Source organism: Janthinobacterium sp. SUN100 (assembly GCF_030397705.1).
In the GTDB taxonomy this organism is placed as follows: Bacteria; Pseudomonadota; Gammaproteobacteria; order Burkholderiales; family Burkholderiaceae_D; genus Janthinobacterium; species Janthinobacterium kumbetense.
Genome location: NZ_JAPUBU010000001.1, coordinates 115,344 through 173,014 on the forward strand (window position 1 = coordinate 115,344; position 57,671 = coordinate 173,014).

The 57,671-nt window shown below is 67.1% G+C and carries 46 protein-coding genes (2 of these 46 cut by a window edge); 30 read left to right on the forward strand and 16 right to left on the reverse strand.

The annotated features are described in order from the left end of the window. The 3 genes in view from O0881_RS00410 to O0881_RS00420 are tightly spaced (at most 36 nt apart) and all read left to right on the forward strand, a layout consistent with a single transcriptional unit that may run on beyond the window. A protein-coding gene (locus tag O0881_RS00410) for an alpha/beta hydrolase (protein WP_289909551.1) crosses the window boundary here: on the forward strand, positions 1-388 show its end. Its footprint begins 698 nt before the window's first position; the window shows 388 of its 1,086 coding nt (coding positions 699-1,086); its start codon lies beyond the left edge, outside the window; its stop codon occupies positions 386-388. A 20-nt stretch (positions 389-408) separates the two neighbouring features. Beyond that, on the forward strand, positions 409-795 hold the full coding sequence (locus O0881_RS00415) for a carboxymuconolactone decarboxylase family protein (RefSeq protein WP_289909552.1): 387 nt from the start codon (positions 409-411) through the stop codon (positions 793-795). Positions 796-831: 36 nt separating this feature from the next. Further along, entirely contained in the window at positions 832-1,323 is a 492-nt protein-coding gene (locus O0881_RS00420) for a cupin domain-containing protein (protein ID WP_289909554.1), read from the forward strand. A gap of 27 nt (positions 1,324-1,350) precedes the next feature. Here the strand turns inward: O0881_RS00420 and O0881_RS00425 are convergent, their stop codons facing one another. Continuing rightward, positions 1,351-2,457 (reverse strand): acyl-CoA dehydrogenase, encoded by a 1,107-nt coding sequence (locus O0881_RS00425; protein ID WP_289909556.1) that lies wholly within the window; start codon positions 2,455-2,457, stop codon positions 1,351-1,353. 119 nt (positions 2,458-2,576) lie between these two features. Between O0881_RS00425 and O0881_RS00430 the strand changes: the two genes are divergently transcribed. The 3 genes from O0881_RS00430 to O0881_RS00440 all read left to right on the forward strand — a co-directional run bounded on the left by O0881_RS00430 (position 2,577) and on the right by O0881_RS00440 (position 5,266). Continuing rightward, positions 2,577-2,873, forward strand: a complete 297-nt coding sequence (locus O0881_RS00430; protein ID WP_289909558.1) for a hypothetical protein — start codon at positions 2,577-2,579, stop codon at positions 2,871-2,873. 62 nt (positions 2,874-2,935) lie between these two features. Next, positions 2,936-4,597, forward strand: coding sequence for a SulP family inorganic anion transporter (locus O0881_RS00435; RefSeq protein WP_289909559.1), 1,662 nt, complete (start codon positions 2,936-2,938; stop codon positions 4,595-4,597). A gap of 48 nt (positions 4,598-4,645) precedes the next feature. Next, entirely contained in the window at positions 4,646-5,266 is a 621-nt protein-coding gene (locus O0881_RS00440; RefSeq protein WP_289909560.1) for a ParB-like protein, read from the forward strand. Between the two features lie 21 nt (positions 5,267-5,287). On the opposite strand, the gene O0881_RS00445 is transcribed toward O0881_RS00440, so the two are convergent. Beyond that, on the reverse strand, positions 5,288-5,860 hold the full coding sequence (locus O0881_RS00445; RefSeq protein ID WP_289909561.1) for a DUF4337 domain-containing protein: 573 nt from the start codon (positions 5,858-5,860) through the stop codon (positions 5,288-5,290). Between the two features lie 151 nt (positions 5,861-6,011). On the opposite strand from O0881_RS00445, the gene O0881_RS00450 reads away from it, so the two are divergent. Then, complete coding sequence (locus O0881_RS00450; RefSeq protein WP_099664278.1) at positions 6,012-6,464, forward strand: PaaI family thioesterase; 453 nt, start codon at positions 6,012-6,014, stop codon at positions 6,462-6,464. A gap of 22 nt (positions 6,465-6,486) precedes the next feature. Here O0881_RS00450 and gstA read toward each other — a convergent pair whose 3' ends face one another. Together gstA and O0881_RS00460 are read right to left on the reverse strand one after the other, a co-directional pair. Beyond that, entirely contained in the window at positions 6,487-7,101 is a 615-nt protein-coding gene (gene gstA, locus O0881_RS00455) for a glutathione transferase GstA (RefSeq protein ID WP_289909563.1), read from the reverse strand. 108 nt (positions 7,102-7,209) lie between these two features. Then, positions 7,210-8,106, reverse strand: a complete 897-nt coding sequence (locus tag O0881_RS00460) for a LysR family transcriptional regulator (RefSeq protein ID WP_289909565.1) — start codon at positions 8,104-8,106, stop codon at positions 7,210-7,212. A 93-nt stretch (positions 8,107-8,199) separates the two neighbouring features. Between O0881_RS00460 and O0881_RS00465 the strand changes: the two genes are divergently transcribed. Next, on the forward strand, positions 8,200-9,594 hold the full coding sequence (locus O0881_RS00465) for an MFS transporter (RefSeq protein ID WP_289909567.1): 1,395 nt from the start codon (positions 8,200-8,202) through the stop codon (positions 9,592-9,594). Here the strand turns inward: O0881_RS00465 and O0881_RS00470 are convergent. Beyond that, entirely contained in the window at positions 9,574-10,434 is an 861-nt protein-coding gene (locus tag O0881_RS00470; protein ID WP_289909569.1) for a LysR substrate-binding domain-containing protein, read from the reverse strand. The two genes, O0881_RS00465 and O0881_RS00470, sit on opposite strands and share 21 nt — an antisense overlap. Before the next feature lie 117 nt (positions 10,435-10,551). Here O0881_RS00470 and O0881_RS00475 point away from each other — a divergent pair, with 117 nt between their 5' ends. From O0881_RS00475 to O0881_RS00500, 6 genes are all read left to right on the forward strand, one after another. Next, positions 10,552-12,084, forward strand: a complete 1,533-nt coding sequence (locus O0881_RS00475) for an MFS transporter (protein ID WP_289909571.1) — start codon at positions 10,552-10,554, stop codon at positions 12,082-12,084. 47 nt (positions 12,085-12,131) lie between these two features. After that, positions 12,132-12,929 (forward strand): hypothetical protein, encoded by a 798-nt coding sequence (locus O0881_RS00480; RefSeq protein WP_289909573.1) that lies wholly within the window; start codon positions 12,132-12,134, stop codon positions 12,927-12,929. 21 nt (positions 12,930-12,950) lie between these two features. Then, on the forward strand, positions 12,951-14,000 hold the full coding sequence (locus O0881_RS00485) for a hypothetical protein (RefSeq protein ID WP_289909576.1): 1,050 nt from the start codon (positions 12,951-12,953) through the stop codon (positions 13,998-14,000). Between the two features lie 147 nt (positions 14,001-14,147). After that, positions 14,148-15,002: a hypothetical protein gene (locus tag O0881_RS00490; protein WP_289909577.1), complete on the forward strand. Its 855-nt coding sequence runs from the start codon at positions 14,148-14,150 to the stop codon at positions 15,000-15,002. A gap of 162 nt (positions 15,003-15,164) precedes the next feature. Then, the gene (locus O0881_RS00495; RefSeq protein ID WP_289909579.1) at positions 15,165-15,587 is read left to right on the forward strand and encodes a hypothetical protein; all 423 of its coding nucleotides are present in this window, start codon (positions 15,165-15,167) and stop codon (positions 15,585-15,587) included. 150 nt (positions 15,588-15,737) lie between these two features. Beyond that, positions 15,738-16,289 carry a phospholipase D family protein gene (locus O0881_RS00500; protein ID WP_289909580.1) on the forward strand — a complete coding sequence of 184 codons (552 nt, stop codon included), beginning with the start codon at positions 15,738-15,740 and terminating at the stop codon, positions 16,287-16,289. Here the strand turns inward: O0881_RS00500 and O0881_RS00505 are convergent, their stop codons facing one another. Beyond that, positions 16,290-17,186, reverse strand: coding sequence for a LysR family transcriptional regulator (locus tag O0881_RS00505; RefSeq protein ID WP_289909581.1), 897 nt, complete (start codon positions 17,184-17,186; stop codon positions 16,290-16,292). It abuts the gene before it with no gap. Positions 17,187-17,310: 124 nt separating this feature from the next. On the opposite strand from O0881_RS00505, the gene O0881_RS00510 reads away from it, so the two are divergent. Together O0881_RS00510 and O0881_RS00515 are read left to right on the forward strand one after the other, a co-directional pair. Then, positions 17,311-18,468, forward strand: coding sequence for an agmatine deiminase family protein (locus O0881_RS00510; RefSeq protein ID WP_289909583.1), 1,158 nt, complete (start codon positions 17,311-17,313; stop codon positions 18,466-18,468). 22 nt (positions 18,469-18,490) lie between these two features. Next, positions 18,491-19,582 (forward strand): agmatine deiminase family protein, encoded by a 1,092-nt coding sequence (locus O0881_RS00515; RefSeq protein WP_289909585.1) that lies wholly within the window; start codon positions 18,491-18,493, stop codon positions 19,580-19,582. A 20-nt stretch (positions 19,583-19,602) separates the two neighbouring features. Here O0881_RS00515 and O0881_RS00520 read toward each other — a convergent pair whose 3' ends face one another. Next, a complete protein-coding gene (locus tag O0881_RS00520; protein ID WP_289909586.1) occupies positions 19,603-20,664 on the reverse strand; it encodes a nitronate monooxygenase in 1,062 nt (353 codons plus the stop codon). An 87-nt stretch (positions 20,665-20,751) separates the two neighbouring features. Between O0881_RS00520 and O0881_RS00525 the strand changes: the two genes are divergently transcribed. Further along, positions 20,752-21,624, forward strand: a complete 873-nt coding sequence (locus O0881_RS00525) for a LysR family transcriptional regulator (protein WP_289909588.1) — start codon at positions 20,752-20,754, stop codon at positions 21,622-21,624. Further along, on the forward strand, positions 21,621-22,751 hold the full coding sequence (locus O0881_RS00530; protein WP_289909591.1) for a YbfB/YjiJ family MFS transporter: 1,131 nt from the start codon (positions 21,621-21,623) through the stop codon (positions 22,749-22,751). Before O0881_RS00525 ends, O0881_RS00530 begins: the two co-directional genes overlap by 4 nt. A gap of 3 nt (positions 22,752-22,754) precedes the next feature. On the opposite strand, the gene O0881_RS00535 is transcribed toward O0881_RS00530, so the two are convergent. Genes O0881_RS00535 through O0881_RS00545 form a run of 3 tightly spaced genes read right to left on the reverse strand, consistent with a single transcriptional unit; the run spans position 22,755 to position 25,623 of the window. Then, the gene (locus tag O0881_RS00535; RefSeq protein ID WP_289909593.1) at positions 22,755-23,804 is read right to left on the reverse strand and encodes a serine hydrolase domain-containing protein; all 1,050 of its coding nucleotides are present in this window, start codon (positions 23,802-23,804) and stop codon (positions 22,755-22,757) included. Continuing rightward, positions 23,795-24,610: an alpha/beta hydrolase gene (locus O0881_RS00540; RefSeq protein ID WP_289909595.1), complete on the reverse strand. Its 816-nt coding sequence runs from the start codon at positions 24,608-24,610 to the stop codon at positions 23,795-23,797. The genes O0881_RS00535 and O0881_RS00540 overlap by 10 nt, the downstream gene beginning before the upstream one ends. After that, positions 24,607-25,623 carry a M14 family zinc carboxypeptidase gene (locus O0881_RS00545; RefSeq protein ID WP_289909597.1) on the reverse strand — a complete coding sequence of 339 codons (1,017 nt, stop codon included), beginning with the start codon at positions 25,621-25,623 and terminating at the stop codon, positions 24,607-24,609. Before O0881_RS00545 ends, O0881_RS00540 begins: the two co-directional genes overlap by 4 nt. Before the next feature lie 209 nt (positions 25,624-25,832). Here O0881_RS00545 and O0881_RS00550 point away from each other — a divergent pair, with 209 nt between their 5' ends. The 11 genes from O0881_RS00550 (at position 25,833) to O0881_RS00600 (ending at position 50,863) form a co-directional block, all read left to right on the forward strand. Continuing rightward, positions 25,833-26,576 (forward strand): hypothetical protein, encoded by a 744-nt coding sequence (locus O0881_RS00550; protein WP_289909599.1) that lies wholly within the window; start codon positions 25,833-25,835, stop codon positions 26,574-26,576. Continuing rightward, positions 26,573-27,148 (forward strand): RNA polymerase sigma factor, encoded by a 576-nt coding sequence (locus tag O0881_RS00555; protein WP_289909600.1) that lies wholly within the window; start codon positions 26,573-26,575, stop codon positions 27,146-27,148. The genes O0881_RS00550 and O0881_RS00555 overlap by 4 nt, the downstream gene beginning before the upstream one ends. An 8-nt stretch (positions 27,149-27,156) precedes the next feature. Then, entirely contained in the window at positions 27,157-28,140 is a 984-nt protein-coding gene (locus tag O0881_RS00560) for a DUF4880 domain-containing protein (protein WP_289909601.1), read from the forward strand. A 165-nt stretch (positions 28,141-28,305) separates the two neighbouring features. Continuing rightward, positions 28,306-40,902, forward strand: a complete 12,597-nt coding sequence (locus O0881_RS00565) for a filamentous haemagglutinin family protein (protein WP_289909602.1) — start codon at positions 28,306-28,308, stop codon at positions 40,900-40,902. Then, the gene (locus tag O0881_RS00570; protein ID WP_289909604.1) at positions 40,899-41,615 is read left to right on the forward strand and encodes a sigma-70 family RNA polymerase sigma factor; all 717 of its coding nucleotides are present in this window, start codon (positions 40,899-40,901) and stop codon (positions 41,613-41,615) included. Before O0881_RS00565 ends, O0881_RS00570 begins: the two co-directional genes overlap by 4 nt. A 115-nt stretch (positions 41,616-41,730) precedes the next feature. Further along, a complete protein-coding gene (paoA, locus tag O0881_RS00575; RefSeq protein ID WP_289909605.1) occupies positions 41,731-42,378 on the forward strand; it encodes an aldehyde dehydrogenase iron-sulfur subunit PaoA in 648 nt (215 codons plus the stop codon). Next, a complete protein-coding gene (locus tag O0881_RS00580) occupies positions 42,375-43,334 on the forward strand; it encodes a xanthine dehydrogenase family protein subunit M (protein WP_289909606.1) in 960 nt (319 codons plus the stop codon). The genes paoA and O0881_RS00580 overlap by 4 nt, the downstream gene beginning before the upstream one ends. Before the next feature lie 4 nt (positions 43,335-43,338). After that, complete coding sequence (paoC, locus tag O0881_RS00585) at positions 43,339-45,537, forward strand: aldehyde oxidoreductase molybdenum-binding subunit PaoC (protein ID WP_289909607.1); 2,199 nt, start codon at positions 43,339-43,341, stop codon at positions 45,535-45,537. Between the two features lie 133 nt (positions 45,538-45,670). Next, positions 45,671-47,308 carry a response regulator gene (locus O0881_RS00590; protein ID WP_289909608.1) on the forward strand — a complete coding sequence of 546 codons (1,638 nt, stop codon included), beginning with the start codon at positions 45,671-45,673 and terminating at the stop codon, positions 47,306-47,308. Then, entirely contained in the window at positions 47,305-48,333 is a 1,029-nt protein-coding gene (locus tag O0881_RS00595) for an NrtA/SsuA/CpmA family ABC transporter substrate-binding protein (RefSeq protein WP_289909609.1), read from the forward strand. Before O0881_RS00590 ends, O0881_RS00595 begins: the two co-directional genes overlap by 4 nt. A gap of 10 nt (positions 48,334-48,343) precedes the next feature. Next, positions 48,344-50,863 carry an ATP-binding protein gene (locus tag O0881_RS00600; RefSeq protein ID WP_289909610.1) on the forward strand — a complete coding sequence of 840 codons (2,520 nt, stop codon included), beginning with the start codon at positions 48,344-48,346 and terminating at the stop codon, positions 50,861-50,863. Positions 50,864-50,920: 57 nt separating this feature from the next. Here the strand turns inward: O0881_RS00600 and O0881_RS00605 are convergent, their stop codons facing one another. The 4 genes from O0881_RS00605 to O0881_RS00620 all read right to left on the reverse strand — a co-directional run bounded on the left by O0881_RS00605 (position 50,921) and on the right by O0881_RS00620 (position 55,611). Further along, positions 50,921-51,472: a hypothetical protein gene (locus tag O0881_RS00605; RefSeq protein ID WP_289905255.1), complete on the reverse strand. Its 552-nt coding sequence runs from the start codon at positions 51,470-51,472 to the stop codon at positions 50,921-50,923. 158 nt (positions 51,473-51,630) lie between these two features. After that, complete coding sequence (locus tag O0881_RS00610; protein ID WP_289909612.1) at positions 51,631-54,051, reverse strand: TonB-dependent receptor; 2,421 nt, start codon at positions 54,049-54,051, stop codon at positions 51,631-51,633. A 62-nt stretch (positions 54,052-54,113) separates the two neighbouring features. Further along, on the reverse strand, positions 54,114-55,082 hold the full coding sequence (locus tag O0881_RS00615) for a FecR domain-containing protein (RefSeq protein WP_289909613.1): 969 nt from the start codon (positions 55,080-55,082) through the stop codon (positions 54,114-54,116). Between the two features lies 1 nt (position 55,083). Beyond that, a complete protein-coding gene (locus O0881_RS00620; RefSeq protein WP_289898178.1) occupies positions 55,084-55,611 on the reverse strand; it encodes a sigma-70 family RNA polymerase sigma factor in 528 nt (175 codons plus the stop codon). 185 nt (positions 55,612-55,796) lie between these two features. Between O0881_RS00620 and O0881_RS00625 the strand changes: the two genes are divergently transcribed. Continuing rightward, on the forward strand, positions 55,797-56,783 hold the full coding sequence (locus O0881_RS00625) for a magnesium and cobalt transport protein CorA (protein ID WP_099664247.1): 987 nt from the start codon (positions 55,797-55,799) through the stop codon (positions 56,781-56,783). A gap of 9 nt (positions 56,784-56,792) precedes the next feature. Here O0881_RS00625 and O0881_RS00630 read toward each other — a convergent pair whose 3' ends face one another. Further along, on the reverse strand, positions 56,793-57,491 hold the full coding sequence (locus tag O0881_RS00630) for an alpha/beta hydrolase (RefSeq protein ID WP_289909616.1): 699 nt from the start codon (positions 57,489-57,491) through the stop codon (positions 56,793-56,795). Between the two features lie 81 nt (positions 57,492-57,572). Further along, positions 57,573-57,671, reverse strand: partial view of an alpha/beta fold hydrolase gene (locus O0881_RS00635; protein ID WP_289909618.1) — the final stretch only. It continues 960 nt past the right edge of the window; 99 of the gene's 1,059 nt are visible here — the last part of the coding sequence; its start codon lies off the right edge, out of view; it ends in the stop codon at positions 57,573-57,575.

The window sequence follows — 57,671 nt, forward strand, 5'->3', positions numbered from 1 at the left end:
GCCACGGCGCGACATCCGCGCGCTGCCCGAGTCGGCCGGGCCGGACGCGCCGGAAATCGTGCGCGAATTCCTCGACTATTACGCCACGCCCCGGGGCCAGCACCCGCACTCGACCAGCCTGTACGCCTTGACGAGCCTGGCGCCGATGATGAATTTCTTCCCGTTCGCGCAGATCGAGACGATCGCGCCGCGCCCGTTGCTGATGATCGTCGGCGAGCGCGCCGTCTCGGCCTACTTCAGCGAGGATGCGTACGCCAGGGCGGCGCAGCCGAAGGAACTGTTCGTCGTGCCGGGCGCCTCGCACGTGGACCTGTACGACCGGCCGCCTTACATCGCGCAGTCGCTGGCCAGGCTGGACGCCTTCTTTCGCCAGCACCTGGGGGCGTGATGGGGGTCTTCTCGAACGGCATGAAAACGGGCTTCCTGGCGGCCTGCCTGGCGCTGCCCGTCTTTGCGCCAGCGCAAACGCTGGATGCGCAGAGCAAGCCGCCCTCGCGCGCGCAGCAATTGATGGGAGACTTCGCGCCAAAGATGGCCGACCTCACGGACAAGGTGCTGTACGGCGACATCTGGGAGCGTCCCCAGCTGTCCAAACGCGACCGCAGCCTGGTGACCGTCAGCGCGCTGGTGGCCATGCACCGTCCCGAGCAGCTGAAATCGCACCTGTTGCTGGCGCGCCAGAACGGCTTGACGGAGGACGAGCTGGTCGAGGCGATCACCCACCTGGCCTTCTATGCGGGCTGGCCGAATGCCGTCTCGGCGCTGGCCGTGGCGAAAGAAGTCTTCCGCAAATAACGACCGCCGCCCCGCGCGGCAAGAAAGGATATCCACATGCACCGATACGCCGCGGCACTCTTGCCGCTTTGCCTGCCCGCCGGGGCCGTCTCCGCCGAGCCGGCTGCCGCGCCAGCGGCCGTCACCGTCACGCGCGCCGCCGCCATGCCCAGCAGCATCGGCGACGCCGCCTATTTCACGGGGAAAGTCGCAGTCGACGCCAGGTTCCAGCGCCTGGCGCCGGCCCGCGTGGGCGGCGCCATCGTCAGCTTCGCGCCCGGCGCCCGCACGGCTTGGCATACGCATCCGCTGGGGCAGACCCTGATCGTCACGCAAGGCCAGGGTTGGGTGCAGCACTGGCAGGGCCCGATGCAGGCGCTGGCCGTGGGCGACGTGGCGTGGATACCGCCCGGCGTCAAGCACTGGCATGGCGCGACGGCCACGTCCGCCATGCAGCACGTCGCTATTGCCGAGGCGCAAGATGGCACGGCGGTGAAGTGGCTGGAACAGGTGGCGGACGACAGCTATCCGCGCCAAGGCGCTCAATGACGATGCCGCGCCGGGCGTTCAGGCAGATTACGGCAGCAGCAGCGCATGCTGGCTGGCCGTGTGGAAATCGCGCCACACGCGGTTGATGGCGCTGTCTTCGCGGGCCGCGTACAGGCCGCAATACGGATACACATCACCGACGGCCGCGCGGCATGCGGCGACCAGGTCCAGCGAACGGTCCTGCACGGCTTGCATGGCATCCGCGCCGAGCGCCGCGCCGCCCGCCACCTGCGCCCAGCTGTCGTCCAGCATGGCATAGAAGCGGGTGCGGGCGGATGTGAACGCTTGTTTCCTGGCTTGCAGCATGGCGGCCACTTCCGGCACGTCCAGCAGCGGCAAGCCGGCGCGCGCATGGCGGCGGTGGCGCATGCCTTCTTCGGCCAGTTGCATGAAATGGCTGGCCATGCCGGCCACGTTGGCGGCCAGGGTCACGTAGGCCAGCGAATAGAACGGGTAGCGGTACAGGGGGCCGTCTGCCGTCGCGGCCGAAGGAGCGATGGTGAAACCGTGTTCCTTGGCAACCCATTGACCGTCGATGCGGTAGCTGTGCGAGGCGCTGGCGCGCATGCCGATGCTGTTCCACGAGGGCACCAGCTGCACCAGGGCGGCGGGCACGAGGAAGGCGCGGATGCGCGGCTTGCCTTCCGCATCGAGCAGGGGCTGGCCATCGCGCCGCAGCCGGGCGTTCAGCGTGAAGTGGGTCGCCATCGGCGCGCCGCTGGCGTAGTCCCAGCTGCCCGTGATGCGGTAGCCGTCGCCTTCCTCTTCCGCATCACCGGTGGCCGCGCCGCTGCCGCCCAGGCAGACGCGTGGCGTGCCGATGATGGTCCGCGCCATGTCGGGCGCCAGGAAGCCCGCAAACCATCCCGCGCCCGCGCACAGGGTCAGCACCCAGCCCATGCTGCCGTCGATGGCGGCCACGGCTTCTTCCAGGCGCACCACTTGCGGCAAGGGCAGCTCGGCGCCGCCCGCGCCGCGCGGCGCCAGCATCGTCAGCCAGCCGCGCCGGTGCAGCAGGGCTTGCTGGGCCGGATGCAGGAAGCGGGCGGCGTCGGCGGCCGGCGCATGGCGCGCGATGCGGCGCGCGTCGCGCTCGGAAAGGGTGGCAGGAATAGCGAGGGCAGCGTGCGGCATGGGCAGAATCCGGCAATGGCGAAGGCGGGCATTTTCGCACGGCGCGGGGTGCCGGCGGTAGTCGGCGCCTGTTGCGGTGCCAGTCCCGCGCCTGTAAGCTGCGGGAAAAGGGGAAAAACATGTGCAGATTCGTCCATGCGGGAAGCGCGGCGGCATTGCTGCTGTGCCTGGCGGCTTGCGCCAGCGTGCCGCCACCGCCGCCCGTGGTCATGCTGGGCAAGGAAGACATCACCGTGGCGGGCCGGCGCGTCCACACGGTGGACGAGATGCTGGCCGTCCTGTCCGAGGAGTACATTGCCAGCGTTGCCTTGCGCACGCAGCCGGAAGTGCCGTATGAGCGCGTCGGTGCCGTGATCTATTCCATCTTCCGCGCCGGCAGGAAAGTGTCGGAAGTGGACGGCGCCGCTGCGCCGTAAGCCTGCATGCCGCCGTTTTGCCGCATCATGGCGCGGACGGGCGCCACCCACCAGGAGCCTCCATGAGCGCATCGGCTGCGACGCAAATGAACCGCTGGCAAGATGCCAGCGCCGGCCTGTCGATCGCCGGCCTGCTGCTGCCGGAAGCGGTGGCGTATGCCAGCATCGGCAACCTGGCGCCCCAGGCGGGCATCCTGGCCCTGTTTGCGGGCTTGCTGTGCTACGGCGTGCTGGGCACGAGCCGCTTTGCCATCGTCTCGGCCACGTCGTCCTCGGCCGCCGTGCTGGCCGCGGCCATGGCATCCATGCCGGGCGGCACGGCGGGGCACCGGCTGATGCTGATGGCGGGACTGGTGATGTTGACGGGGGCATTTTTCCTGCTGGCCTGGCTGGCCAGGCTGGGCAGCATCACGGAATTCATCGCCAAGCCCGTGCTGCGGGGCTTTTCCTTCGGCCTGGCCATCGTGATCATCGTGAAACAGCTGCCCGGCGTGCTGGGCGTGCAGCCAGCGCACGGCGATGTGCCGCATCTGCTGGCAGGCCTTCTGGCAGGCGCAGGGCAGTGGAACGGCAGCGGCGCCGGCCTGTGCGCGGCGGCGCTGCTGTCGCTGTTCCTGCTGCGGCGGCTGCAGCGCTGGCCTGCCGGCCTGATCGTCATCGCGCTGGGCATCGCCGCCGGGCAATGGCTGGACTTGCCGCGCCATGGCGTGGCCCTGGTGGGCGCCATCGATGTGCGCCTGGCCATGCCTGTCTTGCCGCGCCTGACGCAGGAGGAATGGACGCGCCTGGCCGAGCTGGCGTTTGCGCTGGCGCTGATCCTGTATGCGGAATCGTATGGCGCCATCCGCAGTTTTGCCTTGAAGCATGGCGACGCCGTGGCGCCCGAGCGCGACTTGCTGGCGCTGGGCGCGGCGAACGTGGTGGCGGGCCTGTTCCAGGCCATGCCGGTGGGCGCCGGCTATTCGGCCACCTCCGCCAACGAGGCGGCCGGCGCCACCTCGCGCCTGGCGGGGTTGGTGGCCGCCGCCGTCGTGGGCGTCATCGTGCTGACCCTGCTGCCGCTGGTGGCCCTGATTCCCGTGCCCGTGCTGGCCGCCGTGGTCATCCATGCCGTCAGTCATACCCTGAACCCTGTTTCCTTGCGGCCTTATTTCACCTGGCGCCGCGACCGCCTGCTGGTGCTGGCGGCCATTGCCGGCGTGCTGCTGTTCGGCGTGCTCGACGGCTTGCTGGCAGCCATCGCCATGAGCCTGCTGCTGATGCTGCGCCGCCTGTCGCGGCCGGGCTTGTCCGTGCTGGGCCGGCTGGGCGACAGCCACGATTACGTGAAACTGGCGTTGTACCCGGCGGCCCGCGCGCAGCCCGACACGTTGATCCTGCGCCTCGATGAACCCTTGTTCTTCGTCAATGCCGAGCGCAGCCTGCACCTGGCGCGCACCCTGCTGGAGGAGCGGGCCGGTCCGCTGCGCAAGGTGATCCTCAGCCTGGAAGAGTCGCCCGACCTCGATGGCAGCAGCGTCGAAGCCTTGCGCGACTTTGCCGCGTTTGCGCGCCAGCGGGGGCTGGCCCTGGCGCTGGCGCGGCTGAAGGAGCCGGCGTGCGCCGTGCTGCAACTGGCGCTGCGCGACATGCTGGCCGCCGAGGCGGCGCCGGCGCTGCTGCTCAGTGAGTTGAGCGTGGCCGAGGCCGTGCGCCTGCTGGGCTGCGCCACGCCTGAAAAGTAGCGGCGACTATGCTACGCTGGCGGCCAGGCCATGCATCTGGGAGACGGTATGACAAGCGTGAAACCGCAACTGGTCAAGGGACGGCTGAACAAGCTGCTGCCCACGCAAATCACGGTGGGCATGGCCGAGGTGGCGCTCAAGCGCGCGCATTGGGCCAGCCTGGGCCGGAAGGCGCGGGCGGCGGCGCTGGCCGACCACTGGTTTCCCAGCATTATCGGTCCGGAAGGGCGCCACTACATCGTCGACCACCACCATTTCGGCCTGGCGCTGCACCAGGAAGGCGTGAAAAGCGTCAGTTTGATGATCCTCAAGGATTTGTCCTGGCTGGAACCGCTGCACTTCTGGCATGTGATGGACCACCACCAGTGGGTGCACCCGTACGACAGCGAAGGCTTGCGCCGCGATTTTTCCGCCATCCCCCGGCACCTGAGCGGCTTGCACGACGATCCCTACCGCAGCCTGGCCGGCGAATTGCGCAGCGCGGGCGGCTACGCCAAGGACGTGACGCCGTTCAGCGAATTCCTGTGGGCCGATTTCTTGCGCAGCCGCATCGCGCCCGCCAGCCTGCAGAAAAATTTCCGCAAGGCACTGGCGCAGGCCATGAAGCTGGCGCGCAGCCAGCAGGCGCGCTATTTGCCGGGCTGGAGCGGCGTCCTGCCGCCCGCCTGACCCAGCCTGAACCTCCTGCCGCTACAGCAGGAAGGCGCTGCCGGCCGCCAGTATGCCGGCCGCCGCCGCACCCACGGAGCCCCACAGCAGCCATCGCCGCCGCGTCAGCACGGTGATGGCGGCCAGCGCCACGGCGATCTGGATGAAGGTCAGGGCCATGGCCAGCCGTTCGTGCGGGCGCAGCTTGGCTTCCGATGCCTCGCCCAGCTTCCTCGACTGCTCTTCCAGCTGGCGCGCCTGCGCCTGCACCAGGGGCTTTTCCCGTTCCTGCCGCGCCTGTTCCGCCAGGAAGCGGTCCCGCACCTCGGGTACGCTGGCCAGCGCGGCCGTCGCTTCGGCGATATGGCCCTTCGTCGACTTCGCCTGGTACAAGGCCCACTGGTCGCTTGCCTGCGCCTGTTTCAGGATGCTCTCGTTCTTCAGGAACATGGCCTCGTTCTGCGCATTGCCGCTCTGGTAGCTGATCAGGGCGCCGATGGTGGCGAGGATGGCCGTCATCAGGGCGATTTTCTGCGTCAGGCCATCGCGCTCCTTCTCCGTCGCTTCTTCCACGGCGTGCTCATGGGGGCTAGGTACTTCGTATTCTTCTTCCATGACGGACCTTTCACGGGGGCAGGAGGAGGGAGCTGGCGTCGACATGGCGATACTACCGCATCCGCCGTGCAAGCTGGCGGGCGCTGCGACATGGTGCGAACGGGCATAAGCGGGTACAGTAAGGCGTTCTCCCCTTGAAAGCGCACAGCCCATGAGCACGTCCCGTCTTCCCGACCCGCACTTCGCCGAGAAAGTCCGCGCCAGTTTCGATCTGCAAAACGCCATGACCCTGATCCAGGCCAGCCTGCCCGTGGTCAGTCACGGCAGCACGGAAATTCACGTGCCGCACTGGCGCGGCATCGAGCAGCAGCACGGTTTCGTGCATGGCGGCGTGGTGGGCATGATCGCGGACTCGGCCGCCGGCTACGCGGCCATGACCATGGTGGCCGACGGCGCGTCCGTGCTGACGGTGGAATACAAGATGAACCTGCTGGCGCCCGCCGATGGCGAGAAACTGATTGCGCGCGGCAAGGTGGTGCGCCCGGGGCGCACCCTGATCGTCACGCAAGCCGAAGTGTTCGCCGTGCGCGATGGCAAGGAAACCCTGTGCGCGCTGATGCAGCAAACCATCATGGTGATGCACGGCAAGTCGGAAAAGACGTGAGCCGTGCACCGGGCGATGGCGCTCAAGCCGCCTTGGCCAGTCCTTCCGCTTCCAAAGCCGCCTTGACGCTGTCGCGCTGGGCTACGCGGGCCAGGAAGGCTTGCACATGCGCCAGCGCGGACAAGTCCACGCCCACGCCTGGCGCCCAGCCCGTGATGACGAACAAATAGGCGTCGGCGACCGTGAACGGGTCGCCCGTCAGGTAGGCCCGGCCTTCCAGGCGGCTGTCCACCCATTTGTATTTCTTGGCCAGTTGCTGGACGAACAAGGCCTTGGCGGCCGCGTCGATGCGCGGATCGAACAGGGGGCTGAACGATTTGTGCAGCTCGGACGTGATGTAGTTCTGCCATTCCAGCACCTTGTAGCGGGCAAAACTGCCCACGGCCGGCAGCAAGTCCTGCCGGCCAGCCTGTTCCGCGATGTACTGGGCGATGACGGGGCCTTCGCTCAAGGTCGTTCCATCGGCGAGCGCCAGCAGCGGTACCTGGCCTTTTGGGTTGAGTTCGTAGTAATTGCCGCCTTCCTGCGTCCGGTGCTGGCCCAGGTCGACCTTGACCAGGGTGAAAGGCGTGCCCGTTTCGCGCAGGAGGATGTGCGGCGCCTGCGAGCAGGCGCCCGGCGAATAAAAGAGTTTCATGGCGATCCTTGAACAGGTGGGAAAGTAGCCACTATAGTCCTGCGCCGCCGCATGGTAAACGCATGTTCGTTTGGCGACTGTCCACGCCCGGTGGACGATTGCGCTGGCTCAAACGCGGGGATAGCGCAAGGTGTCGAGCAGCAAGGTGAACGCGGGAGAAGGGTGGCGCCGGCTAGGGTAATACAGCTTGTAGCCCGCGTACGCGGGGCACCAGTCGTCCAGCACGCGCACCAGGCGGCCATCGGCCACGTAAGGCAGCACCACATCTTCCGGCATGCAGGCCAGACCCAGGCCATCGAGCGCCGAATGCAGGCGCATGGCCATGTTGTTGTAGATCATTTGACCTTCCACGCGCACCTTCAGTTCCTGCCCATCCTTGGCAAATTCCCAGGCAAACAGGCCGCCCAGGGTGGGCAGGCGCATGTTGATGCAGTTGTGCGCCATCAAGTCCTGCGGCGTGACGGGCGGCGGATTCCGGCTGAAATAGGCTGGCGAGGCAACGATGGCCATGCGGAAATCGGGACCGATGGGCATGGCGATCATGTCCTTGGCCACTTGCTCGCCCAGGCGCACGCCCGCGTCGCAGCGCGCGGCCACGATGTCGGTCATGCCATTGTCGACGATGACTTCGATGTGGATGTCCGGGTAGTGGGGCAGCAGGCGGGCGATGGCCGGCTGCAGCACCGTCAGTGCCGAATGCTCGCCCGCGCTGATGCGTATGTTGCCGGCCGGCTTGTCGCGCCGTGCGCTGAGCAGGGCCAGTTCCGCCTCGATCTCGTCGAAGCGGGGCGCCACCGTGCGCAGCAGCTGTTCGCCCGCCTCCGTGGGCGAGACGCTGCGCGTGGTGCGCACCAGCAGGCGCAAGTCGAGCCGTTCCTCCAGCGCGCGCACGGTCTGGCTCAGCGCCGACTGCGACACGCCCAGCTTGGCCGCCGCCCGGGTAAAACTGCCTTCGCGGGCCACAGCGACGAAGGCGAGTATGTCGTTGAAGTTGGTCTGTGCCATGGCGGATGTCTTTCCAATTCATTAGTTGTGCTAATAAGTTCATGCAGACTTTAGCATCTATTCATGGTAATGCATACGGCTTACAGTGATGGCATGAACAATCCGCCAGTTGCTACTCCCTCTGCCGCGCCGCACAAGGCGGCCATCCTCGCCATCATTCTCGTCAGTTACGTGATGATCGTGCTCGACACGTCCATCGTGCTGACGGGCTTGCCGAACATTCACCAGGAACTGGGCTTTACGGATACGGGCCTGGCCTGGGTGCAAAGCGCCTACACGCTGACGTTTGGCGGCTTGCTGCTGCTGGCCGCGCGCGCCGGCGACGTGCTTGGCAGGCGCCGCCTGCTGCAGCTGGGCCTGGCGCTGTTCACACTGGCGTCGCTGGCCATCGGCCTGGCGCACTCGCCAGCCATGCTGATCGCCGCGCGCGCCATCCAGGGCGTGGGCGCGGCCATCCTGGCGCCATCCACCCTGGCCTTGCTGCAAACCACATTTGCGGAAGGGCGCGAACGCACGCGGGCCATCGCCCTGTACAGCGCCGTGGCGGGCATCGCCGCCAGCGTGGGCCTGGTGCTGGGCGGCGTGCTGGCCGAATGGCTGTCGTGGCGCGTGGGTTTCTTCATCAACCTGCCCATCGGCGCGGCCATGCTGCTGGCCGCGCGCCGATTCATCGCGGAAAGCCCGCGCAGCCGGGGCCGCTTTGACGTGGCCGGCGCGGCCAGCTCCACCCTCGGCATGTCGGCCCTCGTGTATGGCTTGATCCGCTCGGCCGGCGCCGGCTGGGGCGATTCCTTGACGCAAGGTGCGCTGGCGGCGGGCGTGCTGCTGCTGGCCGCTTTCATTGGCATCGAACGGCGCGCCGCGCAGCCCATCCTGCCGCTGCGCCTGTTCGCCGATGCGCAGCGCAATGCCGCGTACGGGGCCAGGGTGCTGTTCCTGGGCGCCATGATCGGGTTTTTCTTTTTCACCACGCAATTTTTGCAAGTGCTGCTGCGCTATCCGCCATCGCTGACGGGCCTGGCTTTCCTGCCCATGACCCTGGTCAACTTCGGCATGGCCCTGTGCGTGCCGCGTTTGACGCGCCGCCTGGGCAATGCGCGCCTGCTGGCCCTGGGATTGGCGACAACCCTGCTGGGCATGGCATGGCTGAGCCGTATCGATGCGGGCACGGCGTACTGGCTGGGCGTGGCTTTGCCCATGGTGCTGATCGGCGCGGGGCAGGGCATGGCCTTGAGTCCGCTGACGGCGGCCGGCGTGGCGGGCGTGCCCGCGCAGGATGCGGGCGCCGCCGCGGGCGTCGTCAACGTGGCGCACCAGCTGGGCAATTCGCTGGGGCTGGCGGTGCTGGTGGCGATCTCGTCCTTTGGCGCACACCAGCGCGTCGGCGCGGCGCTGCTGGCGCACCGCGTGACGGTGTCCCTGGGGGGCGCAAGCGCCATGCTGGCGCTGGCCTTGCTGCTGGTGCTGTCAAGCCGCCGCGGCGGCTGACCATTCGCGCAGCAACTGTCCGAACGCTTCGGCCGCGGCCGTGCTGCCGGCGGCGCGCCACAGCAGCTGGAAGCGGGCAGCGGGCAGGGCGGGCAAGCCGTGCTGGCCGTCGATGACCACCATGCCGGGCTCCAGGTCGCCTTGCGGCAAGGCCGTGACGGCAAGGCCCGCCAGCACGGCGGCGCGCAAGCCCTGCTGGCTGGGCGAGGTGAACGCCACGCGCCAGTTGATGCCAGCGCCCTCGAGGGCGTCGACGCTCACTTGCCGGTGCATGCAGGGTGCCGGTGAAAACGCCAGCGGCAGCGGCAGCGCGCCGTCGTGCCGGAAATCCTGCGCCGCGGCCCAGACGAAGCGCGTGCGGCGCAGCACGGCCGCTTCATCTTGCCCGTCCGCCAGGGTCATGACGACGGCCAGGTCCAGCGCATCGGCGGCGACCAGTTTCTGCAAGTCAAGATAGGTGCCGACCGTCACATCCAGGCGCACGGCGGGAAACAGGTGGGCGAACTGCGCCAGCAGGGCCGGCAGGCGTGCGCCCATGAAATTTTCCGGCACGCCAAAGCGCACGGCGCCGGCAAGCGAGGAACGCTGGAAGCGGCGCGACAGCGCTTCCTGGGCCGCCAGCACCTGCCGCGCGTGGCGCAGGAAATCCTCGCCATCTTCCGTCAGGCGCAGGCTGCGCGTCGTGCGCACCAGCAGCGCCGTGCCCGCTTGCTCTTCCAGGCGGCGGATCTGGTGGCTGATGGCGGACTGGCTCAGGTGCAGCCGTTCGGCGGCGCGCGTAAAGCCGCCCGTGTCCGCGACGGCAACCAAGGCGCGCAGCAGGGCGGTATCGAAGTCCATGGGGTCCCGTGATTCATGATGCAAATGAATGAATTGTACAAAATTTTATCATTTCCTTCATGAGTCCAGGCTTTCTAGAATGGCGGCTCGCAGTGCGCCGCTTCTACGCGCCCCTCCATGACTACCGACATCAAGGCTTCGATGCTACCGACTACTTTGCAACAAAACGCACTGACCCTGGCCGCCGTCTGCCTGGCCTCGCTCATGTTTGGCCTGGAAATTTCCAGCGTGCCCGTCATTCTGCCCACGCTGGAAACCGTGCTGCATGGCGACTTCAAGGACTTGCAATGGATCATGAATGCCTACACCCTGGCTTGCACCACCGTGCTGATGGCCACGGGCACCCTGGCCGACCGCTATGGCCGCAAGCGCCTGCTGCTGGCCAGCCTGGCGCTGTTCGGCCTCAGTTCGCTGGCCTGCGGCTGGGCCGGCGGCACGGGCGTGCTGATCGCCGCGCGCGCGCTGCAAGGCATGGCTGGCGGCGCCATGCTGATTTGCCAGGTAGCCGTGCTGTCGCAGCAGTTCCCGGCCGGCGCCGCGCGGGGCCGGGCGTTCGGCGCCTGGGGCATCGTGTTTGGCCTGGGCCTGGGCTTCGGCCCCATCATCGGCGCCGCCATCGTCGCGCTGTCGAATTGGCAGTGGGTATTCCTCGTGCACGGCCCGCTGGCGCTGGCGGCCCTGCTGCTGGTGGCGCTGGGCGTGAGCGAATCGCGCGACCCGCAGCAGCGCAGGCTGGACGTGGCCGGCATCGCCACGCTGTCGCTGGCCGTGTTCAGCCTGGCGTGGTGCCTCACGCAGGGGCCGGCGCTGGGTTTCGATGATCCCCGTGCGCTGGCCAGCCTGGCCGTGGCGCTGGCCGGTTTTGCCGCGTTTGCCGTCATCGAACGGCGCCAGGCGGCACCGATGGTCGACTTTTCCGTCTTCCGCATCCGCCGCTTCTCGGGCGCGCTGCTCGGTTCGGCGGGCATGAATTGCAGTTTCTGGCCGTTCATGATCTATCTGCCCCTGTACGTGCAATATGGCCTCGGCTACAGCAGCCTGGACACGGGCCTGACCTTGCTGGCCTACACCTTGCCCACCTTGCTCGTGCCGCCGCTGGCCGAGCGGCTGGCGCTGCGCTACCGGGCCGATGCCGTCATTCCTGCCGGCTTGCTGGCCATCGGCACGGGTTTGCTGCTGATGCTGTGGGGCAGCCGCGCGGACGCCGCCAGCTGGCTGACGATTTTGCCCGGCTGCCTGCTGGCGGGCACGGGCCTGGGGCTGACCAATACCCCCGTCACCAACACGACGACGGCTGCCGTGCCGGGCGAACGGGCGGGCATGGCGTCCAGCATCGACATCAGCGCGCGCATGGTCAGCCTGTCCATCAATATCGCGCTGATGGGTTTTATCCTCGTCGCAGCCATCGAGTCCGCCTTGCGCCGGCATGTGCCTGCCGGGATTGACGGGGCGGCATTGCGGGCGTTGGCGGAGGCAGTGTCGGCAGGCAAGGGCGGCGCGCTGCCGGCCGGCGTGGCGAAGCTTGCGCTGGCACAAGGTTTTGGCGCCGTGATGCTGTACGGCGGCGTTGCCGCCTGCCTGTTCGCCGTGGCCAGCTGGCTCGTGTTTGGCGTTGGACGTGCGGGTGCGCCAAGGCTTGGGAGGCTATAATCTGGGCACGTTGACAAGTGTTGCTCAACGTCATTACGAGGCCGTCCATGCATAAACTGATTTCCGAACTCACCCGCCTGTACCTGTTCGATGAACAGCAGCACTATGTCGATGGCGAGGGCGGCGTGCAGCCGCTGACGCCGGCCGTGCTGGCGCGCCATCTGTCGGGCGAGCAGACGGTAGCGGTGCGACTCGTGACCGGGAGCGGCCTGACGCGCGCGCTGGTGCTGGAGTTTGGCGGCAAGGGCGGCGGCGAGGCGCACTGGAGCGCGCTGTGCGCTATCGCCAATGCCGTGCAGCACGAGCTGGACTTGCCGGCGCCCGCCGTCAGCATCTCGGGCACGGCGTTCCAGTTATGGCTGTCGCTGGCCACGCCCGTGCCCGTCGCCCAGGCGCGCCAGTTCGTGCAACTGCTGCGCTCGACCTTTTTGCCTGCCTCGACCGACATCCTCGCCGCCGCGCCGCCCGCCGACGTGGAACAGGTGGCGCTGCCGCCAGGCCTGCAGCCGTCCGGCAAGTGGGCCGCCTTCATCCACCCCAGCATGGGCGCCGCCTTCGTCGACGAACCGGGCCTGGACATGCCGCCGCCGCCCGCCGCCCAACTGGGCTTCCTGGAAAGCTTGCGCAGCATCAACCCGGCCCAGTTCGCGCAGGCGCTGGCGAAATTGCAGGGACATGCGGGCCTTTCGGAGTCTTCGCCAGCGCCTGTTCCCGTGGCCGCATCGCCTGTTGCATCTTTCGCCACCGCGCCTGGCTTGCTGTTGCAGGACGCCACGCTGGAAGACATCGTGCGCTGGCTGCATGCGCGCAACATCGAACCGACCTTCCGGCACCGGCTGTCGTAGCCACGGCATGGCTGGCTTGAGGTGAACAAGCAATATATATCGACATTCAGAACAATTGAAATTTCGGATGAAAGGCAGTATTCAATGGATTTCCATGTAGTCGCAAATTCCTATAATTGCTACGGTGGTCACACAACGTTGTCTCCGATCGGGGATTTTCTTCTGGCGGGCAGCGGCAGTTTTGGCGACGCGATCCAGGAAATTGCGGTCACGCTTCACTTCAGGGACTCTGGTCCGGCAAAGAAGACGCTGGAATCTCTGTTGGAGGCGCACAATAATTTCCGCGCAACGCTACCGAAGATCACTTATCGAAGAGCAAAGGGCAAGGTCGAGATCGACATCGCCAGCGAATTGATGGAAGGCCGGGACTGGACGCGTTCTTCAATATTGTCTTTGCCACTTTTTAAAGCAGGTGTGGATGAAGTCATCCATGCATTAGGGCTATTGAGCAAGCGATTGAAGCGCACTGATGATTTTAGCCTGGAGAAATTTCTGGATCACTGTGAAGCTGCCAGAAAACGCGTCCCGGATTCCGAGGAGGCCCTGCAACTCCTGGCATCCGGGTTGGAGGCAGCGGCACAAGCCAAGCGTGATGGAATGTCGGCCTGGGAGCAGTTGGGAATCGACTGGGAAGACTTTCATCCCAAGGCACGCGAGATATTGGATGATCCATTTTTTTGGAATTGCACGGATGATTTCTCGCCGAACGGCAATGATACTGGCGCTGATCTTCTGGAGAGCTATCGCGATTGGCACAAGACGCACAAGGACGTCACGCCAATTCGATTCCTCGAGAAACTGGCAAAGCAGTGGGGATACGCCAACATACACGCCATGGACGATGACGTGCGCTGCGAAGCGTCGATTGCTCTCGCATTTGCAGATATAAAGTTAAGGGCGGCATGCAACCAACAGGCGCGACAATTGGCATTGGACGCTATCGGGCAGCAAAGAGCCCAGGCGCTGGCCGCGGGTGACTGGTCTCATCGCGAAGAAAAGCTACATGCGTTGGATCAGATCGAAGCAAAGTTGAAGCAGATGGATAACACCATGCTGCATTTGACGGACTGAAGCGCAGCGATCACTTTGACGTTGAATGTGATTTCGGGCGGCACAATGGGGCGGAACCTGCCAATGACAGCAGCCACAAGCGGCCATGGGAAAGCACTTTTCCGCTAACCCAGTCAATATTACAGATGCACTTGATTAGAGATGTACTTGAAAAAAAATCAGAAAATGATATGCGTGGCGCTAGGTGCGATGCTGTTGTGGCCAGTAGTGGCGCAGGCCGATATTATTCAGCGACACGTGTTTACGGCTATTTCTAACGAGAAAGATAGCAAAGGCGCCGATGTGCTGACCGTGGCGGAATCTACGGCCTGCGGCGGCAATCAGCTGCGCATAAAAGAGGGGATGCTGGAAAACAAAGATGAGTATGCGAGCCTCAGACCCGCACTCGCCGAGCGCATCCGTGACAAGACAGCAATGGTCGTGACCTTGTTTGGCTGCCCTGTCGGGAAAGCCGGCGATGAGGCCATTCCGTTTGCGCGCATGATGACCGACTGTGACCCGGACTCCTGTCCCGACGGCAAGGCGCGCCTCTACCTGGACGAACAGCTGATGCCGCAGGTCAAGCATCTCTCGCCTTATGTGCTGGTGCTGCCCCTACCAAAAGCAGCGTTGCCCGGCACTTGGAAGGTGGAGATTTTCGATACCATCAAGAGCGATCTGGTACGAATCTCCGGACAGACCAATGCAGCCGATTTTGTTTCTGGCAAGATGGTTGGCGGTTACCGCTATTATGATCGAGATGGCAATATTAAATCGCAGGTAGAGCTAGATGAGCATGGCCGCCAACACGGCGTAGCAACTACGTATTTTAGTCATGACAAGCTGGAGTCCCGAGGGCAATGGCGCGATGGCCAGCCCGTGGGTGTGCAAAATAGTTACCATCTCAACGGTAAGGTAAGCATTCTTCAGGTTTACAGTGATAAGGGCGTGCTGCTGAGTACCCAGCAGTTCAACGAGCAAGGTGTGCTGGTGTATTCAAATGGTCAGAAGTCGAAAAAATGAACTGATGCGGTGTGCCAGGCTCCCAGAGTATGTAGAGAGACGTAGCAGTGATGCACGACGTCGTGGGGTTCCGGTTCGTTTTGAAGGTGGAGTGGTTGGCTGAAATCGGCCAGAAGCGGACAGTCGGCAATTGACCAATAAAGCTTTACTCAGAAAGTCAGCATGTCTCACCGTGATCCTTTTGATGTTATTTCATCCACCGTTGATCTGGATGATCCGGTAGAGCACGGTGATGCTCAACGCTTTATGGTTAACGCCCTGGCTCGGGTGATCGAATGTCTACCCGTTACCGCGCAGTCTTCTGTTTTGGCTGCTAAACGATATCTTGAGGGCGCGGCAACGGATAGCGAGGCCATAGCTGTCCGGGTGAGGCTTTGGGAGACCATCCGAGGACGCGATATGTCGGATGCCCCTGAGGTGTTGCGTATCAGAACCACGATTTGTGCGCTGCACGGCATGGACGCTGAAGCACCTTACGACAAGTTGGAATACTTTCTGTTTTTTTGGGAGCGCAGCGGCTTAAGCATGGTCGAGCTAGCTGGAGCTATGTTCGACACATACGGCGTTGTTTATCACGACGCTTAATCGGCTGCGGTGGCATATGTCGAATGCGTCAGATCTATGTCTGCTTCGGGGCGACAGCGGACGCTCGCCCAGGCGACGAGTCTGCCTGCAGGCTGTGTCCACATTTTTTGTTCGTCCACCCCCGATTATTGAAACAGGGAAATGTCAGCGATGAAGAATTTCGTACTTGCTGTTGCGCTGTGCCTGGCTAACGGCGTTTCGCCGGCGGCGCTTGCCGCCGACGCCGCGCCCGTGGTGACCATCGAGAACGCGTTTTCTCCCGATGGCGGGGCGGAGGCGCTGGTGCTCAAGGTCATCGATAGCGCGGCGTCGAGCATCCGGCTGGCCGCTTATTCGTTCAGCTCGCGCCATGTGGTCGAGGCCTTGCTGCGGGCGCGGCAGCGGGGCGTGGATGTCAGGGTGCTGGCCGATACGCGGCGCAACGCGCGCAAGAACAGCCGGGCTGCGCTGGACCGGCTCGTCGGCGCGGGCATTCCCACGCGCCTGATTTCCCGCTATGCCTTGCATCACGACAAGTACATCGTTGTCGATGGCGTGACCGTGCAAAACGGCAGCTTCAATTACACGGCCGATGCGGCCACCGCCAACAGCGAAAACGTGCTCGTCGTGTGGCACAGCGAGCGCCTGGCGCAATCGTACCTGGCGCACTGGGAAAACCGCTGGGCCAGCGGCGTCGACTACGTGCGCGTGCCGCCGCCCTGATCACTGCTCCTGCGCCGCGCCTTGCGCGCGCAGCCAGTCGAATACTTGCCCGACGATGGGCGAACGCGGATGTTCCGCCACGCCCGACAGCCACCAGGTGGCGCCGGGCACGCGCGGATAGTCGGGCAGGATGTGCAGCAGGCCGCGCGCCAGGCTGGCATCGACCAGCAGACGCGGCAGGCAGGCGATGCCGCGCCCGTCGAGCGTAGCGTCCAGCAACAGGCGCACATCGTCGTAGATGGCCCGCTTGCGAAAGCGCGCCAGCGGGCCCAGGAACAGGGGCGCCGTAGTGTCGCCCGTCAAGCTTTCTTCCAGGCAAACCAGATCCGCGTGCAGGTGATGCGCATCCTGCGGCACGCCGGCCAGCCGCGCCGCCAGCTCGCTGTTGGCGACCATCACCCATTCATCGCGCAGCAGGGGGATTTCCTGCAAATCCGGCTGCAGGATGGGGCGCTCGCCGATGGCGATATCGACGTCGATTTCATCGACGAAGCGGGCGCTCTCGTCGACCGACAGCAGCAGGCATAGTTCGGGCAGCCGCGCTTCCAGTTCCCGCAGCCGGGGTTGCAGCCAGCCGTGCAGCAGGGGCGCCGGACACACCAGCACGACCAATCCCGGATCGAGATAGGTGGCGATGCGCCCCAGGCCGCTGCGCAGCATGGTCATCGAGCGCTGCACGCTGCGCAGCAGCACTTCGCCCGCCACCGTCAGTTCCACGCCCCGTCCCGCGCGGCGGAACAGCGGCTGCTTGACTTGTTCTTCCAGCAATTGCACCTGGTGGCTGATGGCCGACTGCGTCACGTGCAGCTCGTCGGCCGCGCGCGAGAAATTGCCGTGGCGGGCGGCCGCTTCAAAGCCCATCAATAACTTCAGCGAAGGAATGCGATGTTCTGACATATGAGAAAACTTAATGAATTGGCGTAAATCATATCATTTGTCTTCATATCTTGATAGCTCCACAATGCCGTCCATGCCAACGCATCGACTGCGCGGCACTCTGACTAACTAATCAAGGATGGATATGAACACACGTCGATATTTCTTGCGCCATTGCATGCTGGGCGGCAGCGCGCTGGCCATGGGCGGCATGCTGGCCGGTTGCGGCGGCGGCACGCCGGAAACGGGCCCGGTGGCGCCAGTGCCGCCCATCATCAGCGGCGGTGGCGTCAACCAGGCCGACGGCTGGCGCATGCCCGACGAGGCCGAAGCCCACAAGGCCACGTGGATGGCGTATGGCGCCTCGAACGCCGTCTGGACGCGCGCGCAAGTGCCGCAAGTGCAGCTGGCGCTGGTGCGCATCGCCAACGCGATCGCCGCCTACGAACCCGTCAACATGCTGGTGCGTCCTGCCGAGCTGGCCAGTGCGCGGCAGTTGCTGGACGCCCGCGTGAACCTGATTCCCGCCGAGATGGATGATGTCTGGATGCGCGACACGGGGCCCGTCTTCGTGCGCAAGCCGAATGGCGAGCGGGCCGGCGTGAAGTTCAACTTCAATGGCTGGGGCAACAAGCAGCAGTCCGGCAAGGATGGCCAGGTGGCCGACGTGGTCGCCGCCCAAGCCAAGGTGCCGCTGCTGGCCACGCGCCTGGTGCTGGAAGGGGGCGCGCTGGAAGTCGATGGCAAGGGTACGGCCATCATCACGGAAAGCTGCGTGCTCAACAGCAACCGCAATCCGGGCTGGAGCAAGGCCGACTGCGAAGCGGAACTGCAGCGCCTGCTGGGCATCCGCAAGGTGATCTGGCTGCCAGGCATCAAGAACCAGGACATCACGGATGCCCACACGGACTTTTACGCCCGCTTCGTGCGCCCCGGCGTGGTGGCGGCGCACCGCGAGATGGACACGGCATCGTACGATTACGCGCTGACCCGGCGCCACCTGGAGATTTTGCGCGGAGCCACGGATGCCGATAACCGGCCGCTGCAGATCGTCGTCATCGACGGCCCCGAGAAAATTCGGCCTGGAAACAACCCGAACACCTTCGCCGCCGGCTACATCAATTACTATGCCACCAGCAGCGCCATTTTCCTGCCGGAATTCGGCGATGCGCAAGCGGACGCCAGCGCCAGGGCGCAGTATGCGCAGCTGTATCCGGGACGCGCCGTGATCCAGATCAATATCGACCCCATCGCGGCCGGTGGCGGCGGCATCCATTGCACCACGCAACAGGAACCGGCGTAAGCGCGCCGCACAGGAGAACAGCATGCAACGACGACATTTTCTGAACGGTGCCATGGGCCTGGCGGCCAGCGCCGCGGCCGGTTTGCCGGCCATGTCCGCGCTGGCGGCCGGCGCCGGCTGGCGCATGCCCGACGAAGGCGAGCGCCACGCCGCCACCTGGATGGCTTTCGGCGCGAATGACGACGTGTGGGGCAAGCGCCTGAAGGCGGGCGCGCAGGCGGACCTGGCGCGCATCGCGCAAGCGATCGCCAGCGTCGAACCCGTGCACATGCTCGTCAACGAGGAAGACTACGACGTGGCGGCTCGCCTGTGCGGCAACAAGGTCAAGCTGCTGGTGCAGCCCATCGACGACCTGTGGATGCGCGACACGGGCCCCGTCTTCGTGAAAAAGGCGGGCGGGGCGCTGGCCGGCGTGAATTTCAATTTCAATGGCTGGGGCGAAAAGCAGGACTATGACGACGATGCGCGGGTGGCCCCTTTCGTGGCCGGACGCGCCGGCGTGGCCGTGCTGGAAAGCAGCCTGGTGCTGGAAGGGGGCGGCATCGAAGTCGATGGCCAGGGCACGGCCATCATCACGGAAAGCTGCGTGCTGAACGCCAACCGCAATCCCGGCGTCGGCAAGGCAGCATGCGAACGCGAATTGCGCCGGCTGCTGGGCATCGAGAAAGTCATCTGGCTGCCCGGCATCGCCGGCCAGGACATCACCGATGGCCACACGGATTTCTATGCCCGCTTCTGCGCCCCCGGCGTCGTCGCGGCCGGCTACGACAGTGACCCGGCATCGCCCGAACGGGCCGTCACCCAGCGCCACCTCGACATCCTGCGCAAGGCCACGGATGCGCGCGGCCGTGCGCTGCAGGTGGTGGTGCTGCCGGGCCCTGGTTCAGTCCGTCCGCGCTATGAAAACAAGGACTTCGCCGCCGGCTACATCAATTTCTATGTCTGCAACGGCGCCGTGCTGTGTCCGGAATTCGGCGATGCGGCAGCCGACCGCAATACCAAGGCCATCCTGCGCGAGCAATTCCCCGGCCGCAACATCGTGCAGCTGAACATCGACGCCATCGCGGCCGGTGGCGGCGGCATCCACTGCACCACGCAGCAGCAGCCGGCGTGAGGCGGATGGCCCCGGAAAAGTCAGGCCGCCATTTCCCGCGCCAGGGTGGCGACCAATTCCTCCGCCCCCATTTCCCGCGCCAGCGGGGCGCCCTGGCCGGCCCACTGGGCGGCGAATTCGCTGTCGCCATGCTGGCTGGCTAGCGCGTTCAATTGCTTGGCGGCATCGTAGGCGACGGGATAGTCGGCCGGCGGCGGGCTGCCCGGCGCTTCGCCATATTCGATGAAGCGGTTCACCATGCCGCGCGCCAGGCGGCCCGAGAGCACGCTGGTCAGCCGGGTGCTGGCCGCCCGTTCGCTTTTCAGGTTGGCCCGGTAGCCTGCATTGGCCGACGATTCCGGGCACAGCACGAACGCCGTGCCCAGCTGGGCGGCCGCGGCGCCCAGGTCCAGCGCGGCGCGGATGCCATGTCCATCCATGATGCCGCCGGCGGCGATGAGGGGGAGGGCGGTGCGGCCCGCCAGCAGGCGCAGCAGCACGGTGGTGCTGTGGCGCTCGTCCGGCGCTTGCGGGTCGAAGACGCCGCGATGCCCGCCCGCTTCCACGCCTTGCGCCACGATGGCGTCGACGCCCGCCTGTTCGATCAGTGCTGCTTCGCGCACATTGGTGGCCGTGGCCATCGTGTAGATGCCGGCCTGGCGCAGGGCGGCGATCTGCTGCTGCGTCGGCAAGCCGAAATGGAAGCTGACGACGGCGGGACGCTGTTCCAGCAACAGGGCAAACGCCGCCTCGTCGCCGATGAACGTCTGATAGATCTCGTCGAGCGCCTCTGGTACGGTTGCGCCCAGTTCCGCAAACAGGGGCGCCAGATGGGCCAGCCAAGCTGCTTCGCGCCGCGCATCCCTGACGGCTGGCGCATGGCAGAACACATTGATATTGAAGGGCTTGTCCGTCAGCGCGCGCGTGTCCGCGATCATCTGGCGCGCCTGTGCCACGGTGCCGGCGCCGATGCCCAGCGAACCGAGGCCGCCCGCGTTCGACACGGCGGCGGCCAGGCGCGGTGTGGAAACGCCCGCCATCGGCGCCTGGATGATGGGCAATTGCAAGCCGAGACGGTCGAGGAAGCGCTGGATTGACGTCATGATGATTCCTTCATGAAGTTGAGGATGCTGCATTTAATTCGTATTTTAAGAATATAATAGCATAATCATTTTCAAAAAGAGAATACGATGGATTCGGAATCATTGCGGATTTTTTGCTCGGTCGCCAGTGAACTGAGCGTCACCCAGGCCGCCGCGCGGCTGGGGCGCGCGCCGTCCAGCGTCACCACGCGCATCCAGCAGCTGGAAGCCGATATCGGCGCGGAACTGTTCGTGCGCACCAATAAACGCATGGCCCTGACGGCGGCGGGCGAGCGCTTTCTCGAGTATGCGCAGCGCCTGCTGGCGCTGGCGGAAGAGGCGCGGCATGTCGTCACGGGCGGGCGCGAGGGGGGCACCTTGCGCGTCGGCAGCATGGAAAGCACGGCGGCCAGCCGCTTGCCGGCCTTGCTGGCCGCGTATCACGCGCGCTATCCGGCGACGCGCCTGGCGCTGGGCACGGGGCCGTCGCGGCCCCTGATCGAGCAAGTGCGCACGGGCTTGCTCGACTGCGCTTTCGTGGCCTTGCCGCCAGCGTTCGGCGGCGCCGCCGCCCTGGCGGAGCTGGGCCTGGCGTCGAGGCCCGTGTGGCGCGAGGAACTGTGCCTGCTGCTGCCGGCCAGCGAAGGGCCCGTGCGCCGCGCCATGGATGTGCGCACGCGTTCGCTGGCGGCGTTTCCGCAGGGCTGCACCTACCGCGGCATCGCGGAAGAGGTGCTGGGCGTGGCCGGCAGCACGCAGTGGCGGGTGCAGGAAATGAGTTCGTATCACTGCATGATCGCCTGCGTGGCGGCCGGCGCCTGCGTGACCCTGCTGCCTGCCAGTGTGCTGGCGCTGTCCGGGGCGCCGGCCACCCTGGCGACTATTTCCGCTGGGCAAATTGACACCGTGCTGGTGTGGCGCGCGGGATTCGATGTACCCGCGTTCCAGCACTTGTTGACGCAGCTCGGCGAGGCGGCGTGAGCGGGGCGGTCGGGCTGCGCGCGGCCATCGCCGCGGCCGTCATCCTCGCCATCGGCATGGGCTTCGGCCGCTTCGCCTTCACGGCCATCTACCCGCATATGGTTGGCGAGGGCGTCTTGACCTTGCGCGACGGCAGCCTGGCCGCCTCGGCCAACTATGCCGGTTACTTGCTGGGCGCCATCCTGGCCATGCGCGCGCGGGCGCAAGGTGCGCACCGGCTGTGTTTATGGTCGGTGGCCGGCACGGCCCTGTGCCTGGGCGTGCTGGCCTGGCCGATGCCCGTCTGGCTCATCGTGACGGTGCGCGGCGTGGCGGGCGTCTTCAGCGCCCTGACCATGGTGGCGGCGTCGCTGTGGCTGCTGGTGCAGCGCGGGCAGGCGCGCGGCGCGCCGTTGCTGTACGCGGGCGTGGGCGCCGGCATTGCCGTCTCGGCTGAATTGCTGGTGCTGGCGTCGCACCTGGGCTGGCGCAGCGCCGGCATGTGGCTGCTGCTGGCCGGGGTCACCGTGCTGGCGGGGCTGGCGGCCGCGCCCGCGCTTGCCGTGAGCGGCCAGGCGACCCCGGATGCGCCGCCCGCACCGGCCGCGCCGGCGCTGGCGCCTATGTCGCCCTGGCCGCTGGTGCTGATCTATGGACTGGCGGGACTCGGCTACATCGTCACGGCCACCTATCTGCCCGTGCTGGTGGGCGTGGCCTTGCCGAATCTCAATTCCGCCCACGTGTGGGCCGTGTTCGGCCTGGGCGCAGCGCCTTCGTGTTTCCTGTGGCACCGGCTGCACGAGCGCCTGGGCACGCGCCAGGCGCTGCGGCTGAACTTGCTGCTGCAGGCGCTGGGCGTGGCGCTGCCCGTGCTGGCGCCCTCGGCCGCCGGCTATTTGCTCAGCGCCATCCTCGTCGGCGGCACGTTCGTCGGCACGGTGACCATCGCCATGCCGGCTGCGCAGCGGGCAGCCGGCAAGGTGGGCGCCAGCATGATGGCCATCATGACGGTGGTGTATGGCATCGGACAGATTATCGGCCCCGTGCTGGCCGGCAGCCTGTATGCGCAGTCGCACAATTTCAATGGTGCATTGGTGGCGGCGGCCGGCGCGCTGCTGCTGGCCATCGCGGTGAGCTTGCGCCTGTAAACCTCAGAGGCCGAATGCGCAGCGCATGAAGTCGCCCCGCAGCGCGTTGACCCGGGCGGAATCGCGCGTGTAATACAGCTTGTTCGTCAGCAGCACGGCATAGCGGCCGCGCCGTGGGCTGAGCCACATGGCCGTGCCGGTGAACCCCTGGTGGCACCAGACATCGTCTTGCGGCCCGGTGCCCGCCGCCGGGTGCCAGAACAGGCCGCGCGAGGGATTTAACGAACCCGTCTGCACCGTCAGCGAGGAGCGCACCCAGCCGGCGTCAAACACCTGGCCTGCGCCATGCAGGCCCGACGCCAGCATCGCCTGCAGGAAGCGCTGCAAGTCGGGCACGTTGGAAAACAGCCCGGAGATGCCGCACACGCCGCCCAGCAGGCGGGCCGAGAAATCATGCACCACGCCGGCAAGGTGGGCGCCCGCCTGTTCGCAATACTCGGTCGGCGCCACTAACTGGCCGTGGCGTGGCGCGAGCGGGCCGTAGCACGTGGCGGCCATGCCCAGCGGCTGCAGCACATGTTCTGCAAGCGCCTGTTCCAGTGGCTGGCCCAGCAACCGCTCGATGACAAAGCCGAGGATCAGGGCGGCGCGGTCCGTGTATTCGACAGCCTGGCCCGGCGTGCCTTCCAGCGGCTCGCGCAGCACGCCGCGCACGATATCGTCGTACACCTCGCCATAGCTGGCGCGCAGCCGGGCGCGCAGCGGCAAGCCGGCCGTATGGGTGAGCAGCTGGAAAATCGTGATGGGCGCCAGCGCGTAGCCCGCCGTGCCGGGCAAGACGTCGGCCAGCCGGTCGTCCAAGCGCAGGTGTTGCTGGCCAATCAGCCTGCCGATCAGCGACCAGACGCTGACGATCTTGGTCAGCGAAGCGATATCGAACAGGGTGTCGACCTGCATGGCGGCGCTGGCGGGCTCCGGCGTGAGCTGCCCGGCCGCGCCCGCCACGCCGTGGTCGACGGTGCCGACGGCCCAGGCCGCGCCTGGGAAAATCCGTTCCTGCACGCCGGCTTTTGCCAGCGCCGTCAGTTGCTCCGTGCGATAGGCTATCGGCATGATGATCGTGCCGTGTTGGTCTGCTCATCGCCTGCCGCTGCCACGCCCAGCCAGCGCGCCACCGACTGCGCCAGCCATTCCCCCTCGTCGAGCGGCAAGTCGTGCCCGGCGTCGCCGTGAATCAGGCAATCGGCTTGCCAGGCGCGGGCCAGGCGCTGCGAACAGCGGTGGTCGACCAGCTGGTCTTGCGCGCCGGCCATCACCAGCACGGGCATGGTGGGGCGCACGAGGGGGGCGCGGTAGCGGGCGGCCGACAGCAGCTGGCGCAGCGCGTTGCGGCGGCTTACCGGGTATTCCTGCTGGTAACTGAGCCAGTCGGCCAGCAGCGCGGGAGTGCCGCCAGCATGCCGGCGGCTCGTCAGGCGCAAGATCAATGCTTCCTGGCTGGCGGCATCGCCCAGCAGCAGCTGGCGCAGCAGGGCGCCGTAGTTTTGCCAGCGCAGGCGTTGATGGAAGGGATTGAACGGCCGCATGCTGGTATTGATCAGCACGCAGCGGGCGATTTCCCACGGATAGCGGCTGGCCCATTCCACGGCCACCATGCCGCCCAGGGACAGGGCAAGCAAGTGGTAGGGTGCCGGGATGCCCCGCGCCAGCAACTCCCGGCGGCAGTCTTCTACCATGTCGGCCACGCGGGTGGCGCTCGTTTGCAGGTGGCGCGTGCCGTTGCCGGGCAGGTCGGGCGTGACGATGCGGGCGCCGGGCAGGGCGCGCGCCAGGGTGGCGGGGAAGCTGCCCCAGTGGCGCTGTTCGCGCATCAGGCCGCGCAGCAAGACCCAGTTATCGTGCGTGTTGATCTGCGTCATGATTCATACCATTGCGCCAGGGCGCGCCGGCGCTGTGCCTTGCGCAGCAAGCCTTCCGGCATCCAGCGGCCGTGGCTGCTGGCGGCGCGCATGAGGAAATCGAACCACACCAGGTGCCGCCGTAGCACGCGCTGCAGGCGGTGCGCGGCCGTGGGGTTGAAGATGCTGACCCGGTTGAACAGCTGGCGCGGGTTTTTCTTGACCCACAGCCAGGAACCCATTTCCAGGGTCAGCGGCAGGAACACGCGCCCGGTATAGCTGGTGCCGTTCAGGTACAGATAATCCCACAGGTCGCCATGCGTGCGGTATTGCCGGCTTTGCGGCTCGAACACATAGTTGTGGTTGGGGTAGCTCTGGCTGAACAGCTCTTCCAGCGCACCGATTTCGGCCAGGTGTTCGATGGGCACCTTGGTGTGCGCATGGGGAAACCAGATGCGGTCGCGCAAGCCGAAGCCGGAGTGGCAATCGAGGGCGATGCTGAACTGGCGCGACAGCAGTTCGCGCTCGACGAGGTCGCACACGGCGGCGCTTTCCAGCTCCATCGGCCCCCCGGCCGCGCCCCGGTACCAGGGCAGGCGGGCGCTGTAGCGCTGTCCGCCCAGCATGAACGGCACTTTCTCGCGCGCGCTCAGCGGCGCGTTGCGCATCAGGTCCACGCCACGCGGATTGCAGCGCGTGGCTTGCCACATGCCGCCTGGATTGACCAGCGGCATGAACACGAGGCGCATGCTTTCCAGCTGCTGGTGCAGGGTGGCGTCCCAGCGCAGGCGCGCGACCAGGCTTTCCAGGAAAGACAGGATGACTTGCGTGCCGATGCGCTCGAGGCCATGGATGCCGCCGAAAAAGCCCAGCACGGGCACGTCGGGGCTCGGATTGCCCAGCGCGATGGAGTACACGGGAAACTCGCGCCCATCCATGGCGATGCTGCAGGGCGCGGCCACTTCCAGGTGGCTGCCGCCTTCGTCGATGAGGCGCTTCAGCAAGACCAGCTCGGGCAGATTCTTTTCGATCATCAGGCGTCTGAAAGGGAAAGTGACAGCCAGTGTAGCCGAAATAGGTGGCGCGCCGGACGTCCCGCATGGCGAAATTTATGCACGCTGGCGATGTCACGAAGCCGTCATTTTTTCTGTGTAGGCTATTGCAGTTGATGCAAGAGTTGTTACTTGGCAATGCCTTGTTTCCACGCAATTCCCCCCTCACACGATAGCGACTCGATAGCGATATGACAGGCAGCCCGGCATCCGTCCATGTGCTTGCGCTGGCAGGATACCTGGTTTTGCTGGGTTTCCTGGCCGCGGTGGGGCCCGTGCGGGCGCAGTCCGCCGACGGCCCCGTGCTGCAGTTCGACATTGCCGCGCAAAACCTGGGCGACGCGCTGGACCTGTACAGCCGCCGCACGGGCATCGCCGTGCTGATGGACCAGCGCTACGCGCAGCGCCAGTCGGGGGCCGTGCGCGGCGCCCATGCGGCCGGCGCGGCCCTGCAAGCCTTGCTGGAAGGCACGGGCCTGCAATCGCGCCTGTCCGACGCGCAAGCCGTCATCGTGTACGCCCCGGCCGGCGCTGGCGCTGCCGCCGCGGCGGAGCTGCCGCAGGCCGCCGTCGTGGCCGCCGCCGACATCCCGGGCGCCGTGCAGGGCGGCGGCGACCATGCGGCCTATGTCAGCCGCTTGCAGCACGTGCTGCTGGGCTTGCTGTGCCGCGCGGCGCAGACGCGTCCCGGCGGCTACCGGCTGGCGCTGCAGCTGTATCTGAACCGCGCCGGCGTGGTGGACCGCGTGCACCTGCTCGACAGCACGGGCTTGCGCACGCGCGACACGGCCATCGCGCGCCTGGTGCTGGGCATGCGCGTGGGCGCGGCGCCGCAGCCGTCGATGCCGCAGCCCGTTTCCATCCTGCTGCTGCCGCAGGGGCCGGGCAGCGAAGTCGATTGCGCCCCCGGAACAATGGGAAGGCTCGCGCCATGAGCATGCCCGACCTGCGCACCAAGCTGAAACGCCATCTCAGTTCGCGCTACGCCGTGCTGCGCTGGCGCCTGGAGCGCGTGGTCGGCTGCAAGCACCATGCGGCCGATGCGCTGCAGGAAACGTGGCTGCGCCTCGAAGCGATGGTGGCGCCCGGTCCCGCCGCCGCGCCCGTCCACAATCCCGACGCCTACCTGCTGCGCATGGCGGCCAATATCGCCACCGATGCCTACCGCCGCGACCGCATCATCGTCACCGAGCGCGAGCGCGAAGAACTGATGCACATGGCCGACGAGGTGGGCGACGACATCAGCGACCCGGCCCGCATCGTCTCGGCGCGCCTCGACGTGCAGGCGCTCGACGCGGCCTTGGCGGGCCTGTCGCCGCGCCGCCGCGCCATCCTGACGGCCGCCAGGGTCGATGGCTTGCTCAATGCGGACATTGCCGAGCGCTTCGGCATTTCCGTGGCGATGGTGAAGAAAGAATTGCAGGCTGCCATGCAACACTGTAAAACGTGCATGGCCGACGCCGATGCCGCCCAGCGCAGCGATGTGTCGGGCCGCCGTAAATATTGATGAATCTCATGACTGCTCCTGACCGCGATCCACGCGACTCTTCCCATACCGCCGACAGCGACGCTGACATCGGCCGGCAAGCCGCTGCCTGGTGGGCGCGGCTGCGCGGCGACGATTTCACGCAGGCGGACGCCGACGCCTTGCGCGCCTGGTGCGCGCGCAGCCCCGCGCATGCGCGCGCCTGGCGCGAACTCCAGCAAGTGTGGCAGGCGCTGGCCCCCGCGTTGGACCGCGCCGCCGATGCCGCGCCGCAGCGGGCGAACGTGCTGGCGTTCCCGGCGCGCCCCGGGCGCCGGGCTTTCCTGGGCGGCGCGCTGGCGGCCGGCGTGGCCGTGCTGGCCTTGCGCCCGCCGCTGGGCGTCTGGCCGTCGCTGCAGGAATGGAGCGCCGATTACCGCACGGGCACGGGCGAGCAGCGGCAGGTGGCCGTGTCGCAGCAGATGACGGTGCAGATGAATACGCAGACGCGCATCGATGTGCGGGCGCCGGAAGCCATCGAATTGCTGGGCGGCGAAGCGGAAATCCTCGCCAGCGGCGCGCGCCAGCCCGTCACGGTGGTGGCAGGCGCGGGGCGCTTGCTGGCGCAGTCGGCCCGCTTCAACGTGCGCCACACGGACGATGCCGTGTGCGTCACCTGCCTGGCGGGCGCCGTGGACGTGGTCTGGCAGCAGCGCCGCCAGACCCTCGATGCGGGGCAGCAACTGGTCTACGATGACCGGGGCGTGCAGGCGGCCACGGCCGCGCCAGCGGAGGAAGCCAGCGCGTGGCGCAGGGGCGCGCTGTCGTTTGTCGGCAAGCCGCTGGCCGAAGTCGTCGATGAAATCAACCGCTACCGGCCGGGCCGGGTGGTGCTGCGCAATGCCGAGCTGGGCCGCCGCCTCGTGCGCATGCGTTTTTCCATCGGGCAAACCGATGGCGCGCTGGCGATGATACGCGACCTGTACGGCGCGCAAATGACCAGTTTGCCGGGCGGCATCGTGCTGCTCAGTTGATTTCCGCTGATTCCAGGTTTCCCTTTGGCAGGCTTATTTGAAAATATTTGAAAATATTTTTCAAAAAACATTATCCCTTCCGCCATCCGGTTACGTCATGGAGGCATGGACGCTTGCGCTACCGCCAGGCTCCGTTCCCTTCTCTCTAGCCAGGAAACCATTGCCATGACCAAGTTTCACACTGTCCAGCGCCCAGTCCCGAACGTCGACATGGACGCGCAGCGTACCTCCACGCTGGGCAGCCGCTTGCGGCTCACGCCGCTCGCCTACGCACTGACCACCATGCTGATGGCGGGCGCCTTTGCCACGCCGGCCCGCGCGCAGCAGGCGTTCAGCGGCGGCTGGTTCGCGGCCAAGGGCGCGGCGCAAAATACGGCGGCCACTTCGGGCCGCTTGCCGAATGGCCAGCCGCTGCCGCTGGGCAGCCGGCCCGAGGGCCAGCAACAGCAGGCAAATCAGCAGTTGCAGCGCTCGCTCAACAACCTGAACCTGGCCGCGCGCGCCATCGCTGCGCAGCAAGCGGCCCAGGCGCAGGCGCGCCAGGCGGCGGCTGGCGTGCCCGGCGCACCCGATGGCCTTGTGAAAGGCGGCTTGCAGGTCGACACCAACAGTCTGACGGCCGGCTGGCTCAACGCCCAGGCGCCCGTGCAGACGGTAGCGAACGGCAAGACGGCCGTGGTGGTGCAGCAGACGGCGGACAAGGCCATCCTGAACTGGGAAACGTTTAATGTCGGCAAGGACACGACCTTGACGTTCCAGCAACAAAAGGATTGGGCCGTGCTGAACCGGGTCAACGATCCGCAAGCCCGTCCCAGCCAGATCCAGGGCCAGATCAAGGCCGACGGCACGCTGCTGCTCGTCAACCGCAACGGCATCGTCTTCAACGGCGCGAGCCAGGTCGACACGCGCAGCCTGGTGGCGGCCGCGGCACGCATCAGCGATGCGCAATTCCAGAAAAACGGCATATACAGCCCCGGCACGGCCGGCGCCACGACGTTTACCGACGCGGCCGGCAAGGTGCAGGTGCAGGCGGGGGCGCGCATCGCCAGCAATGCGCCCAAGGGCAGCACGGAAGGCGGCGGCTATGTGATGCTGCTGGGCAAGGAAGTCCACAACGGGGGAGAGATCGGCACGCCGAAAGGCCAGGCCCTGCTGGCCGCCGGCGACAGCTTTACCATTAAAAAAGGCGTAGGCACGGATGGCAACCCCCTGTCGACCACGCGCGGCAGCGAAGTCACGCCGCAGTTCGCGGCCGGCAGCACGGCGGGCAAGGTGGTCAACACGGGCCTGATCCAGGCGCGCGAAGGCGACATCACCCTGGCCGGGCGCGATGTGCAGCAGGACGGCGTGCTGCTGGCGTCCACCACCACGGCCACGCGCGGCACCATCCACCTCAATGCCCTGGGCAGCGACGCGGCCGTCACCGTGGGACGCGGCGCCACCACGGCCATCCTCGTCGAGGATGACGGCAAGACGACGGCGCTCGACAGCCAGCGCGACGCCATGCGCGGCCCGGCCGTGACGTCGACGGAAAACATCCTCGCCGTCAACGACCGCCGCGACCAGTCGCGCATCGAGATCGGCAGCGCCGGCACGGTCGAATTGCTCGGCGATTCGCTGACCCTGGCCACGGGCGGCCAGATCGCCGTCAACGCGGCCAGCCGCAGCCTGCTGCGCGACGGCGCCCAGCTCGACGTTTCCGGCGCCGTGGGCGTGAAGGTGGCGATGGAAGCGAACAATGTCGAGATCAACGTGCAGGGCAACGAGCAGCGCGATGCGCCCGTCAACCGCGACGGCAAGGCTTTGATCAACAACAATATCTGGGTGGACCGCCGCAAGCTGGTGTTCGTGCCAAAAGGCACGAACGGCTACGACAGCGACCGCTGGTACACGGCGGGCGGCTTGCTGGAAGTGGCCGGTTACCTGGGCACGCAGGGCCACTCCGTCAGCGAATGGATGGCGCAGGGCGGCACGGTCAGCTTCGGCGGCAAGGATGTCGTCACGCAGCTTGGCTCCAGCATCAACCTGTCGGGCGGCACCCTGGACGTGCAGACGGGCGCGCTGCGCCAGACCTGGCTGAAAGGCGCGGACGGCAAGCTGTATGAGGCAGGCAGCGCGCCCGCCGACCTGGCGTATGCGGGCGTGTACAAGGGTTACGAGGAAGAGCATGTGCGCTGGGGCAAGGATGCCAGCGCTTTTTACGCCAATCCTTTGATCGCCGCACAGAAGCGCCTGGAAAACGGCTACACGGTGGGCCGCGACGCGGGCAAGCTGGTGGTGGCGACGGGATCGGCCGTGCTGGAAGGGGGCATCGCGGGCGATGTCTTCCAGGGCGAGCGCCAGGCGCAGGCGCCGCAAGCGCTGCTCGACAGCTACCAGCAGTCGCAGCTGGCGGCCGCACAGCGGGGCCAGCTGGTCGTGGGCCAGTACGTGCCGATGTTCGACAAGCGCACGGGCGTGCTGCAGCATGCGCTGTCCGCCGTCATGGACGAGGTGCGCCTGACGCGCGTGCAGGACGGCATCGCCGCCGGCCTCGACGTGACTGGCGTGCTGTCCACCGAGCGCGAGGGCAAGCTGCTGCTCGACACCACCTTGCTGAACAATCAGCAATTGGGCGCCCTGCGCATCGCCGCCAAGGGCGCGATCACCGTCGACAGCGCGCTGCAGGTGGCCGATGGCGGCAATATCACCCTGTTCGGCAAGTACGTGGCCATCAATGCCAGCTTGCGCAGCCGTGGCGGCAGCATCGCGGCAGGCAACGTGCTGAACCAGATCGGTTCGCTGGGCATGCTCGATACCTTCGTCAATCCTGGCGTGCCTCCGGGCACGCTGGTGCTGGCCGACGGCGTCAGCCTCGATGCCAGCGGCTTGTTCAGCAATGTGCTGCGCGATCCGCTGGCCGCCGCCGGCCTGCCTTATATGAACGGCGGCAGCGTTTCGCTGCGCACGTATGGCGACGTGCGCATCGGCAATGGCAGCCTGGTCGACGTCAGTTCCGGCGCGGCCATCCTGGCGCAGGCGAAACAGCAGGGCGGCAAGGGCGGCAACGTGACCCTGGCCAGCTACGGACCGAAGGCCGACCTGGTGCTGGGCAAGGGTGCGCAAGTGCGCGGGCACGGCGTGGCGGGCGGCGGCAAGCTGGAGTTACAGGCCAACAAGATCATGATCGGCAACGTTGAAAAACCCGAGGCGGGCGCCCTGCAGCTGGACGGCGGCTTCTTCGACAAGGGTTTTTCCAGCTACAGCCTGGTCGGCAAGCAGGGCGTGACGGTAGCGGACGGCGCGCAGGTGGATGTGCGCATGCCGGTATTGCGCGTGGTGGACAATGAAAAACTGGCCCTGTGGATGCCGGAACAGGTCACGGAAAATCCGCTGAAGGGTACCTTGACGCAGCGCAAGGGCGCCAGCCTTGCCGTGCAGGTGGGCGATATCCAGTCCGGCGCGGCCGACATGGCCATCGCCGAATTGCTGGTGGGCAAGAACGCCGTGGTGAGCGTCGATGCGGGCCAGTCCATCAAGCTATCCAGCGTGGGCCAGCTGACGGTGGAAGGGCGCCTGAATGCGTGGGGCGGCAAGATCAGCCTGGGTGGCGTGGGCGTCGACAAGCCCGTGTCCGAGGCGGTGGAAGCGGCCGGCCATGGCCGCTCCATCTGGATCGGCGAGCATGCCGTGCTGGACGTGGCCGCGCGCGCCGTCAGCGCCACGGATGCGCAGGGCCGGCGCTACGGCAAGGTGGTCGATGGCGGCAGCATCGTCGTCGGCGGCGAGATCGACCATGCACAGGGCAGCACTTCGGCGGCCAGCCTGTTCGTCGTCGTGCGCGACGGCGCCGTGCTCGATGCGTCCGGCGCGCATGCCGTGCTCGACGTCAATGGCGACGCCATCGACGTGGCCAGCGCGGGCGGCAGCATCGCGCTGGCGTCGAACAATGGCTTGTACCTCGATGGCCAGCTGTTGGCCAGGGCCGGCGGCGCGGGCGCGGCGGGCGGCAGCCTGTCCGTAGCCACGGGCACGCCCGAATACCTGAAAGTGCTGGCCACGCCCAAGGTGCTGCAGGGCCGCCAGCTGCGGCTGACGCAGCGCCAGGCGGCCAGCGACCTGGCCTCCGCTGTGACGGCACGCGATGCGGCGGCGACGCTGCAGTATGGCCATGGCCGTTTTTCCGTGGAGCAGGTGGAGGCGGGCGGTTTCGGCAACCTGGCGCTGTTGGGCGCCGCTTCGTTCGATGGCGACGTGTCGCTGACGATGCGGCAAAGCTTCCAGCTGTACGGCGCGCCGCTGCTGTCGCCCGGCAGCCAGCCTGGCGCGCGCATCGGCATCGCGGCGCCGTATGTGCGCCTGGCCAGCATCAAGCCGGCTGGCCGCGATTTCTATACGACGCCGGGCAGCGCGGGGGCGTCGCCGCTCGCCAGCCAGGTCAGCATAACGGGCGACCTGATCGACGTGCGCGGCATGGTCGACGTCGTGGCCAACGACGTGCGCCTGAGCAGCAGCGGCGACCTGCGCTTCCTGCTGTCGCCGCTGGGCTGGGATGGCAACCAGCCGTCGACGGTGCTGTCTTCGCCAGGCGACATGACCCTCAATGCGGCCCAGCTGTATCCGGAATCGGGCGCCGGCGCCGCCGTGCGTGCCGGCCATGGCGCCATCGATGGCAAGTTCGGCTACGACCCTGCGCGCAGCCTGACCATCGGCCGCGCGACCGACACCGTGCCGGCCATGCCATATTCCGCCTTCGGCTCGCTGGAGCTGGAAGCGGCGCATATCGAGCAGGGCGGCGTGGTGCGCGCGCCGCTGGGGCGCCTGGTGATCGGCGCGGCCCGCTATGACAATGACAAGAGCCTGAGCGTGAATCTGCTGGCCAACAGCATCAGTTCCGTCAGCGGCGCCGGCCTGGTCATGCCGTATGGCGGCACCGTCGATGGCCAGACCTGGAACGTCAACGGCAAGCCGGTCACCTTGATGGGCGTGGGCGGCATCAATTCGCAGGGCGGCCTGCTCAACGGCGTGCAATTGGGCGGCGTGGCCGTGGACGTGCGGCCGGGCGCGCTGCTCGACCTGTCCGGCGGCGGCGAACTGGCGGGCGCCGGCTTCATCGCGGGCCGCGGCGGCTCCACCGATGCGCGCTACCATCCGTTGGCGCAGGTGGGCGCGAACGGCGGCTTTGTCCTGCCGGGACTGGCCACCAACCCCGTGTACGCCATCGTGCCGGGCGCGCAGGCGCCGCAAGCGCCCGCGGGCGGAGAAAAGGCGGCGTCCGATCCGGCCGTGGGCCGGCAGGTGACGATAGGCAGCGGCGTGCCGGGCCTGGCGGCCGGCACCTACACGCTGATGCCGTCCACCTACGCCCTGTTGCCGGGCGCCTTCCGCGTGGAGCTGAACGGCCTGGCGGGCCAGGGCGGCGCCGGCAGCGTGGCGCAGCCGCTGCGCAACGGTTCCTGGGCCGCGCCCGGCACCCTGTCGATCGCCGGCACGGACATCCGCGCGCCGCTGGCCAGCCAGCTGATACTCACGCCGGCCAAGGTCTTGCGCACGTATTCCCAGTACAACGAGACCGGCTATGCCGCATTCGCGCTGGCCGATGCGCAAAGGCGGGGCATTCCTCGCGCGCTGCTGCCGTCCGATGCGAAAACGCTCAAGCTGACCATGCTCCAGGACGGCGGCCTGGACACCTTCCAGTTCAAGGGCACCGGCAAGTTTGGCGCCGCCGAGGGCGGCTATGGCGGCACCGTGATCGTGATGCCGAGCAATAGCGCCAAGGGCGACATTGAAATCCTTGCCGACGGCGCGCCGGCCACCCGCGACGCCGGACTGGTCAGCATGCGCGCCTCGAGCCTGAACAGTATCGGCGCGGCCCGTATCCTGGTGGGCAATGCGCCGTCGGTGGAATATGGTCAGGCCGGCAACTACGTGAGTTTCGGCGCCAGTTCGGCGCGCTCCATCTACCTGCGCGCGGGGGCCGTGCTGTCGGCACCCGAGGTGTTCCTCGTCGCGCAGGACCCCAGCAGTTATCTGCTGGGCGACGGCTTGATCGATATCGCGGCCGGCGCCGGCATCAGCACCCTGGGCAAGGGCAAGGCCGCGTATGACGCCAACGACGGCTTCATCTACAAGAAGGGCCGCGCGGACGTGCACATGCTGGCCGCGTCGAACGGCTTGCTCAATGTGGCGCCTGTCAGTGGCACGGCGCGCGGCGGCATCCGCATCGGCACGGCCAGCCTGTACTCGGAAGGCACCTTGCTGCTGTCGACCAACGGCAGCTTCGCGCTGGACGATTCCGCCCGCTACGGCACGCGCAACCTGGGCCTGGCCGTGGGCGCCATCAACATGGGCAGCAGCGAAGCGCTGGCGGTGGCGCAGGCCAACGGCACGCGCGCCAACGGCCTGGCCATGAACCAGGGCGTGCTGGACCGCTTGCTGCGCGGCGACACCAGCGCAGGCGCGCCGGCCCTGCAGGCGCTGGTGCTGAGCGCGGCCGACAGCGTCAATTTCTATGGCGACGTGGTGCTCGACACCTACGACAAGGCGAGCGGCAAATCGAACCTGGAACGCCTGGTGCTGACCACGCCGGCCATGTATGGCCAGGGCGGGGCCGGCACGGCGGCCACCATCCGCACGGCCAACCTGATCTGGGGCGGCGCCCTGTCGGCGGCCGGCAACGTGATCGCGCACGGCGCCGGCACGGGCAGCGGCACCCTGAACCTGGAAGCGGAACGCATCGATTTCGGCTTCGGCCCGTTCACGCAGCCGGCCAGCGTCGCCTCGTTCGACCGCCTGGCGCTCGGTTTTGGCACGGTCAACCTGAAAGCGTCGGGACGAGTCACGGCCAACCACAAGGGCAGCCTGTCCGTCTACCAGTCGCAGGGCGCGTATGAAACGGGCAAGGGCTACCAGTACAGCGGCGGCAACCTGAACATCGGCACGCCGCTGCTGACGGGCGACGCCGGTTCCGCGCACAGCTACACGGCGGGCGGCGCGCTGACGGTGGCGGCGCCGGCCGGCGCGGCGCCAGCGGCTCCCGCCAAAAATAGCGCCGCGCTGGGCGCCCAGCTGGCCTTGAACGGCGACAGCGTGAGCGTGGCGACGGCCGTGGTGTTGCCTAGCGGCAAGCTTACCGTCAACGCCCTGCGCGACATCACCGTGGCCGACGGCGCGCGCATCGACATGGCGGGCCGCAAGACCACCTTCTTTGACGTGGACAAGTACAGCTGGGGCGGCGACGTGACCCTGGACAGCCGGACCGGCGATATCCGCCAGGGGGCGGGCAGCGTGATCGACCTGTCGGCCGAGCACAACCGCGCCGGCAGCCTGAAGGCCGTGGCGCTCGATGGCGCGGCCGGCATGGTCGATTTGCAGGGCAAGATACTGGGCGGTGCCAGCGGCAGCTACGACGCGGGCGGCACGATGGTGCCGTACAAGAAGGGCAGCGTGGACGTGCGCGCGCAGACCCTGGGCGCCGGAGGCACCCTGGACAGCCAGTTTGCGTCGCTGAACCAGCGCCTGAATGAAGGCGCGGTGACGGGCGCGCGCAGCTTCCAGCTGAAACAGGGCGACTTGACGATCGGCAACGAGCTGAAGGCGGGCGAAGTGCAGGTGGCCGTCGACAACGGCCGCCTCACCGTCGCCGGCGTGATCGACGCCAGCGGCGAGCGCGTGGGCAGCATCCGCCTGGCCGGCCGGCACGGCGTCACTCTGGCCGGCAACGCCGTGCTCGACGCGCACGGTACCGTCTTGCGCGTCGACAGCTATGGCAAGATCATCGACAGCCCGAACCGCGCCACGGTGGAACTGAATGCGGGCGAGGGTGTATTGAACCTGGCCGGCGGCGCGCAGATCGACGTGCGCCACGGCACAGGCGCCGTGGCGGGCAAGGGCAAGGGCGAACACGACGGCGCGGCGCGCGGCACGGTGGAGCTGAGCGCGCCGCGCCTGGGCAGCGGCGGTGCGCGCACGGACCTTGACGCGGCCACCTTTGGCGACATCGCCATCGCCGCCGGCGGCGGCTTGACCATCCGCGGCGCGAAATCCATCGCCGTCAACGCCATGCAGCGCTACGACGACGCGGCCTACGCCACTGACCTTTCGGTCAGCGGCCGCCCTTACCAGGTGATCAACCAGGCTTACCTCGACAGCAAGCATGGGGACAGCACGGCCTTCATCGATGCGGCGCTGGCCAACACGAACTTGCGCAACGGCAAGTTGGCGGGCCTGGCCACGGCCGCGTATGTCGATGCGCTGCATCTGCGCCCCGGCGTCGATATCGTCAGCAAGACCCAAGATGGCGACCTGGTGGTGCAGGGCGACCTGGATCTGTCGGGCATGCGTTATGCCAGCCTGAATCCGCGCTTTCAAGTAAACAATTTGCGCGGCTCGGGCGAGGTGGGCAGCCTGCTGCTGCGCGCCGGGGGCGACCTGAGCATCTATGGCAGCATCAATGACGGTTTCGCGCCGCCGCCCGCCACCCAGGACGACAGCGGCTGGAAACTGTTGCCGGGGCGCGACATCAACGGCAGCGACGTCATCGTGCCGGGCAAGGGCGTGACCCTGGCCGACGGCACGCTGTTCCCGGGAGGCATCGCGCTCAATTACGACTTGCCCGTCAAGGGCTTCAATCTGCTGGCCGACACGCGCCTGCCCGTGGCCGTGACCCTGGACCAGGCGATCACCGTGCCGGCCGGCACGGTGCTGGCGGCCGCCGTGCGCGACGGCGCCGGCAATATCGTCCACGCGGCCGGCACCCTGCTGGCCACGGCGCAGACCTTCACCGCCGGCATGCGTCTGGACGCCGGCAGCGTGCTCAAGCAATCGGTGACGCTGCGCGCCATGACCTGGCCCAAGGGCGTGCCCCTGCCTGGCGTGGCGGGCGAGCGCTCGGTGTTCGCGCTCAATGGCCAGCTGGCGCTGGCCGTGGGCTCGCTGATCCCGTCCGGCACCGACGTCAAGCTGTTGCCCAATGTGGATTCAATCGGCCTGCGTCCGGAAGTGGCGGGCAGCCAGGGCAAGCTGTGGGCCATCGCGCCCATGCTGGCCGAAGGCTCGCAAGCGTGGGGCATGCGCCTGGTGGCCGGCGCCGACCTGGACGGGGCCGACACGCGCGCCGTGCAGGCGCATCCCGCGCACGGCACCCTGCGCCTGGCCGACAGCCATTACGGCATGTACGGCATCCTGATCCCGCCGAAGGGCGTGCAGTACTGGACCAAGGAAGCGCAGGAGCTGGGCGAGCGGGAGGGCTTCCCCGGCATCGTGGCGGGCGAACCCATCACCGAGGAATTCACCAGCCAGTTCGGTCAGACTGTCGAGGTGTTTTGCGCCAACGACCCCACCATGTGCCTGCTGAAGGTGGCCTATGTATGGACCAGGGAAGGCGCGGAAGAGTTTGCCGACCCCAAGACCAAGGCGGGCGATGTGCTCGACCCGGTGGCGCTGGGCTGGCCCACCATTTGCGAGGAAAACCCCACCTGGTGCGGCACGTCGAACCCGACGTTCGACTACAAGGCGAGCAGCCTGCGCTACAGCGTGCTGCGCACGGGCACGGGCGACCTGGACCTCGTCAGCGGCGGCAGCCTGCGCATGGACAGCCTGTATGGCGTGTACACGGCCGGCATGTCGTCCACGCCGACGGCGGCCGGCGACCCGTACAACCTGCCGCGTTCGCGCAATGCGGACGGCAAGGTGCTTGGCAACCCCGACGGCGCCCATGAACGCCTGGTCGACGGCGGCGCCGACAGCATCTACCGCGCCTGGTATCCGGAGCAGGGCGGCAACCTGCTGTTGAAGGTGGCGGGCGACTTGAGCGGTTCGCTGGTCGATAAGTCCAGCGAAATCAGCCAGCGTCCGGTCAGCAAGGATGGCATGGCCGACTCCGTGGCAGTCGGCAACTGGCTGTGGCGCCAGGGCAGCGGCGGCGTGGCCACGGGTGGACAGCCCCAGCCGGTGGCGTGGTGGATCAATTTCGGCAGCTACGTGGGCCGCCCTACCCTGGCTGACACGGTGCTGGGCTTTACGGGTTTCGGTACCCTGGGCGGCGGCAATGTGCGCGCCGAGGTGGCGGGCGACGCCGGCGTGCTGGCGCCGCTGACCGCCAGCACGTATAACCGCAGCATCAATCCCCGTTCGCAGGGCTTGCTGCTGGCCGTGGGCGGCACGGGCCGCGTGCAGGCCGACGGCAGCCTGCTGCAGACGGGCGGCGGCGACCTGGAGCTGCGCGTGGGCGGCGCCCTCAATCCGGCCGGCATGGCAAGCCTCGCACACCTGAATGGCGCGCTGGTCGATTTGCGCGGCCACGCGGAAACGTCGGCCACGCAACTGGGCAGCGTGGCGCTGCAGTACGGCACCTGGGGGACCGATCACGTGCCGCTGGAATCGCGCGCCTACGACGCCTTCCGCGCCACGCGCGCCACGCCCCGGGGCGGCATGACCCTGGTACCGGGCGACGCCACGTTCAGCGTGGCAACCTTGGGCGACCTGGTGCTGCAGGACGTGGCCGACCCCGGCCGCGTGACCCCGTTCAATGGCACGCCGTTCACCGGCGCGGCGGGCGAGCAGGGGTATGGCTACGGCTGGTTCAGCCTGTGGACGCCGCGCACGGCGCTCGACCTGTACTCCGCCGGCGGCAACATGACGCCGCTGGCGGCGTCCGTTGGCACGGACACCGACCTGGCCATCGTCTATCCATCCATCGTACGGGCCGCGGCCGCAAATGGTAGCCTGTACTATGGCAAGACCATCACGGATTGGGGTGGTGCATCCGCGTATGCCCCGCCGTTGTTGCTGGCGCCGTCTCCCAATGCACAGCTGCAATGGCTGGCCAGCGATTCCATCTATGCGGGCGGATTTGCCGTCAGCCAGTCCGGCGCCGCCGCCGACAGCATGGCGACGCCGTTCAGGCCGGGTTTCACGGGCTGGGATGTCAGTCCTTACGTGACCGATCCTCTGGCCGCGAATGTCTCGAGCATGGGGGCGCCGGCGACGCAATCGAACTTCCCGCTGTTCGCCTTCGGTCCCGACTCCTCGGCCGGTCCCGCCAACAGCGGCACGCAGACGGCCCGCATCTATGCCGTCACGGGTGACCTGGTGGGCGTGAACAGCGGCCGCATCCTCGAATTTTCCAATGGCAAGCGTGCAGGCATTACCTGGTACGAGGGCGGCCAGCCCGTGTGGATGAAGGCGGGCCGCGATATCGTCGGCAGCGGCACGGCGCAGCTGGAAGCCAACGACGGCACTGCCAGCGGCAGAGACATAAGCTTCCGCAATATCAACAACCTGGTCGTGCATAACAATGTGTATGACGTGTCGGTGGTGTCGGCCGGGCGCGATATCCTGAACAGCTCCTTCAACGTGGCCGGTCCCGGCACGCTGGACATCAGCGCCGGGCGCAACATATTGATGCAGGACAAGGGCAGCGTCGTCAGCCTCGGTCCCGTGGTGGCGGGCGACAAGCGTCCGGGCGCCGGCATCGCCATGCAGGCGGGCGTGGGCGCGGCCGGACTAGACTACCTGCGCTTCGTCAAGCCGTATCTCGACCCGGCGAACGTGGCGCAGAAGGGCGTGCCGCTGGCCGACCAGGCCGGCAAGGTAGTGAAAGCGTACGACGCCGAATTGGCGGCGTGGCTGGGTGAACGCCATGCCTTCAAGGGCACGGCCGCCGAGGTTCTGGCCTTTTACCTGGCCTTGCCCGAGCCGCAGCAGCGCGTGTTCGCCCGCAATGTGTATTTCGCGGAACTGAAGGCGGGCGGGCGTGAGTACAACGACTGGGACAGCTCGCGCTATGGCAGTTTCCTGCGCAGCCGCAACGCCATCGCGGCCCTGGCGCCGGCCACGGACGCCAACGGCAAGGCGCTTGCCTATGCGGGCGACATCGTCATGTACCGCGGCCTGTACGCGGTGCGCAATGACGGCGAGCAGCGCTGGGATTACTTCCCCCGCAGCGGCTACGTGCATACGAACTTCGGCGGCGATATCCAGTTGCTGACGCCGGGCGGCAGGCAGGTGTTCGGCATCGAAGGCGAGGCGCCGCCGGCGACCTCGGGCGTCATCACCAAGGGCGGCGGCAATATCGAGCTGTTCTCGCACGGCAGCATCCTGCTGGGCCAGAGCCGCATCATGACGACGTTTGGCGGCGATATCCTCGGCTGGTCGTCGGAAGGCGACATCAACGCGGGGCGCGGTTCGAAGTCGACCATCGTCTACACGCCGCCCAAGCGCGTGTATGACAACTGGGGCAACGTGACCCTGTCGTCCGACGTGCCGAGCACGGGCGCCGGCATCGCCACCCTGGCGCCGATCGCGGAAGTGCCGGCCGGCGACGTGGACTTGCTGGCCCCGCTGGGCACCATCGACGCGGGCGAGGCGGGCATCCGCGTCTCGGGCAACGTCAACCTGGCCGCGCTGAAGGTGATGAATGCGGCGAACATCCAGGTCAAGGGCGAAGCGAAGGGCATGCCGACGGCGGCGTCCGTCAACGTGGCGGCCATGACGAACGCCAGCGCGGCCGCTTCCCAGGCCACGGCGGCGGCGCAGGACGTGGTGCAGCGCGAGCGCGCCGCCACCCGTTCCGCGCAGCCATCCGTGTTCACGGTGCGCGTGCTGGGCTTTGGCAGCGAAGCACCGCCGGACAGCGCGCAAGCGGCGCCGCAGGAGGGCGCGCGCATCGAGGCGGCCGACTACAACCCGCGCAGCGCCGTGCGCGTGCTGGGCCTGGGCACCTTGCCGGAATCGGCCACGCGCCAGCTGACGGCGCAAGAGCGCAGCAGGTTGTCGCCATGATGGCCGGCATGGCGAATGTGGCTGCTGTCTTGCCCCTGCGCGCGGCGGGCCATGCCGGCATGGCCTGGTGCCGGCCCGCCATCCGGCCCCGCCTGCAGGCGGCCAACGACGTGGCGCCCCTGCCGATGCCGGCGCCGGCGCAGGGCGCCCGGCTGCAGGCTGTGCTGGAAGGCAATTACGCGGGACTGCACCGGCGCCTGGCGCGCCACCTGGGCTGCACCGAGCTGGCCAGCGACAGCCTGCACGACGCCTGGCTGCGGCTGGGCGCGCTGGCGGCCGGCGACGGCGCGGCGCTGGCGCACAGCCCCGTCGCCTATGTCTTCCGCGTGGCGTGCAATGCGGCCATGGACAGCCTGCGCCGCAACCGCGCCTGGCTGTATGCGGACGAGGGCGGTGACGATGGCGCCGCCGGCCTGGTCGATTTCCTCGCCGATACGGCGGCGGGTCCGGAACGCCTGGCCGAGCTGCAGGCGGACGTGCGGCGCCTGGCGCAGGCCGTCGACTTGCTGCCGCGGCGCCACCGGCAAGTGCTCGAAGCGCTGCGCGTGGATGAGCTGACCCGCCAGGAAGTGGCCGAGCGGCACGACATGTCGCTGCGCAACGTCGATACGGCCCTGCGCCAGGCGCTCGACCATTGCGCGCGCCACACGGGTTACGCGGCGCAGGGGGGCGTCGGCACAACCCGGCGCGGCCTGCGCTTGCGCCAAGGATAGGCGCTCCCCCCTGTTTTACGTTCGTTCGCGTACAGACGCGCAGAAATTCCGCTGACAGACTGGAACTCCGGGCCTGCATGCGCCCACCCAGCCCACTGCCAGGAGGAAGCGCGACATGACCGAGTGTAATCACATCAATGCCGGCAGGCGCGGCGTGCTGATCGCCGGCGCGCTGTCGGCCACGGCGGTGGCCGTGCCCGGCGTGGCGGGAGCGGCGCAAGCGGTGAGCACGTCCGGCCAGGCGCCGCCCGTCCTGATGCAAGTCAGCCTGGACGTCAACGGCCAGCGCCACAGCCTGGAACTCGACACGCGCACCACCTTGCTCGACGCCTTGCGCGAACACCTGCACCTGACGGGCACCAAGAAGGGCTGCGACCACGGGCAATGCGGCGCCTGCACCGTCCTGCTCGACGGCCAGCGCATCAATGCCTGCCTGACCCTGGCCGTGATGCATGACGGCGCGAAGGTCACCACCATCGAGGGGCTGGGCACGCCCGACAAACTGCACCCGATGCAGGCGGCTTTCATCGCGCATGACGGCTATCAATGCGGCTACTGCACTCCGGGGCAGATCTGTTCGGCCGTGGCCGCGCTGGGCGAGATCCGCCAGGGCATCCCCAGCCACGTCAGCACCGACTTGAATGCGGCGCCGCAGGCGACGCCGGAAGAATTGCGCGAACGCATGAGCGGCAATCTCTGCCGCTGCGGCGCGTATTCCAACATCATAGAAGCCATCACGGAAGTGGCGGGGAGGCCGGCATGAGAGTGTTCAGCTACCAGAAGCCCGCCACGCCGGCCGAAGCGGCGGCCGCCGCCGTGAACACGCCGGGCGCCAGGTTCATCGCCGGCGGCACGAATCTGCTCGATCTGATGAAACTGGACATCGAAACGCCCGCGCATTTGATCGACGTCAATGGCCTCGCCCTGGACAAGGTGGAAACTACAAAGGACGGCGGCTTGCGCATCGGCGCCCTCGTGCGCAACACGGCGCTGGCGGCGCACGCCACGGTGCGGCGCGATTATGCCGTGCTGTCGCGCGCCTTGCTGGCCGGCGCCTCGGCGCAATTGCGCAACAAGGCGACGACGGCCGGCAACCTGCTGCAACGCACGCGCTGCCCTTACTTCTATGACACGAACCAGGCGTGCAACAAGCGCGTGCCGGGCAGTGGCTGTTCGGCCATCGCCGGCTTCAGCCGGCCGCTGGCGATTTTGGGCGGCAGCGAAGCCTGCATCGCCACGCATCCCAGCGACATGGCCGTGGCCATGCGCGTGCTCGACGCTTCCATCGACACGGTGCGGGCCGACGGCAGCACGCGCAGCATCCCCATTGCGGACTTTTACCGCTTGCCGGGCAGTACGCCGCAGCTGGAAACCGTGCTGCGGCCGGGCGAGCTGATCACCAGTGTGACCTTGCCCCGGCCCGTCGGCGGCATGCACGTCTACCGCAAGGTGCGCGACCGCGCCTCGTATGCGTTCGCGCTGGTGTCCGTGGCGGCGATTATCTTGCCGGACGGCACGGGCAGGCTGGCCCTGGGCGGCGTCGCGCCGCAGCCGTGGAGAATTGCCGCGGCGGAGCAATCGATGCCCCAAGGCGCCGCCGCCGTGAGCGAACGCCTGCTGGCCGGCGCCCTGCCGACGGCCGACAACGCCTTCAAGGTGACCCTGGCGCAGCGCACGATCGCCGCCGTGATGGCGCACGCATCCGCACAGAAAGGCTAGGGCCATGAAATTTACGACACCGGCGACCACCAATCCCATCGACCAGCTGAAAGTCGTGGGCCGCCCCACGGACCGCATCGACGGCCCCCTGAAAACCACGGGCACGGCGCCGTACGCCTATGAACAAAACAAGGCCGCGCCGCACGCCGCCTACGGCCAGGTCGTAGGCGCGGCCATCGCCAGGGGCCGCATCGCCTCCATCGACAGCAGCGCGGCGCGGCGCGCGCCCGGCGTGCTGGCCGTGGTGACGGCGGAATCGGCTGGGAAATTGGGCAAAGGCAAGATGAACACGGCCAGGCTGCTGGGCGGCCCCGAGGTCGAGCATTACCACCAGGCCATCGCCCTGGTGGTGGCGGAAACCTTCGAACAAGCCCGCTCGGCCGCGCAGTTGCTTGACGTTAAATATGTCGAACAGCCGGGTGTTTTCGACCTGGCCAAGGCGAAGAATACGGCCACCAAGCCGAAGGATGGCCAGCCCGACAGCAAGACGGGCAACTTCGCCGGCGCCTATGCCCAGGCCCCCGTGCGCCTGGACGCCACCTATACGACGCCCGACCAGTCGCACGCCATGATGGAGCCGCACGCTTCGATTGCCGCCTGGGAAGGGGATAAATTGACGGTGTGGACGGCGAACCAGATGGTGGACTGGGGCCGTGGCGACCTGGCCCGCACCCTGGGCGTGCCGAAAGACAAGGTGCGCATCGTCTCGCCCTACATCGGCGGCGGTTTCGGCGGCAAGCTGTTCGTGCGCGCGGAAGCCTTGCTGGCAGCCCTGGGGGCGCGCGCGGCGCAGCGTCCCGTCAAGGTGGCCCTGACGCGGCCCTTGATGTTCAACAACACGACGCACCGGCCCGCCACCATCCAGCGCCTGCGCCTCGGCGCCACGCGCGATGGCAAGATCACGGCCATCGGCCATGAATCGTGGTCGGGCGACTTGAAAGGGGGCCAGCCGGAAACGGCCGTGATGCAGACGCGGCTGCTGTACGCGGGGCCGAACCGCATGACGGCCATGCGCCTGGCCGTGCTCGATTTGCCGGAAGGCAATGCCATGCGCGCGCCGGGCGAGGCGCCGGGGCTGATGGCGCTGGAAGTCGCCATGGACGAAATGGCCGATAAATTGAAAATGGACCCCATCGTCTTTCGCATCCTGAACGACACGAAAGTGGACCCGGAAAAACCGGGCAGACCGTTTTCCCAGCGCCGCCTGATCGATTGCCTGCGCACGGGCGCCGTGGAATTCGGCTGGAAGGAGAGGTCGACGCAGCCGGGCATGCGGCGCGATGGCCGCTGGCTCGTGGGCATGGGCGTGGCGGCCGCCTTCCGCAACAACCTCGTCATGCCGTCCGCCGCCCGGGTGCGCCTCGACGCCAACGGCATCGTGACCGTGGAAACGGACATGACGGACATCGGCACGGGCAGTTACACCATCATCGCGCAGACGGCGGCGGAAATGCTGGGCGTGACCTTGACGCGGGTCGTCGTGCGCCTGGGCGACTCGGATTTTCCCGTCTCGGCCGGTTCGGGCGGGCAGTGGGGCGGCAACAGTTCCACTGCCGGCGTGTACGCGGCCTGCGTGCGCCTGCGCCAGGCCATTGCCGCCAAGCTGGGTTTCGATGAGAAGGAGGCGCGCTTTTCCGACGGCCAGGTGAGCCAGGGCGAGCGCAGCGTGCCGCTCGCAGCGGCCGCCTACCATGGCGACGTCGTCGCGGAAGACCGCATGGAATATGGCGACCTCGATAAAAAATTCCAGCAATCGACGTTCGGCGCGCATTTCGTCGAAGTGGGCGTGGACAGCGACACGGGCGAAGTGCGCGTGCGCCGCATGCTGGCCGTGTGCGCGGCCGGCCGCATTTTGAACCCGAAAGCGGCGCGCAGCCAGGTGATCGGCGCCATGACCATGGGCGTGGGCGCGGCCCTGATGGAGGAACTGGTGGTCGACCAGCGGCGCGGCTACTTCGTCAACCACGACCTGGCCGGCTACGAAGTGCCCGTGCACGCCGACATCCCGCACCAGGACGTCATCTTCCTCGATGAAACGGACCCCATGTCCTCGCCCATGAAAGCCAAGGGCGTGGGCGAACTGGGCATCTGCGGCGTGGCGGCCGCGATCGCGAATGCCGTCTACAACGCGACGGGGGTACGCGTGCGCGACTATCCGCTGACCCTCGACAAGCTGCTGCGGGGGCTGCCTGTCATGACCTAGCCTCGGGCTGGCGTCCTGGCGCCGCCGTGCGCGTGACAAAGCGTGTATTTTTGGTAATTTTCAAGTGCTATGCTCGGAACGCATCTTGCGGGGCAAATTTCAGGTCCGCAAGGCCATGCCGCCAGGAGAATGCATGAACAGCTCACCAATGCCGCCGCGGATACTGATCGTCGATGACGAGCTGGCGCATGTGCGCGCGCTGTGCGACACCTTGCGCGGCCAGGCTTACGACACGACGGGGCTCGCCTCGGGCGAGGCGGCGCTGTCCCTGCTGGCCGTCGAATCGTTCGACCTGCTGCTGGTCGACCTGATGATGCCGGGCATGAACGGCATCGCCGTGGTGGAAGCGGCGCGGCAGATCGATCCCGACCTGGCCTGCATCATCATGACGGGCGAAGGCACGATTGCCTCGGCCGTGCAGGCCATGCAGGCGGGTGCGCTCGATTACGTCGTCAAGCCGTTCAAGGTCTCGGGCATCCTGCTGATACTGGCGCGGGCGCTGGAAACGCGCCAGTTGCGCATCGCCAATGCGCGCCTGGAATTGCTGCTGCGCCAGCACACGGCCGAACTCGACGCCATGAACAAGGATTTGCAGCTGGCCCGCGAAGTGGCCGAGCGGGCGAACCAGGAAAAGACCAATTTCCTGTCCAGCATGAGCCACGAGTTGCGCACGCCGCTCAACGCCATCCTGGGCTTTTCGCAGATGCTGACATCCGATTCCATCCCCTCGACGGCGCAGGAAAGGAAAACCTTTGCCTCGCACATCTTCGGCGCCGGCCGGCATTTGTTGACCTTGATCAACGATATCCTCGACATCGCCAGGATCGAGTCGGGCAATATGTCGCTGTCGATGGAGCCCGTGGACCTGGCCGGCATCTACCACGAATGCTGGCAAATGATGGAACCGCTGGCGCACAAGCGCGGCATCACCCTGACGTTCGTGGAAGCGGTCGGCCTGCATGTGCTGGCCGACCGCACGCGCCTCAAGCAGGTGCTGATCAACCTGCTGTCGAACGCCGTCAAGTACAACCGCGAACAGGGCGAGATCCACGTCGATTGCCAGCCCGTCGATGCGCACCGGCTGCGCCTGTCCGTGCGCGACACGGGCGCCGGGCTGAGCGCCGCGCAGCTCGAGGCGCTGTTCCAGCCCTTCAACCGCCTGGGACGCGATGCGCGCGACGAGGAGGGCACGGGCCTGGGACTGGTGGTTAGCAAGCGCCTGGCCGAAGCCATGCAGGCCAGGCTGGGCGTGGCCAGCACGCCCGGGCGCGGCAGCACCTTCTGGCTCGATATCGCCAGTTGCCCGGCGCGCCAGCCGCTGCAGGAAAGCCCGCGCCTGCCCGCCATCGCCCGGCCCGCCGAGCCGATAACGTTGCCGGAGCGCAAGACGCTGCTGTATGTGGAAGACAATCCCCTGAACGTGACCCTGGTGGCGGGTCTGATCCATTTTCGCCCCGATCTCGACCTGCTGTCGGCCGGCGACGGGCAAACGGGCCTGGAGATGGCGCGCCGCCACCTGCCGCAGCTGATATTGATGGATATCGACCTGCCCGACATCAGCGGCACGCAAGTCATGCAGCTGCTGCGCGCCGACGCCCGCACGGCGCATATTCCCGTCATCGCCCTGACGGCCGTGGCGGGACCCGGCGATGTCCGTCAAGGGCTGGCGGCCGGCTTTTACCGCTATCTCACCAAGCCGGTCGACGTGGTGGCGTTTTCCGAGGCCGTCAACAGCGCGCTGGAGTTGGCCACGGCGCAGTGCAGCGCATGAGCGGCCCGACGCCAGCGCGGCGGACGGTCTGGCTGGCGGCCGCACTGCTGCTGGCGGTGCTGGCCGCCATCGCCCTGTGGCGGCTGTTTGCCCGTCCCGCGCCGCCGCCCGGCCCAGTGGAAGAGCTGCGCCTGGCCGTGAATGCGGAATACGTGGGCAGCTGCCCCGTGCTGGCCGCGCACGGGCAGGGCTATTTCGCGCGCGAAGGCATCCACGCGCGGCTGCAATCCTACTCGTCGGGCAAGGCGTCGCTGGAAGCCGTGTTGCAGGGCCAGGCCGACCTGGGCACCGTGTCCGATATTCCCGTGGTGCTGGCGAGTCTGAAGAACCAGTCTGTCGTCATCATCGCCAGCATCTTCGAGGCCGAACGCGACCACGGCATCGTGGGGCGCCTGGACCGCGGCGTGTCCACGCCCGCCAGCCTGAAGGGCAAGCGCATCGGCGTGACCCTGGGCACCTCCGGCCAGTTCGCGCTGGACGCCTTCCTGAACCGCCAGAAGCTGCTGCCCGGCGAAGTCACCCTGCACAACTACGCGCCGGACCAGCTGGCCGCTGCGCTGGCCCGCGGCGAGGTCGATGCGGCGGCCGGCTGGGAACCGTTCCTGACGGCCATGACGCACGCCATCGCGGGCAAGGCGGCCATCTTCTATGGCGAGGACGTGTATGCGGGCCTGTTCAACGTGGCCGGCGCGGGCGATTACGTGCGCGCGCACCCGGCGACGATGCGCAAGGTGTTGCGCGCGCTGATCGCCGGCGCGCGCTTTTGCCAGGACGAGCCCGACGCCGCGCGCGCCCTGTTTGCCAGGGCGTCGCCCGGCGAGGCGGCGCGCCTGCAGGCGGCCTGGCACGGCTATCAGTTTGGCGTCGTGCTCGACCAGGGCTTGCTGCTGGCGCTGGAAGACGAGGCGCGCTGGGCCATCAAGAACCGCCTGGGCGAGCGCGGCGACATGCCGAACTTCCTCGACGCCGTCTACCTGGATGGCCTGGAAGCCGTGGCGCCATCGGCCGTAACGGTCATTCATTGAGAGGGCCACCGTGAAAATTGTCACGCGCTTCAAGCTGGCCCAACTGTTTTGCGTGGTGCTGGTGGCCATCATCGTCGCCGTGCTGTTCTCCACCACCATGGCGATGCAGCGCGAACTGGCGAAGAACAAGGCGGCGGCCGATATCCTGCAAGCCGTCACGTCGCTGCGCTACCTGTCGATCGAGTATGCGCTGCATCATGGTGCGCGCACGCGCGCCCAGTGGCAGCTGCGCAGCGAGTCGCTGTCCACGGGGCTGCTGGCCACGCCCGCCTTCAACGGCGACGAAGAGCGCAAGCTGCTGCGCGAATTGCAGGGCGACCTGGCCGGCGTGGGCGGGCTGTTCGAGCTGTTTGTCGCGAATCACCGCGAGCTGGGGCAGGACCCGCAGCGGCGCGAGGTGCTGGGCGAGCTGGAAGCGCGCCTGTCGGGCCAGATCATGGGCAAGGTGCAGGGCATGATTTCGGATGCGATGCGGCTGTCCGAATTGAGCCGGCAAGGCGTGCTGGAGGCGCAGCAGCAAGCCAACGTGGCCGTGATGCTGTTTGGCGGCATGATCATCGCGCTGGTGGCCGGCCTGATCTACTTCACCATGACCAGCGTCACGGGACCGCTGGAAAAGCTGCGCCAGGGCACCCTGATCGTCGGCGCCGGCAAGCTCGATTTTGCGCTCGGTGTGCACACCAAGAATGAGATCGGCGACCTGGCGCGCGCCTTCGACGGCATGACGGAAAAGCTGCGCCGCACCACCGTCTCGCGCGACGAGCTGGCGCACACGAATACCGCCCTGGAAACGCAGATCGCCGAACGCCAGCTGGCCGAGCGCAAGGTGCATGAACAGCTCGAGCGCCTGAACCTGCTGCAGCAGATCACGCGCTCGATCGGCGAGCGGCAGGACTTGCGCAGCATCTTCCAGGTGGTGGTGCGCAGCCTGGAAGAGCAGCTGCCCATCGATTTCAGCTGCATCTGCCTGTATGAGCCGTCGCAGCACGCGCTGCAGGTGACGTGCGTGGGCGTGCGCAGCGAGGCGCTGGCGCAATCCTTCATGATGAGCGAACACGCGCACATTCCCATCGACGAAAATGGCCTGTCGAGCTGCGTGCGCGGCAAGCTCGTGTATGAAGCCGATATCGCCGATGTGGCGTTTCCGTTTCCGCAGCGGCTGGCGCAAGGGGGGCTGCGCGCCCTCGTCATGGCGCCGCTGCTGGCTGAAAACACGGTCTTCGGCATCCTGATCGTGGCGCGCCGTGCCGCGCACAGCTTCACCAGCGGCGAATGCGAATTCCTCAGCCAGCTGAGCGAGCATGTGGCGCTGGCCGCCAACCAGGCGCAGCTCTACGGCGCGCTGCAGCGCGCGTATGACGATTTGCGCCAGACCCAGCAGTCGGTGATGCAGCAGGAGCGCCTGCGCGCGCTGGGGCAGATGGCCAGCGGCATCGCGCACGATATCAATAACGCCATTTCCCCCGTGGCCCTGTACACCGAGTCCTTGCTGGAGACGGAAACCAATCTCAGTCCGCAGGGCCGGCATTGTCTGGAAGTCATCGAACGGGCCATCGACGACGTGGCCGCCACCGTGGCGCGCATGCGCGAATTTTACCGCCAGCGCGAACCGCAACTGGCGCTGTCACCCATCAATGTCAACCTGGTGGTGCAGCAGGTGCTGGACTTGACGCGCGCGCGCTGGAGCGACATGCCGCAGCAGCGCGGCATCGTCATCGCCCTGCGCATGGAGCTGGCGGACGGGTTACCCATGCTGCCCGGCAGCGTGGGCGAAATCCGCGAAGCGCTGACGAACCTGGTCTTCAATGCCGTCGACGCCATGCCGGAAGGCGGTACCCTGACCGTGCGCACGGCCTGCATCGGCGCGCCAGGCCAGGCCGGGGTACGGCAGGTGCAGGTCGAAGTGGGCGATACGGGCATCGGCATGGACGAAAATACCCGCCGCCGCTGCCTGGAACCGTTTTTTACCACCAAGGGCGAGCGGGGCACGGGACTGGGCCTGGCCATGGTGTACGGCATGATGGAGCGCCATGGGGCCGGCATCGACATCGTCACGGCGCCGGGGCAAGGCACGGCGGTGCGTCTGGCGTTTCCCGCCTGCGCGGAAGGCGAGGGGGTGGAGGTGCCCGACACGGCCCACGTCGTGCCGCCGCGCCTGCGCATCCTCGTGGTGGACGACGACCCGATGGTGCTCAAGTCCCTGCGCGACATCCTGGAAATCGACGGCCATGACGTGGTGTCCGCCGATGGCGGCCAGGCCGGCATCGACTGCTTCCTGGCCGCCTGCGACAGGGGCGAGCATTTCGCGGTGGTCATCACGGACCTCGGCATGCCCCACGTGGACGGGCGCAAGGTGGCCAGCGCCGTGCGCCAGCATTCGCCGGCCACGCCCATCATCATGCTCACGGGCTGGGGCCAGCGCCTAGCGGCCGACAGCGACTACCCCGAACACGTCAACTGCGTGCTGGGCAAGCCGCCCCGGCTGAAGGAATTGCGGCGCGCCTTGAACATGGTTATTTCGACGGGGTAGGGCCTGGGAGGGAAGGGCAAGGCCGTCAGCGCCTTGCCGGCTTGCTGACAGCGGGTACTATGCTTTCGTGCAAGTCGTTTCGGTAATATCCAGGTTCGCGGCCTTGCCGCTGGCATCCGAGAAGACCGTGTCATACAGGAATTGTACCGCGTAATCTTTCACCACCAGGTTGCCGCTGGCATTCAGACGGAATTCCCGGCCCCGTCCAATCGGCGCATCTTGCGTGCTATAAATACCGGCATAGCCGATTTTATCGGCAAGATGGATCACCGGATAGATGCGGTCGTTGATCAATCGGCTGGCAAGATTGCCGGCGCCGCCATAATGCGCGGTATCGGGACCGGTGATGATGCCCTGGTTCAAGGACAGCGTTTGTGCCGATGCCCCCAGATACGGGTAATAGGCGAGACCCGATATCTGCAAGGTATCGCCGGCGCCTGCGGCGATCTGGCCCAGCGTCTGCGAGCCGGTCGCACACTTCCACTTGCCGTCCAATGTACCGCTGCTGATGGTCGCGATGACCGATGGCGCAGGTGCGGCGTCGCCGCCACCTCCGCCGCCACAGGCGGAAAGCATGGTGGCAAGCATAGTGATGATCATTTTTTTCATAATAGGGTCGATGATGCCGGCAAGGCGTGCCGTAGCGCGCCGTGATTCTACGGATATTTCCGGAAGGAAAGTTCACGAATTGTCACATGGCGCGCTATTATTCTCTTTCTATGAAAAACGCTGGTGCCGGTACGCCTGGCCGGCTCCGGTGACGGGGTTCAGAACCGGTACGTCAACGTCCCCCGCACGCTGCGCGGGACGCCATACGTGCCTTGTGCGTAGGTGTTGATGTTGATGTATTTCTTGTCCAGCGCGTTTTCCACGTTCAGCTGGGCCGTCAGCTGGCGCGACAGCTGGTACGTGGCCATCAGGCTCACCGTGCTGTAGGCTTCCTGCGTCACTCTTTCCTTGCCGTTCGGGCCTTCGTCGTCAAAGTAGAACTTGCTTTGCCAGTTGACGCCGCCGCCCACGGTGAGGTCGGGCTTTACCTTCCAGGTGGTGAACAGGCGCGCCGTCGAGCGGGGCGACAGGGTGTTGATGTCCTGTTGCTCGCGGTCCCTGGCGCGGAAGTGGCTGGCGCTGGCCGTCACGTTCCAGCCCGGCGCCAAGCGGCCCGACAATTCTCCCTCGATGCCGCGGCTGGTGGCGCCGCGCGCCGCATAATACGCTTGCGTGGTGGTGCCGGGAATCCTGTGCGCGCCGTCCGGCTGGGCCAGCTTGTCCTGCTTGATTTCAAAGATGCCGATGGAACCGTTGGCCCGGCCCCCGGCCAGTTCTCCCTTCAAGCCCACTTCCATGCTTTGCCCCGTCAGCGGGTCCAGCCAGGCGCCCGTGCGGTCCTGGTTTTCCTGCGGGCGGAAGATGTCCGTATAGCTGGCGTAGGCCGAGTATGTCTCATTGAGATCGATCACCACGCCCGCGTAGGGCACGAATTTGCTCTTGGCGAAGGCAAAGCGGGCGCTGCCGTCAAAGCCGATGCGGTCCTTGTCCCAGCGGCTCAAGCGCCCGCCGAGTATCAATTTAGTGTTGTCGGCAAGGTTCAGGCGCGCCGCGCCATACGCGCCATATTGTTTGGTCGTGTATTTTTCCGACAGCACGAGTTCGCCCCAGGCCGGCTGCGGGTAGCTGCCATCCCAGGCGAGGAAATTGCCGATCGGTTCAGGGTCGAGCGCTTCCTTGACGCTGAACTCGGCGTGCTGCACCGTGTAGTTGGCCCCGACGATGACTTCATGCTGGCGTCCGCCCAGGGTAAACGGGCCGGACAGCTTCACGTCGGCGCTGCTCTGGTCGCGCGCGCCGATGTAGCGGTTCGGATAGCCGAGCATGCCCAGGCCCGTGATTCTATCGGGCCGCTCCGCCAGGAACACCAGCGGCGTGTCTTCCGTGTGCTTGCTGTACATGGCTTGCGCCTGCGCTTTCCAGCCCTGGCCCAGCGCATGTTCGACGGTGGCGTGCACATTCGTCTGTTCCGTGGCCCAGGCGGCCCAGCGGGGCGCCGTCGTGACGGACCGGTCGAAATCGGTGCGCGTGCCGTCGCTGTACCACAGGGGGAAGCCGCCCCAGTTGCTGCCTTTCGGGTCGTTCTTCTGGTAGCTGGCGCCCAGCATGGCCACGGTGCCGGGCGCCAGGTCCGCCTCGACGGTGGCGTAGACGAGCTGGCGCTGGTTCGAATAGCCATTGGTAAACGACTTGCGGTCTTGCCAGGCGCCGGCCACCCGGCCGCGCACGGAGCCGTCTGCGTTCAGCGGCGTGGCCAGGTCGAGCGTGCCCCGGTAATCGCTCCACGAGCCGGACGCCAGCGACCATTGCCCTTCGAATTGCCTGGCGCTGGCCCGCTTGCGCACCAGGTTGATCGAGGCGGACGGGTAGCCGGCGCCCGTCAGCAAGCCCGTGGCGCCCCGCGTCACCTCCACGCGGTCGTAGATGAGCGAATCCATTTCCGATTCGCCGCCCGAATACTGCACCTTATAGGTGGTGGGCACGCCGTCGTACTGGAAGTTGTCGACGTCGAAGCCGCGCGCGGAAAACGTGCTGCGTTCCGTGTCGAACTGGTTGACGGCGATGCCGGGCGTATTGCGCAGCACGTCGCGCACCGTCAGCAAGTCCTGGTCGTCCATGCGCTGGCGCGTGATGACGCTGACCGATTGCGGCGTTTCGCGCAGCGACAGCACCAGGCCCGTGGCGCTGGCCGTGGCCGGCGTCGTGTACGAGCCCGTGCCTTCCGTGCTCGTGCTGCGCTCGGCCGTGGCGCGCACGGCGATGCCGGGCAGGGTGGCCGCGTCGGCCGCCGAGGGCAGCTTGCGCACGGCGTAGTGGCCGCCGCCCTGGTCGACAGCGTATAAGCCGCTGCCGTCCAGCAGGCGGGCGAAACCGTCGGCCACCTGGTAATTGCCGTTCAAACCGCGGCTGGTCAAACCCGCATATAGGCTGGCGGCGCCGGAAATGCTGACCCCGGCGTCGGCCGCAAACGCGGACAGGACGGCGCCGAGGGGGCCGGCGGCCACTTGGTAGTGGCGCGCGGGCGCCTGCTGCGGTTGCTGCTGGGCGGATGCGGGCGCGGTCAAGGCCAGGCTGCCCAGCAGGGCCAGGGTGATGCTGGTGTGGCGGTAGTGCTTCATTGCTTGTTTCCCTTCGTTCATGTGTTGGTCCTGTGTGGATTGACGGGGCACATGACGGAAAGGGACATTCTTCTCAAAAATTTTTATGCGGGCTCGACAGAAATCCACCAACGGCTGTGGCGCCGTACGCGGATGGGCAGCGACGCTTGCAGCAGGGCCAGCAGGGCGTCCGTGTCGCGCAGCTGGTACACGCCCGACACGCGCAGCCGCGCCACGGCCGGATCGCAGCGCACCACGCCGTGGCGATAGCGGGCCAGCTGCGCCAGCACCTGCTCCAGTGGCGTGTCGTCCGCGTACAGCAAGCCCTTGAGCCAGGCGGTTGCGTGCGGCGCCAGCGGCTGGGGCGCGCCGGCGGCCGTTTCATCGAAACTGGCTTGCCAGCCCGCCTGCACGATGACGGGCCGGCCTTCGGCGGGCCGCACTTCCACGGCGCCCTGCGAGACGGCCACATGGGTGCGCGCGCCCAGCAGGCTGTCGTCCTGGCGCACCGTGAAGCGCGTGCCCAGGGCGCGGATGCTGCCGTTGCTGGTGCGCACGATGAAGGGACGCCCGAGGGGATCGGGGCTGGTCGCCACGTGTATCTCTCCGCCGCGCAGCTGCACTAGGCGCAGGGACGCGCCGAAGACGATGTCGGCGGCGCTGGCCGTATTCAGGCTCAAGCCGCTGCCGTCGGCCAGGGGGAAATGGCGGATGTCTCCCGTGGCCGTGCGCAGGTCGGCCGTCCATGCCTGCCATGGCGTCACGCGCAGCATGGCCCAGCCGGCTGGTCCGGCGACGATCAGCACGGCCAGGGTCTTCAGGATGGCGCGGCGCGGCGCGCCGGACGGGCGGTCCAGCACTTGCCTGGACAAGGGCATGGCCAGCGGCGGGGGCAGCATGCCGAAGGTGCGGCACACTTGCTCGGCCCGCTGCCACGCCGTTTCATGGTCGGGGTGGGCGGCGCGCCAGCGGGCCAGCCCCTGTTGCGCGGCTGCATCGAGTTCGCCGCCTTGCAGGCGCATCATCCAGTGCGCCGCTTCGCGCGCGGCGCGCGCATCGAGGGCCGTGCTCATGTCAGGCCAGCAGCAGGATGCATTGTTCGAACGCCTGCACCATGTAGCGCTTGACGGTGCGTTCGCTCACCTTCAGGCGCGCGGCGATGTCCGCATACGCCATGCCTTCCAGCTGCGACAGCAGGAAGGCCGTGCGCACCTTCGCCCCCAGGCCGTCGAGCATGGCGTCGATCTGGTGCAGGGTTTCCAGGATCAGCAAGCGGTCTTCCGCCGACGGCGTGACGGGGGCGGGCAGCTGCGCCAGGGTGGCCAGCCAGGCCTGCTCCAGCGACTGGCGGCGGTAATGGTCGATCAGCAGGCGGCGCGCCACGGTGGTCAGGTAGGCGCGCGGCTCGCGCAGGGTGACGGCGCGCTCGCCGGGCGTGGCCAGCAGCTTGATGAAGGTATCCTGCGCCAGGTCGGCCGCGTGATCCGTGCAGGACAATTTGCCGCGCAGCCAGCGCAACAGCCACGGATGGTGCTGGCCATATAGCTGACTCAATGACATGGGGCTTTGAGAATCGGCGGCAGGCGATACGGCATACGTCACGGCACACTCCAGGTTGGCGCGGAAGTCCCGTGCCGCTGGCGCATGCAGGCTCTTCTTAAATGCGAATGGTTCTCATTTTACATTGACGTGCCCGAATGTCAATGCGGTAGCCGGATTGGCATGGCAATCATGCGCTTTCCGCTATACTGGCCCCCCAATATTGTTGCCCCTGGCCGAAAAACACCATGGACCTGAGTACCCACGCCGCCGTCGTCAATTGCGAAGCGTATCGCGACGGCAAGAAGATCGCGCACTTTGATATCGACAAGGTGGGCGACTTCCTCGGCGACCCCGATTGTTTCGTGTGGATCGGCCTGGCCAGCCCCGACGTCACGGCCATGCACGCGCTGCAAGCGGCCTTCGGCTTGCACGAACTGGCTGTCGAGGATGCGCAGGGCGCGCACGAGCGCCCCAAGCTGGAAGAGTACGGCGACACCCTGTTCATGGTGATGCACACGGCCACCCTGGATGGCGAGGCCATCGTCTACGGCGAAACCCACGTCTTTCTCGGTCCCCGCTTCATCATCACGGTGCGCCACGGCGCCTCTGCCGGTTATGCGAAGTTGCGCGAACGCAAGGAAAGCATGCCCGAGAAGCTGGCCAGCGGTCCCGGCTACGTGTTGTATTCCATCATCGATTTCATCGTCGACCAGTACCAGCCGTGCATCGACCATTTGCAGGCCCGCTTCCAGCACCATGAACTGCAGCTGTTCAAGCCCAGTTTGAGCGAGGACAAGCTACAGGATTTCTACCAGCTCAAGACGGAGCTGCTGAAGCTCGACGCGGCCGTCAACCCCCTGCATGACATCTGCACCCAGCTGATCCGTTTCCATGGCGATATCGTGCCCAAGGAAAACCGCATCTATTACCGCGATATTCTCGACCACGTGAAACGGGTCACGCATACGGCGGGGCAGATGCGCGAGCTGGTCAATTCGGCCATGCAGGTGGCGCTGGGGCAAATTTCAATCCGCCAGAACGAGGTCGTCAAGCGCCTGGCCGCCTGGGCCGCCATCCTGGCCGTGCCCACCATGGTCTTCAGCCTGTACGGCATGAATTTCGAATTCATGCCGGAACTGAAGTGGCGCGGCAGCTATCCGGCCGTGATCGTCGTCATCATCGCCGGCTGCTGGTGGCTGCACCGCCGCCTGAAGCGCGAAGGCTGGCTGTAGCCGGCAAGCTTACGCTGCGGCCACCGCACTTGCCGCCTCCAGTATCAGCGCCGCCACTTCCACGGGGCGCGAGGCCAGCGACGCGTGGCTGGCGTTCAGGGTGATGACCTTTCTCGCCTGCAGGCGCGCCGCCATGCGCTCCTGGTTGACGGGGGAAATCATGCGGTCGGCGCTGGACACCTGGTACCAGCTGGGCTTATGTTTCCAGGCCGGGTCGCTGACGGTGTCGCCGAAGGTACTGGCCAGCGGCGCTTTCTGCACCACGCCCAGCACGGCGCCTTCTTCCGCGTCGAGGTCCTGGCAAAAGCTGTCATGGTATTGCTCGGGCTTGACCCACAGATAGCCGTCGCTGTCGCCTTCCAGGCTGGCCGCGCCCAAGGGCGGGTGTTCCTGCGTGATGCTGCCCGGGCTTTCGCCCGCGTCGGGGGCAAAGGCGGCGATGTACACGAGGCCCGCCACATTCGGCGCATTGCCGGCCACGCTGATGACGGCGCCGCCGTAGGAGTGCCCCACCAGCAACACCGGGCCATCGACCTGCGCCACCATCTTGCGTGTGCGCTCGGCGTCGTCGGCCAGCGACGTCAAGGGCAGTTCGACGGCGCGGATGGCCGTGTGGCCGTGGCGCCGCAATTCGACGATGACGCGGCTCCAGTGGGCGGCGCCGCCCCAGAAACCGTGGACGAGGACGATGGTGGCTTGCTTGCTCATGCGGAACTCCTTGGGACAAGGGAAACACGGAGAAGACCGCGCCGTGTGCGAGGCGGCACTGCGCGGCGGCTGGCTGCACGCCTATTGTAGACCTTCCCAGCGCATGGCCTCGATGGCGTCGACCACCGTGCTCTCGTATTCGATGAAGAAATCGCTGTGGAAGCCGTTGCGCATCACCAG

What these genes read in the sequence shown, in the direction of transcription:
- gstA (WP_289909563.1), bottom strand. Translation starts at nt 7,101, where the DNA reads ATGAAACTCTTTTATTCGCCGGGCGCCTGCTCGCAGGCGCCGCACATC.
- paoC (WP_289909607.1), top strand. Translation starts at nt 43,339, where the DNA reads ATGAAATTTACGACACCGGCGACCACCAATCCCATCGACCAGCTGAAA.
- O0881_RS00610 (WP_289909612.1), bottom strand. Translation starts at nt 54,051, where the DNA reads ATGAACGAAGGGAAACAAGCAATGAAGCACTACCGCCACACCAGCATC.
- O0881_RS00550 (WP_289909599.1), top strand. Translation starts at nt 25,833, where the DNA reads ATGACAGGCAGCCCGGCATCCGTCCATGTGCTTGCGCTGGCAGGATAC.
- O0881_RS00465 (WP_289909567.1), top strand. Translation starts at nt 8,200, where the DNA reads ATGAACAATCCGCCAGTTGCTACTCCCTCTGCCGCGCCGCACAAGGCG.
- O0881_RS00510 (WP_289909583.1), top strand. Translation starts at nt 17,311, where the DNA reads ATGAACACACGTCGATATTTCTTGCGCCATTGCATGCTGGGCGGCAGC.
- O0881_RS00580 (WP_289909606.1), top strand. Translation starts at nt 42,375, where the DNA reads ATGAGAGTGTTCAGCTACCAGAAGCCCGCCACGCCGGCCGAAGCGGCG.
- O0881_RS00625 (WP_099664247.1), top strand. Translation starts at nt 55,797, where the DNA reads ATGGACCTGAGTACCCACGCCGCCGTCGTCAATTGCGAAGCGTATCGC.
- O0881_RS00535 (WP_289909593.1), bottom strand. Translation starts at nt 23,804, where the DNA reads ATGCCGATAGCCTATCGCACGGAGCAACTGACGGCGCTGGCAAAAGCC.
- O0881_RS00605 (WP_289905255.1), bottom strand. Translation starts at nt 51,472, where the DNA reads ATGAAAAAAATGATCATCACTATGCTTGCCACCATGCTTTCCGCCTGT.
- O0881_RS00470 (WP_289909569.1), bottom strand. Translation starts at nt 10,434, where the DNA reads ATGGACTTCGATACCGCCCTGCTGCGCGCCTTGGTTGCCGTCGCGGAC.
- O0881_RS00595 (WP_289909609.1), top strand. Translation starts at nt 47,305, where the DNA reads ATGAGCGGCCCGACGCCAGCGCGGCGGACGGTCTGGCTGGCGGCCGCA.
- O0881_RS00540 (WP_289909595.1), bottom strand. Translation starts at nt 24,610, where the DNA reads ATGACGCAGATCAACACGCACGATAACTGGGTCTTGCTGCGCGGCCTG.
- O0881_RS00435 (WP_289909559.1), top strand. Translation starts at nt 2,936, where the DNA reads ATGAGCGCATCGGCTGCGACGCAAATGAACCGCTGGCAAGATGCCAGC.
- O0881_RS00420 (WP_289909554.1), top strand. Translation starts at nt 832, where the DNA reads ATGCACCGATACGCCGCGGCACTCTTGCCGCTTTGCCTGCCCGCCGGG.
- O0881_RS00445 (WP_289909561.1), bottom strand. Translation starts at nt 5,860, where the DNA reads ATGGAAGAAGAATACGAAGTACCTAGCCCCCATGAGCACGCCGTGGAA.
- O0881_RS00460 (WP_289909565.1), bottom strand. Translation starts at nt 8,106, where the DNA reads ATGGCACAGACCAACTTCAACGACATACTCGCCTTCGTCGCTGTGGCC.
- O0881_RS00430 (WP_289909558.1), top strand. Translation starts at nt 2,577, where the DNA reads ATGTGCAGATTCGTCCATGCGGGAAGCGCGGCGGCATTGCTGCTGTGC.
- O0881_RS00560 (WP_289909601.1), top strand. Translation starts at nt 27,157, where the DNA reads ATGACTGCTCCTGACCGCGATCCACGCGACTCTTCCCATACCGCCGAC.
- O0881_RS00450 (WP_099664278.1), top strand. Translation starts at nt 6,012, where the DNA reads ATGAGCACGTCCCGTCTTCCCGACCCGCACTTCGCCGAGAAAGTCCGC.
- O0881_RS00475 (WP_289909571.1), top strand. Translation starts at nt 10,552, where the DNA reads ATGACTACCGACATCAAGGCTTCGATGCTACCGACTACTTTGCAACAA.
- O0881_RS00545 (WP_289909597.1), bottom strand. Translation starts at nt 25,623, where the DNA reads ATGATCGAAAAGAATCTGCCCGAGCTGGTCTTGCTGAAGCGCCTCATC.
- O0881_RS00630 (WP_289909616.1), bottom strand. Translation starts at nt 57,491, where the DNA reads ATGAGCAAGCAAGCCACCATCGTCCTCGTCCACGGTTTCTGGGGCGGC.
- O0881_RS00520 (WP_289909586.1), bottom strand. Translation starts at nt 20,664, where the DNA reads ATGACGTCAATCCAGCGCTTCCTCGACCGTCTCGGCTTGCAATTGCCC.
- paoA (WP_289909605.1), top strand. Translation starts at nt 41,731, where the DNA reads ATGACCGAGTGTAATCACATCAATGCCGGCAGGCGCGGCGTGCTGATC.
- O0881_RS00590 (WP_289909608.1), top strand. Translation starts at nt 45,671, where the DNA reads ATGAACAGCTCACCAATGCCGCCGCGGATACTGATCGTCGATGACGAG.
- O0881_RS00555 (WP_289909600.1), top strand. Translation starts at nt 26,573, where the DNA reads ATGAGCATGCCCGACCTGCGCACCAAGCTGAAACGCCATCTCAGTTCG.
- O0881_RS00615 (WP_289909613.1), bottom strand. Translation starts at nt 55,082, where the DNA reads ATGAGCACGGCCCTCGATGCGCGCGCCGCGCGCGAAGCGGCGCACTGG.
- O0881_RS00565 (WP_289909602.1), top strand. Translation starts at nt 28,306, where the DNA reads ATGACCAAGTTTCACACTGTCCAGCGCCCAGTCCCGAACGTCGACATG.
- O0881_RS00480 (WP_289909573.1), top strand. Translation starts at nt 12,132, where the DNA reads ATGCATAAACTGATTTCCGAACTCACCCGCCTGTACCTGTTCGATGAA.
- O0881_RS00570 (WP_289909604.1), top strand. Translation starts at nt 40,899, where the DNA reads ATGATGGCCGGCATGGCGAATGTGGCTGCTGTCTTGCCCCTGCGCGCG.
- O0881_RS00500 (WP_289909580.1), top strand. Translation starts at nt 15,738, where the DNA reads ATGAAGAATTTCGTACTTGCTGTTGCGCTGTGCCTGGCTAACGGCGTT.
- O0881_RS00495 (WP_289909579.1), top strand. Translation starts at nt 15,165, where the DNA reads ATGTCTCACCGTGATCCTTTTGATGTTATTTCATCCACCGTTGATCTG.
- O0881_RS00440 (WP_289909560.1), top strand. Translation starts at nt 4,646, where the DNA reads ATGACAAGCGTGAAACCGCAACTGGTCAAGGGACGGCTGAACAAGCTG.
- O0881_RS00515 (WP_289909585.1), top strand. Translation starts at nt 18,491, where the DNA reads ATGCAACGACGACATTTTCTGAACGGTGCCATGGGCCTGGCGGCCAGC.
- O0881_RS00525 (WP_289909588.1), top strand. Translation starts at nt 20,752, where the DNA reads ATGGATTCGGAATCATTGCGGATTTTTTGCTCGGTCGCCAGTGAACTG.
- O0881_RS00425 (WP_289909556.1), bottom strand. Translation starts at nt 2,457, where the DNA reads ATGCCGCACGCTGCCCTCGCTATTCCTGCCACCCTTTCCGAGCGCGAC.
- O0881_RS00505 (WP_289909581.1), bottom strand. Translation starts at nt 17,186, where the DNA reads ATGTCAGAACATCGCATTCCTTCGCTGAAGTTATTGATGGGCTTTGAA.
- O0881_RS00415 (WP_289909552.1), top strand. Translation starts at nt 409, where the DNA reads ATGAAAACGGGCTTCCTGGCGGCCTGCCTGGCGCTGCCCGTCTTTGCG.